The sequence below is a fragment of the Arthrobacter sp. SAFR-179 genome (genome assembly GCF_059414945.1).
This window is the reverse complement of the sequence record NZ_JBPFDM010000010.1, coordinates 55,368-112,596: the sequence shown is the minus strand read 5'-3', so window position 1 is coordinate 112,596 and position 57,229 is coordinate 55,368. Positions and strand designations below refer to the sequence as shown.

Below are 57,229 nucleotides of genomic sequence, written 5' to 3'. Positions count from 1 at the left end.
GCGACGGCGGGCGTCACGGCACCCACGGCGAGCGCGGCGGCCAGGGGGTCATGCATGGCGGAGCAGGGCCGGCCGTAAATGCCCTCGTAGAAGCGGAAGTAGTAGCCCAGCATCTGCCCCAGCGCCTGCGCCACGGGCGAAGAGGAGGCCAGCAACGCCTGCCGGTGGTCCTCCTCCAGCACCGACGCCATGGTCACGTCCAGCGGCACCAGGGTCACGTCCCAGTCCGCGGCCAGCACCAGGGCGGCGGCCTCGGGATCGTTGTGGATGTTAGCCTCCGCCACCGGCGTGATGTTGCCCGGCGCCAGCGCGGCGCCGCCCATCACGGTGACGGTGTCCACCAGGGACGGCAGTGCCGGCTCCAGGCGCAGCGCCTCCGCGAGGTTGGTCAGCGGCCCGATGGCCACCACGCGCAGCGTCCCCGGGTACAGCCGGGCCAGCCGCACCAGCATCTCCGCCGCAGACTCCCTGGCCAGTGCCGCCGCAGCGGGAGCCAGTGACACCTCGCCGATCCCGTTCTCCCCGTGCACCCACGGTGCCCCGCCGCCGAAGGAACCTGCCAGCGGATGGTGCGCGCCAAGGGCCACCGGCACATCATCGGAGCCGGCAAGTTCCAGCAGGTCCAGGGTGTTGCGGGCGCCCACGGCGGCACTGACGTTGCCACTGACGGTCCCGATCCCCTTCACGCAGGCAAAAGGAGAGGCCAGCAGGTAGGCCAGGGCGAGGGCGTCGTCGATCCCGGTATCGCAGTCCAGGTAGATCGGGAAGGGCGTGGTCATGGTGGTTCTCCTACAGTAAAAGGGGTTAGAGGGTCTCGCCCTTGGGGGCGGCGACGAAGAGGCTGACGATGAACGCGGCGGCGGTGATGGCCACGGAGATCCAGAGGGCGGTGGCGTACCCGGCGGCGGTGGCCTGGGCGGCGAAGGGCGCCACCAGGACGACGCCGAGGCTCGCCCCGATGCCGAAGGAGGCGCCGTTAATGCCGGGCAGGGCGGCCGGGGCTTCCTTGGGTGAGAGCAGCACCGAGAGCCCGTTGATGGCGGTGAGGAACAGGCCGTTGTAGAAGATGCCCAGGGCCGCGACGGCGATCAGGACGGCAAGCTGGCTGGTGGAGAACATGGCGGCTGCGATGGCGCAGGCCAGGCTCATGCCGGTCCCGACGCGGAGGGTCTTGATCCAGCCGCGGCGGTCTGCCAGCCAGCCGGCCAGCGGTGCGGCAAAGACGCCAATCAGCGCGGCAGGGGTGAGGAACAGCAGCGCCGAGACGGAGGCGGAAAGCCCGAAGCCGCCGTCGTGGTCCTGGCTGAGCAGCACCACGGTGAAGTTGATGATGGCGAAGATGCCGGCGAGGGTGAGGACGGTGGTGGTGATGACCGGCCATACCTGGCGGGAGCGGAGGTGGTGCACGGCGATGAGTGGGTGGCTGCGCCGCTTCTCGATCAGCCAGAAGGCGGCGAAGGAGGCGATGGTGCCGGCCAGCAGGGCCAGGGCGGTGGGCGAGGTCCAGCCGGCGGCGGATCCGTCGGAGACGAAGTAGGTGATGAACACCAGGAACAGCGAGAGGGAGCCGGCGCCCCACCAGTCCATGGCGCCGCGGACCCCCTGCGGGCGGCCGGCGGGAACGATGCGGAGGATGCAGGCCGCGGAAATCACGGTCAGGGCCAGGACGACGACGAAGATGGACCGGAAGCCCAGGGTCTCGGCCAGGAGCCCGCCCACCCAGCCGTCCACTCCCCCGATGCCGCCGTTGATGGCGGCGATGATGCCCACGGAAGTGCCGAACACCTTGGCCTGAAGGTTCTCGCTGAGGACGATGTAGGCGAGCGCGAAGACGGCGCTGGAGACGCCCTGCAGGAACCGGCCGGCGATGAGCAGTTCCAGCGTGGGTGCCGTGATGCAGAGGATGGTGCCGGCGCCCATGATGCCCAGGACCATCAGCAGCGCGGCGCGGCGGCCAATGAAGTCGCTCCAGCGGCCGATCACGGGGCCGGCGATGGCGCCGGCCAGGAAGAACATGGACTGGACGGGGGCGGTGCTTTCGGCGCCGCGGCCGAAGTCGGCGGCGATCTGCGGCAGGGCCGGGGTGACCATGCTGGCGTTGAGCTGGAAGGACAGCACGCCCAGCAGCAGCGTGGAGATCAGCAGGGCGGCGCGGCGGCCGGAGAGCTTGGCGGCGTCGTCAGGGAGGACGACGGCGGCAGCGGCTTGGGCGGGAGGCGCGGCCGTGGCGGGGGTTGGGGCGTTCACATCAAACTCCTTTGTTCGAACGGGGTGCGGCGGAATCGCGGTCTTCGGAACGGCGATTGGAGTTGTTATACAACCATGTATGACTCACAAGTACAACCATGGGCTACACTATTTTTCAATCCGGCCGCTTCCGGCCCTCCCCCTTCAGAGAGTCTTCCCATGAGCAATCGACTTCCTGCCGTCACCGTGGTCGGCAGCATCAACCTGGACCTGATCGCCACCGCAGGGCGGCTTCCTACCGCGGGCGAAACCATCGGCGGCGCCATCCTGTCCCGGCAACCGGGTGGAAAAGGTGCCAACCAGGCGGCGGCCGCGGCGCGCCTGGGCGGCCGGGTGCGGATGGTAGGGACCGTAGGCGACGACGCGCACGGCCAGGGGATGCTGGACACGCTTGCTTCAGCCGGGGTGGATACTGCCGACGTGGCGGTGCTGCCGGAAGCCACGGGGACGGCGCTGATTGTGGTGGACGCCGAGGGCGAGAACCAGATTGTGGTGTGCCCGGGCGCCAACTCCCACTTGTCACTGGAGGAAGTGGACTTCGGCCCGGACGAGACGGTGCTGTGCCAGCTGGAGGTGGGGCTGCCCGTGGTGCTGGAGGCCGCCCGGAAGGCGCAGGGCTTCTTCGTGGTGAACGCGGCGCCGGCCATGGATCTGCCGGCGGAGCTGCTGGAGCGCTGCGACCTGGTGATCGTCAATGAGAGCGAGTACGCCCTGATCCCGGCCCTGGCATCCGCCAAACTGGTGGCGGTGACCTATGGCGGCGAGGGTTCCGCCATCTTCGAGCATGGCCGGAAGGTGGCGGAGGTGCCGGCGCCCGCCGTCAGCGTGGTGAACACCATCGGCGCGGGCGACGCCTTCTGCTCCGCCCTGGTCCTGGCCCTGCGCACGGGAATGGACTACGCTGCCGCGCTTGCTGTTGCCAACGCGGTGGGTGCAACCGCCGTCGGCGATCCGTCCTCCCAGCCCGAATTGGCACACCTTGGCCACTACGTGGAGCGGACTGCCCCGGCCATGGATGCCCGGTGAGCGTGGCACTGCGGCGGGCGGCGCCGTCGGACTTTTCCGAGGTCCGGCGGATCACGCGGGACGCCTACCTGCGGGCCGGGCACTTCGCTGCCGACCATCCCTACATGGGCGTGCTGGAGGACGTGGAGCACCGCGCCGCCCATGCCCAGGTGTGGGTGGCGGAGGCCGCCGGGAAGGTGGTGGCGGCGGTGACGCTGACGTTCACCGGCCAGCCGTACAGCGAGATTGCGCGGGACGGGGAGCTGGAGTTCCGGATGCTGGCCGTGGATCCGGCACACCAAGGCGGCGGCCTGGGCCGGGCCGTGGTGCGCGCGATCGTGGAGCACGCCCGGCAGTTGCCCGGCATCGCGGCGATCAGCATCACCAGCGCCACGTTCATGGAGCGGGCGCACGCGCTGTACCGGTCACTGGGGTTCCGCCGCGCCCCGGAGCGGGACTGGCATGTGCCGGGCGAGGATGTGCTGCTGTGGGTGTTCCGGCTGGAGCTCTGAGTTTGGGCATTTTTCCAAAACGTTAATGCATCGCTCCGGACCGTGCTCCACGGGATCAGGGCTCGCGGCTCCGGCGGCCTGAATCTGCCGGCAGATCAGAGTGCCGGTGAATGATCCGCCAGATGCCCTCCTCGCGGCGATAGACGTGTGTTGTGCGCATCGTGTAGACGGCCGGGAGGCCGTCAACAACCGCGCTGCTGTGCTCCAACCCGACCGTATAGGCGAGGCTTCCGCTGGCACCTGCCGCGACGAGCTCGAACTCAGATCCGGTGGAGCCCGTGAATCGGAGGGCCTCCCGGCGGAATTTGGGTTCGAGGTCGGCCCAGCCCGCGCCGGAAATATGAGCGCCGAACAACGTCACGGGGTTCCGGTGCGACCATAGGGCGATGCGGGGTGCCACGTCGCCCTTATGAAGCGCCAAGGTCATGTCCCGCTGCCGTGGCAGGATCTCGGCCAGGAAGGCTGCCGTCTCCTCTTGCATGTCACGCCCGCCCTCAACCACTCACGCCCGTCGCGGCGTCAGGGAACCTGACAGCTGCCTCCCCTGGCGGGAAGTCCGCGTGACGGTGCACAATCCGCCATTCGCCGTCTTCGCGGCGGTAGACGTGCGTCACGCGCAGGGTGTACTGGCGCGGTGTCCCCTCGACGTTGGCGGAAGTGTGCTCGTAGCCCACGGTGTAGGCCAGGTCGCCGCTTACGCCGGCAGAGATGATCTCAAGGTCGAAGGAGTCCGAATGGGTGAACCACGAGGCCACGTTGTGGAACATCGGCTCCAGCTCAGCCCAACCGGAGCCGCTGAGCTGCGCGCCGAACAGCGTTACGGGATCGTTCCGGGACCACAGCGCAAGGCGGGGAGCAACGTCGCCGTCGTGGATTGCACCGTCCGCCGCTCGCTGCCTGGGAATCATTTCGGCAAGGAATGCATCCGTTTCAGTTGACATGACCAACTCCATTACAGTCAGACTGTTTTGAATACAGTTATAATGCATCCAATGGAACGGAAAATCAAGAGGCAGTATGATTCCCGCCGCCGCCAGGAGCAGGCTGCAGAAACACGGCGGAGCATCATCGCGGCGGCGAACGAGCTCTTCATTGCCCAGGGGTATGGCCAGACCACCATCAGGCAGGTGGCCGAGCGGGCCGGCGTCTCTGTCGAGACCGTGTACGGCGCATTCGGTACCAAAGCATCGCTGCTGAGGCACGTTTGGTACGTGGACTTCCGGGGTGATGAAGCGGAAGTGACCCTGTATGACCGAGAGGAGATGCAGTCGATCCTGGCCGAGCCGGACCTGACGAACAGGATCCGCCGGCACGCTGTGTTCGTGACGGCGAGCAACCGCCGCATCTTTCCGCTCCTCGACGCCCTTGCCGGAGCGGCTGCGAGCGAGCCCGATGCCGCCGCGATGCTGGCCGAGTGGGCGGACCGGCGCCTGGACGTGGCCAGCCGCTACGCCCACGCCGCGGCCGCGACCGGCCAGCTCGGCGTCAGCGAAGAGGAATGCAGGGACGTGCTGTACGCCACCATGGACGGCACCCTGTGGGCCCAGCTCGTCGGGCAACGCGGCTGGACCGACGAGAGGTTCTCGGACTGGCTCGCCGCAACCTGGATCGGCACCTTCGTCCGGACGACGTAGCGGACCGCGCGACTACTGCTGCTACGCGCCCCAGCCGTGGTCGCCGTCGTCGTTTCATTGCTGCGGCAGGGATGGCCCTGGCCTATTTCGCGGAGCGTGTGCCCGTGTCCGTGCTGGTACCCGTGGTGGGAACGAACTCCCAGTCGAAGGACCCATCGCCGTGCAGCGTCAGCCGGAGGAACCCGCGGGTGTCGCTGAACCGCTTGGCGATGTACTTCGGCTTGCTGGTGAACGGGCGCAGGTCGATGCCTCCGGTGGAGACCTGGAACGCGGTCATGCCGTCATCAACGCACTTGTCCGCGTTGTTCACCGGGCAGGACCGTTCGTAGTTGTGCTGCGAGCCGGACAGGGTGAGCCGGACCCGGTACTTCCACATGACGTCGATCCACGGCTTCTGCTCATCGGCCCGCCCGTGCCCCTCGGTGTCAGACGTGAAGTAGGGCTCGTGGTAGACGACGGCCAGGTGCTTGCCCGCCTTCTGGGCGTCTCCAAGGTCCTTGTCCAGCCACTTGGTGGCAGCCGAAGCCGCCTCCTGGTCGTACCGCCACAGCGCGGACGACAGGAACGCGAAGTGCCAGTTCCCGAAGTCCTTCGAGTATGGTTCCCCGTTGGGGATGAACCCGCGTTCCTGGTTGATCGCCGATTTCTCCGGGGACCCCGGGCATTGGCCGTCCATGAACTTGGCCAGGTCTTCGTTGCGGCCAGGTTCCCAGTCATGGTTGGGGGCGGACACCCAGTACAGCTTGGGCTTGGTGCCACCCCAAACCGGCAACCAGTAGTTCACATAGTCGTCGCAGTGCGCGGTGCTGTACTGAAAGTCCCCCAGCCCCATGAAGGCATCAATCTCATTTTTTTCCACCAGCTTGGCGATCAACGTGCCGTTCCTGCCCGACGGGGTTTCGGGGTCAGAATTCCCGTCGGGATTCATGTCTCCCACTGCGGCGATATGGACATCGGGCACATTCGGATCCGGCCCCGGCGGCTTTGGCGTGCAGGCCGTGGCAAGGAGCACCAGCAGGGCCGCGGAAACTGCGGCCACGCGCCGGAGGGGTTTGTCACGAGGGAGTGCTGGCCGCATCCCGTATCCCCTTTCCAGCAGCAGAACCGCAGGCCAGCGTGCGTGAAACACTCACGCAGGCCGGCACCTTGATCCTCCTTACGGCCCGGACCGCCTGTCAAGGGCGGGAGGCTGTGATTGCTGCAGAAGGGGGGCTTAGGGGATGGGGCGGCCCGCAGCGGTTGCGGCTGGATGAACAATGTCAGAGCCGTCGCCTAGAGTAAATGCCGACGACGTGACGCACTGAACATGGGACCCGAATGGACTTCTACGCCATCAACTCCCTGCGGGACAACCATGCAGGCTGGTCGCTTCTCCGCGCCCAGAATGCCCCGCTGGCCCTGGCGTTCTTCATGGCCGCGTTCACCGGGCCAAACCAGCGGAACCTTGGCCGGCAGGAACTGATTGACGTCCTGGAAGACGTGCTGTTCGGGCTGCGGGACAGCGAAGGCGAAGGCAGGTTCCCCCGGTCCGCAGGCGAATACCTGGATGACTGGGCCGCGGACGAGCGCAAATGGCTGCGGAAGTACTACGCCCCGGGCGAGGACGAGCCACGTTACGACCTCACAGCGGCCGCCGAGGACGTGGTGCGCTGGGTGGAGACGCTCCGGGGCAGGGATTTCGTGGCCACGCAGTCCCGGCTGACGAGCATCTTCGCGGTGCTCAAGCAGCTGGTGCAGCAGTCGGAAACAGATCCTGAAGTCAGGCTGGCGGAGCTGCAGCGCCAGCGGGACGGGATCGACGCCGAGATGCAGCGGATCAGGGACGGCAACGTTCGCGTGATGACCGCGCCGGAGGCCCTTGACCACCTGCAGCAGCTCACCGCCCTGGCACGGGACCTGCTGTCCGACTTCCGCGAAGTCGAGCAGAACTTCCGGAAGCTGGACCGGCAGGTGCGCGAACAGATCGCCACCTGGGTGGGCACGCAGGGCGAACTGCTGGAATCGATCTTCGACAACCAGCAGGACATCAGCAGCTCCCTGCAGGGCCGCACTTTCCAGGGCTTCTGGGACTACCTCATGTCACCGACGATGCGATCGGAACTGCAGGACCTGCTGCAACGGGCCACCCAGATTGAAGCGCTGGCCGGCAGCGAAAGCCTGCATGGCGTGGCCAACCTGCACCAGGACTGGCTGCCGGCCGTCGAACAGACCCAGGCCACCGTCCGCCAGCTCTCCCAGCAGATGCGGCGCCTGCTCGATGACAAGGTGTTCCTCGAAAACAAGCGCATCATGCAGCTGATCCGAAGCGTCGAGTCCGCCGCGCTGGGCACTCGGGACGCGCCGCCGTCGGGCGCTTTCATGGACATTGAAGTCCCATCCGTTGACCTGGTGCTGCCGTTCGAACGGCCCTTGTATGAGCCCAGCCGCAAGGTGACCGTAGAGGACATCGTGGAGAACGCAGATGACATGGATGTTGATGCGGGCGCCCTGTTCAACCAGTTCTTTGTGGACAAGGAACTCCTGAAGGCCAACATCGATGCCGTGCTGGCCGAGGTGGACCAGGCAACCCTGGCCGAGATCACCGAGAAGTACCCGCTCTCGCAGGGGCTGGCTGAAGTGGTGGCGTACTACCAGCTGGCCACCGAATCGGACTGGGCCACCATCCACCCCGAGCAGTCCCAGCAGTTGTCCTGGCAGCTGCCGGACGGCAGCATCCGCGAAGCCACCATCGAACAGATCATCTTCGGAAGGCCGGCATGAACCCCGCCACTGATACGGAAACCCGCACGCCTGAGGAGCTGCCCGCTGTCGTTACCCGGCTGTTCAGGGGCGTTTTGAATGCCGAGGACGACGAGAAGGTGTGGCAGTCCCTGCTCGGCCTGACCTCGCAGGTGCGCGATTACGTCTCCGTGCTGGGCTTGGACCTGGTCCTCGATGAGGCCGAGGGCTACGCGTTCCTCCGCTCCAAGGACGATCCGGACAGCACGCTCCCACGGCTCATCGCCCGCCGCACGTTGACATTCAACGTCAGCCTGCTGCTGGCCCTGCTCCGCCGCCGGATGATGGAGTTCGACATCAACAGCAGCGAAGTCCGGCTCATCATGACGGGGCAGGAAATCGCGGACATGGTGGCGGTCTTCCTGCCGGAGTCCAGCAACGAGGCCAAGATCCTGGACCGGCTGGGCACGGACATCAAGAAGGTGGTGGAGCTCGGTTTCCTCCGCAGGCTCAAGGGGCAGCAGGACACCTTCGAGGTGGCGAGAATCCTCAAGGCGTACGTGGATGCGCAGTGGCTTGAGGAGTTCGACGCGCGGCTGTCCGACTACAAGGCAACACTCGCCGGCGAGTCGCTGGCCGGCGAGCGCCAGGCAGCACCAGCCGTCGGGGAGGGCAAGTGACGATGGACCTGGGCGCGGACCTGCAGGAGAGCTTGTTCAGCCTGGACGAGACAGCGGACGACGGCGGCACTCCGCCGGGATTCCGGCTGCACCGTTTGGAGTTGCTCAACTGGGGCACATTCCACCAGGGCGTGCGCACGTTCCGGCTGGACGGGGCCAACAGCCTGCTCACCGGCGACATCGGTTCCGGCAAGTCCACGGTGGTGGATGCGTTCACCACGCTGCTGCTGCCCGCGCACAAGATCGAGTACAACAAGGCGGCCGGGGCGCAGAAAAAGGAACGGTCGCTCACCTCCTACGTCCGAGGCTTCCACAAAAGCGCCCGGAGCACCGGCGGGGAGTACTCGAAGCCCGTGGCCCTTCGCGGGGCCGGCCAGCTGACCGTGGTACTGGGTGTCTTCCACAACGCCGTGCTGGGCAAGTGGGTTACTTTGGGCATCACCTTGTGGGCCGCGCAGGAGGCCGGGACACCCAACCGGTTCTACTCGCTCGCCGAAGCCGAGCAGTCCATCGCCGCGGACTTCAGCAACTTCGGCCAGGACCCGCTGAAGCTGAAGAAGAAGCTCCGGGCAGCAGGCGCAGCTGTCCACGACACCTTCGACCCGTACTCGGCGGCGTTCAAACGGCACTTCGGGATCAGCGGCAACCAGGCCATGGAGCTGTTCCACCGCACCGTGTCCATGAAGCAGGTGGAAAACATCACCTCCTTTGTGCGCAGCAACATGCTCGAGGAAGACGACGTTGCCGCCCGGATCACCAACCTGATCCACCACTTTGACGACCTGAAGAAAGCCCACGACGCCGTCCTCACCGCCAAGGACCAGATCACGCTGCTGACTCCCATCAGGGAGGGCGCCGCGCAGCATGCAAAGGTCAGGGCCGAGGATGAAATGGCCCGCAAACAGCGGGACCAGCTGCACCCATGGTTCACCGACCGGAAACTGCAGCTGAGCCTGGAACACCAGGCCGAGCTTGAGCGGACGGGCGTGCGGCTGCAGGAGGACTCGGAGCGGCTCAACGGCGAGATCAAGCAGCTGCGGCGGGAACTCGCCGGGGTGGAGGAGGACATCCGCACCAACGGCGGCGGCAGGCTGGCAGTGATCGACGCCGACCTGGCCGCCCTGGCCGCCAAGTCCAGTCAGCAGCGGCAGCGGTTCGAGGCCTACTCCGCCGCCGCGGCGGAGCTCGGTCTGCAGGCTCCCGAGGACCGGGTCCTGTTTGATGCCAACCGGGCACGCCTCGCGGAGGTGGAGCAGGACCTGGCCGGCCGCTCGGACGCGCTGCAGGAGGACCGCACCGCCCTGTCCATCCAGGAGTCGGAGCTTCGGGCCAAGGCCGCGGAGATCGCCGCGGAACTGACCAGCCTGCAGGCCCGGCGCAACCTGATCCCGCTCCCCCAGCTGGACATCCGCCGCCGTCTCTGTGAGGGAACAGGTATCAAAGACAGCGAGCTTGCCTACGTTGGCGAGTTGCTCAAGGTCCGTGACGGTGAGTCCGTGTGGGAAGGCGCCGCGGAACGGACCCTGCGGGGTTTCGCCCTCTCGCTCCTAGTGCCCTCGGAGCACTATGCCGATGTCAGCACTTGGGTGGACACCAACAATCTGCGCGGCCGGCTGGTCTATCTGCGGGTCGGGGACTCGTATACGCCCAGGGCTGCCGAGCCCGGGACGCTGGCTGCGAAGATTGCCATCAAGCAGGGCACCCCGTTCCGGGACTTCCTGCAGGATGAGCTCAGCAGCAGGTACGACTACTTCTGCTGCGAGAGCCTGGCGGAGTTCCGGCGCTACCCCAAGGCACTGACGGTCAACGGCCAGCTCAAGGGCGGCCGCGGCCGGCACGAGAAGGATGACCGCAAGGACCTGGCGGACAGGCGCAATTACGTGCTGGGCTGGGACAACCATGAGAAGATCGCCCGCTTCCGCACCGAGCAGGATGAGGTACAGGGCAGGCTGAAGGTGGTGGCGGGGCAGCTGGACCGGGTCAACCGTGAGCTGGGGGCGCTTGGCCGGCACAACCAGCAGCTGGGCATCGTCCGGTCCGTGAGCGAGTTTGGTGAGATCAGCTGGCAGGCAACAGCCCGCAGCATTGAGGACCTCAAGGCGGAGAAGCGCGCCTTGGAAACCACCAGCGACGTCCTGCAGCAGCTGATGGCCAAGCAACAGCAGGTCACGCACCAGCTGGAGCGGCTGGAGGAGAAGTCGGGCAAGCTGCAGCAGCGCCTCGGCGCAAACGAGAAGGACGCACGGGACATCGCCGAGGCGATCGAGGAGTGCCGGGCCGTCCTGGCCGAGACGCCGGTGACGGACGACGGCGGGGTGCTGGCCGCCGTCCGACGCCTCGCCGAAGAAGCGCTTGGCGACAAGCCGCTTACGTATAAGAACACCGCCACGGTGGAAAGCACCGTGCGTAGCGGCCTGACGGACAGGATCGACGCGTTATCCAAGCGGATCGCCCGGGCGGCTGAAAGCACGGTCCGGCAGATGGCTGACTTCCGCAACAAGTACCGCAACGAGACCACGGACTTCGATGCGTCCCTGGAGGCTGCGCCCGACTACGACAGGCTGCTGGAGCAGCTGGTGGGCAACGACCTTCCGCGCTTCGAGGATCAGTTCAAGGATCTGCTGAACCGGAATACCATCCGCGAGGTGGTGGCCTTCAACGCGTACCTGGACAGTCGGCGGCAGGACATCGTTACGCGGATCGGTGATATCAACGAGTCGCTGGCGGGCATCCCGTACAACACGGGCCGGCACATCCAGCTGGAGCAGCAGGCCACGGCGGACCAGGATGTCCGGGAGTTCGGCAGCGATCTGCGGGCCTGCTCGGAAGGCACCATCGGCGACGAGGACCAGTACTCGGAGCAGAAATACCTTCAGGTGGAGCGGCTAATCGACCGGTTCCGCGGACGGGAGGGTCTCACCGACCTGGACCGGAGGTGGACCGCGAAGGTGACCGATGTACGCAACTGGTTCACGTTCTCGGCGTCGGAGAAGTGGACCGAAACCGGCGAGGAGTATGAGCACTTCACGGATTCGGGCGGCAAATCCGGCGGGCAGAAGGAGAAGCTGGCGTACACCATCCTGGCGGCGGCGCTGGCGTTCCAGTTTGGGCTGGGTTCGGGCAAGGGTGCGGGCAGGAACGCCGGCAGTGGGCGGAGTTTCCGGTTTGTGGTGATTGACGAGGCGTTCGGGCGCGGCTCGGACGAGTCGGCCCGTTACGGGCTGGAGCTGTTCCAGCGGATGAAGCTGCAGCTGCTGATCGTCACTCCCCTGCAGAAGATCCATGTGATCGAGCCGTTCGTCTCGCATGTGGGGTTTGTGGCGAACACGAACGGCGACGATTCCCAGCTGCGGAACCTGACCATCCAGGAGTACCGCGAGGAGAAGGACCGGCGTGGCCGCTAAGTCGTGGACTTCGCTGGCCGGCCTGCGGGCGCAGTCGCTGAAGGCATGGGCCAGCGGGGCACTGCTGCGGGAGCTGTTGGAACCGTCCGGGGCGTATCCGCGGCGGCGCCCCTTGAAGCGTCCTACGGCGGCCGAACTGTTGAATGGTTATGCTGCGGTCCTCGACTGGGCGGCTGAGCTGTCCGGAGGCACGGGTGCCTTCGCGCTGGAGACGGTGGAAGCGGGGCGGCGCACTGTTGGCTCCAATCAAATCCCGGCTGCTGCGGTGTTCTCCACCGTGGAGGACGAGATCGCGTTTGTCGGAAAGGCACGGGAGGCTGCAAGTTTTCAGTCTCTTGCCAACAGCCTTGGCGGCCTGGATCCAAGGTTGCTGGAGTGGGCGTCGCGGCGCCCTCTGAAGCTCCTTGAACTGGGATCCGATGCCGTGCTTGCTGCGCGGGTTGCGCTGTGGCTACGCGACAATCCGTCACCGGGGATCTACGTCCGGCAACTTGGCCTACCCGGCGTGCACACCAAGTTCATCGAACGCCATCGGCAGGTCATCGATCAGATGTTGGCCACTGTCGCGGCGGAGCCTGCGCCGGTTGAAGCGGTGGACCCGAATGCTGTCCCGGAGGTTGCCCAGTCCGATGCCGCTTTGGAAGGCGGCGCCGCCCGCACTCCGGCCGCCCGGTTCGCCCGGCGGCACGGCTTCCTGCATCCGCCCGAGCTGGTCAGGTTCCGGATTCTGGACCCCGCCATCGAAGTCCTTGGCTCAGCCCGGGACGTCACGGTGACAGCAGAGGCGTTCGCTTCCCTGTCCCTGCCAGTGGAGAAGGTGATCGGCACGGAGAACCAGGTCAATTTTCTGGCCCTGCCTGAGCAGGCCGGAACGTTGGCGCTTTACGGCGGCGGCTACGGATTCTCGTCGCTGCGGGACGCTGCGTGGCTGCGGGACTGTCGGGTCCTCTATTGGGGTGACATCGACACCCACGGCTTCGGGATCCTGGACCAGCTGAGGGCAGTCCATCCGCACGTCCAGAGTGTGCTCATGGACGAGGAAACGCTCCTGGCGCACCGCGAGGCCTGGAGCGAGGAACCTGCTCCATCGCGGGCAACGCTCGCGCGGCTGACTGAGGCTGAGTCCGCCCTCTACGAGGCGCTCGGAGTCGACCGTTTTGGCAAGGCGGTTCGACTGGAGCAGGAACTGATTACTTGGGATTGGGCGCTCAAGCAGCTCGACGCCTAAGCCCGACCGCAGTTACCGGGCCAGGCCCAAGAAGACGGCGAGCGACTGCTCGACAGCCACCATCATTTGGGAATCAACCCGGCCTATCCTTTGCCATAGGTTGGTCCGGCGCACAGTCGTCAACTTATCCACCATAATTTGGCTTAAGCGGTCCAGACCGTTCAGTTGGCCGGGTTCAACGGTCAGCCTCAGCAATGGAGCATCTGCGAGTTGCGACGTCAGGGGTAGGAGGGTAACAGACTCCGAGTCCGCGAAAAGATCATCCTGGATGATGAGTGCGGGGCGCGGTTTCTGGGCATAAGTTCCACCGGAGACGGTCCACAACTCGCCGCGGTTCACTCCGGCCAGTCTTCTGAAATCTGTTCGATGAAGTCCTGATCGTCCCCGGCCTGGTCCGCGGCAGCAACAGCCAGCGCCTGACGCCGCGCGTCACGCTTGAACTCTTCAGTACGGGTGTCCGGGACCCACATGTGAATCTGCCGGAGGCCGCGCTCGCGCATGGCAACCCGGTGCCGTGCAACGCGATCCCTAACGCTCATGCAATCAACGTTACATGTAACGCGCCCCTCTGTCAGCGATCACTTTTTGTTGCGCAATTCGCGCAATTGTAGTTGCGCTAAACGCGCAGCAGCGGATATGATCTACATCATGCTTCGAGCCAAGTGCTCGGCCCCTCTCCCCCAACAACAATGAGGTTGCTACATGTCTGTCCCCATCAAGGCCACCATGGAAAAAGTCCCTGGCGGCATGATGCTGATCCCCCTGCTCATCGGTGCCATCCTCGGCACCTTCGCACCGGATTCGGCCAAATTCTTCGGTTCCTTCACCGGCGCGCTCTTCACCGGCGGCACCACCATCCTCGCGGTGTTCTACGTCTGCATGGGCGCCAGCATTGATATCAAGGCCACCCCGTACATCCTGAAAAAGGGCGGCGTCCTCTTCGGCAGCAAGGTCCTGTTCGCCATCATCATCGGCGTCATAGCCGGCAGGTTCATGGGCGAACTTCCCATAGACGGCGGAATCCTGTCGGGCCTCTCAGTCCTGGCCATCCTGGCGGCCCTGAATGACACCAACGGCGGCATGTACATGGCCCTCATGGGCCAGTACGGCAAGCCCAAGGACGTGGCGGCCTACTCCGTCATGACGCTGGAATCCGGCCCCTTCCTGACCATGGTGACCCTCGGCGTCGCCGGTTTGTCCGCCTTCCCGTGGCAGGCCCTGGTGGGTGCCATCATCCCGCTGCTGCTCGGCGCCATCCTGGGCGCGCTGGATCCGGCCATGCGCAAGTTCCTGTCCTCCGCGGCTCCGGTCCTGATTCCGTTCTTTGCGCTGGCGCTTGGCTTCGGCCTGAACCTGGGACAGGTGGTCAACGCGGGCCTGCTCGGAGTGGCGCTCGGCCTGTTCGTGCTGATCGCCGGCGGCGCTGTGCTCTTCTTCGCCGACAAGCTGACCGGCGGCTCCGGCATTGCCGGCCTGGCGGCAGCCACAACCGCCGGCAATGCAGCCACCGTTCCCATGCTGGTGGCCGCAGCCAACCCCGCTTACGCCCCCGCAGCCGGACCGGCCACCGTTTTGGTTGCCGCCTCCGTGGTGGTCACCGCCATCGGCTGCCCCCTCATGGTCGCTTGGTACGCTAAGCGCCTGAAAGCCAAGCAGACCGTGCAAACTCCTGAGGTGTCCCGAGCAGTATGAACACCACCGCAACCATGCGCTGGGCAATCATCGCCGACGACCTGACGGGAGCGGCGGATGCGGCCGCAGCCTACGGGCCCACGCGCAGCAGTTCCGTCATCCTCGACGTCCGCAGCACGTGGCCCGACGCCCAGATCCTTTCGATCAACACCGAGAGCCGCTACCTGGCGCCGGCGGAAGCAGCCAGGGCGGTCACGACGGCGGCAGACCGGGCCCTGCGCCAGCATCGGGGGATCTTCAAGAAGATTGATTCGCTGCTGCGCGGCAACGTGGGCGTGGAAGTCGCGGCAACACTGGCCCGGCTGGCGCAGGGCCGCGACAAGGGCCTGGCGGTTGTGGCTCCGGCCTTTCCGGGGACGGGGAGGACCACCCTCGGGGGCATCGTCCACGTCAACGGTGTCCCCCACACCAAAGGAAACTACGACGGCGACGTCGCGGCGGCACTTGCGGCTGGCGGCCTCACCGCCGAAGCAGCGGAAACCAGCGGACGCACGCCGGAGGAACTGGCGCGGCAGCTGCGGGACGTGCAGGACCGCGGGATTGACGCCGTCGTACTGGACGCCGTTTCCGACGCCGACCTCAAGACCATCGCGGCCGCCGCGGACCTGCTGGACTTTCCGGCACTCCTGGTCGGTTCCGGCGGACTGGCGGGACACATCGCGCCCCGGGACGAAGCTTCAGCTGCGCGAAATGCGCAGGTCCGGCCCGTCAGCCGGACCCTGACGGTGATCGGCAGCTACTCCGGCCTCGCCCGGCAGCAGACTGATGCGCTCGTCGCGGACGGCGCCGAGCACATCACCCTGGACCACGCCACGCTGGACGGCACCGCCGTTCCGGATCTGGTTGCCCAGGCGATGGCGCGGACGGATGTGGTGCTGACGCCGGACCCCATGGGTGCCGTGGACAAGTCGCAGGCGCTTGTGGTGGCAGAGGCTTTGGCCCGCGCCACCGCCGCAGGCATCGGCCACTGCGACGCCCTCGTCCTCACGGGCGGGGAGACGGCCACGGCCGTCCTGAAAGCCCTCGGCGCCGGCAGCTTCACCGTCCTCGGGGAGATTGAACCCGGCGTCGTAATGAGCCTGCTGCCGGAGCCACTCCCCCTGCTGGTCACCAAGGCCGGCGCGTTCGGGGACGCCGGCACGCTGGCCCGGACCACACGATTTCTTACTGGAACCACGACTGAAATGAGTATCAAATAATGGGACGCCCGATTGTTGCCATCACCATGGGCGATGCGGCCGGCATTGGCCCGGAGATCATCGTCAAGGCCCTTGCTGACGCGGAGCTCCGGTCAAAGGCGCGCATGCTGGTCATCGGCGACCTCCGCCGGCTGCAGCTCGCCGCGGACATCGTGGCCAGCCCGCTGACCCTGCGCAAGGTCGCCGAACCGTCGGAGGCCCTGTTCGACGAGGGAACCATCGACGTGCTGGACATCGACTGCATCCCCGAGGACCTCGCCTGGGGCGAGCTGTCCGCCGCGGCCGGCCACGGTTCCTACCTCTTCATCGAGAAGGCTGTGCAGCTGGCCATGGACCGGCAGGTGGATGCCATCTGCACGGGCCCACTCAACAAGGCAGCACTGCACGCCGCCGGCCATAAGTTCCCCGGCCACACGGAACTCCTCGCCGAACTGACCGGCACCGAGGAAGTCTCCATGATGCTCACCGCGCCCAAGATGCGCGTCATCCACGTCACCACCCACATTGGCTTGATCGATGCGATCGCCAAGATCAACGGGGACCTGGTGTACCGAACCATCAAGCGCGGTTATGAGCTGCTGCGCACCTCCGGGATCGAGAACCCGCGGATTGCCGTGTGCGCCATCAACCCGCATGCCGGCGAGAACGGGCTGTTCGGCTATGGCGAGGAGGCGGAGAAGATTCAGCCGGGCATCGAGAAGGCCCAGGCGGACGGCATCGACGCCTTCGGCCCGCTCCCGGCGGACACCCTGTTCTTCCTGGCCGGCCGCGGCGATTTCGACCTGGTGGTGGCCCAGTACCACGACCAGGGCCACGGCCCGGTGAAGGTCCTGGGCCTGGAGAACGGCGTGAACATCACCGTGGGCCTGCCCGTGGTGCGCACGTCCGTGGACCACGGCACGGCGTTCGACATTGCCGGCAAGAACATCGCGGACCACGAGTCGCTGCTGGAGGCGCTGCGTCAGGCGGTGGACCTGGCGCCGGCACGGGACGAGGCTCTGTAGCTTCAATTAGAAGGACGGCCGGTCAGCGTAATGTTGCTGGCCGGCTGTTGTGCTGGGTCCCGGCTGCAGGACTTGGCGAGGCTAGAACTAGCATGGTTAGCACTGCCACCGCCATGCCCACGGGAAGGAGACCGGGAATGCTGAGCGCAAACGCGCGGCGCGAGGAGATCTACCACCTTGCCGTGACCACCGGCCTGGCGTCCGTGGAGGAGCTCTCCGCGCGGTTCGAGGTGACGGCCTCCACCATCCGCCGGGACCTGGCGCTGCTGAACGGGCAGGGCCGGCTGGCCCGCACCTACGGCGGGGCGATGGCCTTGGGCGCGCACCCGGAGGCGTCGCTGCGGCAGCGCACGGGTGAGGCGTTCGAGCAGAAGCACGCGATCGCCCGCTGGGCGGCGTCCGTGATCCGGCCTGGGGAGAACATCCTGCTCGACGCCGGCTCCACCGTGGGTGCCCTGGCCCACGAGCTGCGCGGGTTCGAGAAGCTGTCTGTCACCACGCCGGGCATCAACACCATGCAGGAGCTGGCCGAGTCCGAGGGCATCGAGGTGGACTGCCTGGGAGGCAGGCTGCGGAGTTTGTCCCAGAGTTTTGTGGGTCCCCTGGCCGAGGCCGCGCTGGAGCGGATGAGCTTCGACCGGGTGTTCCTGGGCGCCGACGCCGTCACCGCCGAGGACGGCATCTGCGAAGCCGACCACGCCCAGACCCGCCTCAAGGAACTCATGGCCCGCCGCGGGCGGGAAGTCTACGTTCTAGCGGACTCGTCCAAGCTCGGCCTGCGGCCCTTCCACGCCTGGGCACGGCTGGCTTTGCCGTGGACTTTGGTGACGGACGACGGCGCCGACCGCGGGCAGGTGCAGAAGTTCCGGGACGCGGGGGTTCAGGTTGAGGTGGCTGCGGTCAGCGCGTAAGCCGTACCGCCTCCACGATGCCCCCGGCGCACAGCAGATGTCCTCTTAGGTGGGCCCCGCGCAGATATGAAAGTTCGTTGGTTATATCGTTCAGGACACGCGGTTACGTCAAAGCTCCCGGGGCACCGGAAGCCTCAAGGACCTGCTGCAGCCCGGTGACGGGGATGTCGGGAAACTCTGCGCGCCCCGGACCAAGCTGGAACGCCGCTGCCCCGGAGTCTTCCCAGCCGGCCGCCCCTGCAATCCTGGCAAGGAACGGTGAAAACGGCCTGGCAACCACGGACAGGACCCGGACGGCGGCGGCTGGAATCCGTTGCACCGATCCATGTCCGGCCCGGGCAAGCAGGGCGTCCGCCACCTCATTGGCCGTTAGTGTCTCCGAGCCCCATTCGATGACGCGGTTCCGCAGCGCCGGGTCGTGGAGGGCACGGACCACGACGGCGGCCGCGTCCCGGACCGAGGTATAGGTCACCGGGGCGGACCCCGAGCCGAACACCGGCACCTTGCCCTTCGACTCAAGCGGCGCCCTCATGATCTCAAGCCGCTGTTCCAGGAGCGCGCCGATCCGGACAATCGTCCAGTCCATGCCGGATGCGCGGACGGCATCCTCCGCCGCCGCCTTGCAGCGCAGAAAATCGATGGACCCTTCCGCGGCAGCACCGGGCATGGACATCATCACCACGTGCCGCACTCCGGCGGCGGCCGCCGCGCGGACCAGCCGGATGGCGCCGTCGCGGTCAACCGCGCGCGGGTTGGAGTCCTTGATCCCAAACCCCGAAGCTGTGAACACCACCCCAGTGCAGCCAGCCACCGCTTGCCGGCAGTCCGCGTCGGAGCCGAGGTCGCCGCGGAGGAGTTCGACGCCGTCGCCCATCTTTTGCGGGAACGGCTGGGATTTGCCCCGGGCCATGATGCGGACCTGTTGCCCGGCGGCGAGGAGCAGGGGAACCACGGCGCGGCCAAGGCGGCCTGTGCCGCCCACCACCAGGATCATGGCCGGTCACCTCCAACTGCACCATGGACTGCCTCGCTGACGGCTTGGTTCACGTCGCCGGAGTCGTGATCCACGGGTTCGAGGTAGAACTGGGCTGCCGCGATTTTGTCGTCGCGGAGGGTGAAGATGGCCACCCCTGCGGCGCGCTGCTCGGATCCGTCCGGCCGGGTGCCCCGGTTGCTCCATTCCATCCAGAGTTTGCCGTCCGGGCCGGTGGCCGCGTCATGGACGGTGAGGGTGAGGTCCGGCAGGCCGGCAAAGATTGCGGTCCAGTTCTTCCGGACCTGCGCCGAGCCCGTGAAACTGCGGGCGGGGTGGACGGGGGTGGTGTTCCTATAGTCCTCGGCGAACTCGGGCACCATGGTCTCAAGGTCATGGCGATTGGCCGCGGCCAGCATGCGCCGCACCGGGCCTTCGGGGACGCGCTCGATTCCTGAAGCGTCCATGATCTGCTCCTTAGGTTCCGTCGCGGGAGGCGGAGAGGCTGGTACGCTAAATTTGATACAGTCTGCTGTATCTAACTGACACAAAGGAGTCTAGGCCCGATGGGACCCGCGGTCAACGGGGCGCCAGCCCGCTCCCGCAGCTACGACGCCCGCCGCCGCCAGGAGGCCGCAAAGGAGTCCAGGAAGCGGGTGCTGGCCCAGTCCCGCACCCTGTTCCTGGACAGGGGATACGGCCGGACCACCATCGCCGCGATCGCCCACGCCGCCGGCGTCTCCAAGGAATCCGTCTACAAGGGATTCGGCGGAAAGCCCGGGCTGGTGCGGGCCATCTACGAGCAAAGCCTGCTTGGCGCGGGTGGTCCGCCGGCGGAAGAGCGGTCAGACCGCGCACAGGTCACTGTCATGGACCCCCGCGAACTCATGGAGCAGTTCGGCCGGTTCGTCACCGAGATCAGCCCGCTGGGCTCCCCCGTTTACCTCCTCATCAGGGACGCCGCTGCAAGCGGGGACCACGACATGGCCGCGCTCCTGCGCGACGTGGACGACGAGCGGTACCAGCGCATGCTGCACAACGCGCGCCAGGTGCTCGGACGGGGGTTCCTGAGACGGGGCCTGACAGCGGACGAGGTAGCTGATGTCATGTTCTTGAGCACCTCAGCCGAACTCTACGAGACCCTGGTCCTCAAGCGCGGCTGGAGCGCGGAGCGGTTCGGCCGCCTCGTTGCCAGGACGCTGGCGGCCAACCTCCTTCCGGAGGGCTGAAGCAGGGCCGGCGGGGAAGAACGACGACGGCGGCCGCGCCAGGTGCAGAACTTCCGGGATGCGGGGGTTCAGGTTGAGGTGGCGCCGGTTTCCGGCTGAGTCCCGGTGGGTAGGCTACTTCTGCAACGATCGAAACCCCTGAACGAGATGGAGACACTCATGCACGCCGTGCTCGAATACACCTACGCAGACAACTACCTTGAAAGCCGCGAACAATTCCGCGCAGACCATCTCCGGGCGGGGTGGGAGGCAGTTGAACGCGGCGAGCTTCTCCTGGGCGGGGCTGTCGGCGAAGGCCCCTTCAAAGGGTTGCTGATCTTCACCGGCGAGAACGCGCTCGAGGCCGCCAGAACTTTTGCCGCCGCAGATCCCTACGTCATCAATGGCGTCGTGACGTCGTGGACTGCCAGCCCATGGACAACGGTGCTGGGAAATGACGCGGCCACGCCCGTTCGCCCCTAAGTCCGGTCGCCCCCCAGCTCACCCGGCCAATCATTGGGCTCGGAACCTGACCAAAAACTGAGCTAAACTTGGGGCTGCGGCCTGCGGCCGGCCTATACGATTTCCCTGGACAACCGGGACCAACGGCTTCCGGCGCAATGTATTTGGGGGAATTGATGCAGGAACTGGCGCGCATCTATTGGACACGACAAGGCCTTCGCCTGGCCTACTCGGCGGTGATGGTCTGGCTCGCTGTCGCGCTGATGTCAGCCCTCACAGCGAAGGTGACACCTGGCGGCGGAGCGGGGCCATCCGCCGCAGCCGGCGTGCTGCGCGGTATGTTCGACCATGTCGTCGCCGCGGTGACGCTCCCCGGGGTGGCCGCCGTCGTGCTGGTCATTGTTGGCGCCGTCATGACCAGCCGGGATGTCCGGCGCCGGGATCCGGTGCGCCGCTTCACCCGCCAGCAGCGCCGCGAAGGGATGGCCCGCGCCGGCGGCATGTGCGAATTGGAATCCGGCCTCGGGCGGCGCTGCGGCCGCCCTGCCGAGCACGGCGACCACTTCTACCCGTGGTCCAAAGGCGGTTCCACCAGTTTGCAGAACTTCGTCGCTGCCTGCGCCAGGTGCAACCGCGCCAAGCGTGCCAGAATCCCGTCTCCCAGCCAGCAGCAGCGGATGGAACGACGACGGCGCGACTACCTTCCGCCGTCGTCCTCCTTCAGGGTGGGCGAACGGCAGCCACTGCCCTGAGGCATTGAATCAAACGGGGTCAGGCGCGGGTTACCGCTCGTCCTCTCCAGCCTTTTCGAGCGTGAAGATCCCGTAGTGCAGGGCACCGGTGCGGTACGCCAGGATCATGCGGGGCAGGCTCAGAACGAAGAGGTTGCGTGAGCCAAGGGCGACGCGGCGGGTCTCGGGATCGACGAATAGGGCCTTAAGGAGTCGGCGAGCGCAAATGGGCCAGGTGCGGGCGACGCGGCGGCTCACATCCTCATAGCCGGTGATCGTAAAGCCGGCGGCCGTAGCCATCGCCTCGTACTCCTCGCGGGTGCCCAGCGAGGGCAGGCGCCCTTCCCGGCAGATCGGCTCGAGCAGGTGGCCGACCTTCCAGCCGCTGGCATCGGTCTCGGCGAGCCACGCGCAGATGACGAAGCGGCCGCCGGGCGCCAGAACGCGTTGCGCCTCGGCGAAGAACCTGGGCTTATCCACCATGTGCTCGCTCGACTCGATCGCCCACGCGGCATCGGCTGAGGCGTCGGGCAGCCCGTTGTCGAGCCAGTCGCGGACTTGAATGTCCACGTCCGGAACGGGATACGCTGCGGCGTAGCGGGCCTGCTCAGCGGAAAGCGTGAAGCCGGCGATACGGACCCCGCGTGTCACCGCAAGCCGTTTTGCGGTGGAGCCGTAGCCGCAGCCGATGTCGATGCACGCCTGGCCGGGCACGAGGCTTAGCCTGTCGCCGACCGTGTCCACCAGCGCCTCGACGGCCTCCCCGGGTGTCTCGCGGCCTGTCTCCCACAGCCCGTGATGGACATGCTCGCCCCACACCCGGCGATAAATGGGATCCAGCTCGTCGTAGTGATCCGCGACCGACACGGCGTTCTGGGATATATCGGGGACGATCACGCTCAGCGGACCTTCGCCTTGGTCACGGTGATCGTGATGCGGTCCGTGACGGCGTGCGAGCTGACCCCGTTGGCGGCGGTCACCCTGAACGCGAACTTGCCGGCCTTGGTGGGGGTTCCGGACAGGACTCCCGTGACCGCATCCAGGCTGAGGCCTGCAGGCAGTGCACCGGAGTGAACACGGAAGGTCGGGGCGGGGGCACCCGTGGCGGCGAAGGTGTAGTTATAGTCTGCACGAGTGTTCGCCTTGGAGGGCGGTGTGGCCGCTGTGAACGCCAGCGGTGCTGCGTCCACGGTGATGACCGACACCGTGTTGGAAAAGGTGTTAACGACGTAGACCGCCGACCCGTCGGGGGCGGCCGCAATACCGGTCGGATGCGCCCCGGTCGGGACCGTCGAGGTCACCTTATTCGAGGCCACATCGATGACCGACACGGTGTCGGCACCGGAGTTGGTGACGTAGACTGTCGACCCGTCTGGGGCGATCGCGACACCGTCCGGGGCCCACCCGACCGGGATGGTGGAGGTCACCGTACCGGTTGCCACATCGATGACCGACGCCGTGTCGCCCTCGTTGTTGGCGACGTAGGCTTTTGACCCGTCCGGGGTGAACGCAACACCGGTCGGAGACGACCCAACCGGGATCGTGGAGGTCCACGTGCCCGAGGCGACATCGATGACCGACACCATGTTGGAGTCCTGCCCGTTGGTGACGTAGGCCGTCGACCCGTCCGGGGCGAACGCAACGGCGTTCGGAAGCGGCCCGACCGGGATCGTGGAGGTCACCGTGCCCGACGCCACATCAATGACTGACACTGTGCCAGAAAGGCTGCCGCCGCTGGTCACGTAGGCGATCGACCCGTCCGGGGCGAACGCAACGGCCATCGGCGTCTCCCCTGCGGGGATCGTGGAAGTCACCGTTCCGGACGCCACATCAATGACCGACACCGTGTTGGGCCCGGCGCTGGTGACGTAGGCCTTCAACCCATTCGGAGCGAATGCCACTCCAAGCGGACCAGCTCCGACAGGGATCATGGAAGCCACCGTGCCCGAGGCAACGTCGATGACCGACACCGTGTTGGACTCCCAGTTGGTGACGTAGGCTTTCGACCCGTCCGGGGTGAAAGCAACCTCTCTGGGGCTTGGACCGACCGGGATGGTGGAGGTGACGGTGGCTGCCGCGTTTGCAGGGACAGGGCCTACCAGCACGAGGGCCGCCAGGATAGTCCCGATGAGTGCACCACGCCGGCCGCGAAGGCCGGGAGCTGACGAACGTGGACCTTGGTATCGCCGGCCTGTATTGAGTAGCTGCATCACGTTTCCCCCTGCTTGAAGAGCAAATCCTGTTGTGGAGCGTGCGGACTTCGGAAGCCACCCTCTGAAGGCTGGCCGAAAATACGGCGTGAGCGGAGTCTATAAACCAGGTAAAACCACGGTCACCGTTGGCCCGTACCTGTCTTTTGGACCGGTACTACCTGTTTTGAAGTGCGGCGAGACTGGCGAGCACGAGCTTTTTCATGGGGGTAATCTTCCGCAGACGAGGCCCCGGCTGGATAGGGGGAAAAATCCCTTGGTGTGTTTCCGGCTGCCCGGGCAGTGGTCGGCAGGCAGGGTAGGCGGCACGACGACGGCATGGGCGTCCAAGCGTCGTCCTCCCTTCGCTGCCGGGCGCCCTCCCGCCCAGCCCCTGCTGTGCACCAGCACCTTCACCGCGGTGTCCTTGCGGTTGATGAGGGTGTCGAAGCCCTGCTCCACCAGGTCCTCCAGCGCGATCCGGCCGGTGATGAACGGATTGAGGTCCATCTTGCCCTCTTGCACCATCCTGATCACGGCGGGATGGTCGCGGACGTAGGCGACGGTGCCGCGCAGGTCGATCTCCTTGAGCACCAGCTTCTGCATGTCCACGGTGGCGGCCGCGCCCCAGATGGACACGTTGACCACCACGGCCCCGGGCCGGACAGCGTCGAGCATGGTGTCCAGGACAACGTTCACACCGGCGCACTCAAACGCGACGCCGACTCCCGTCCCGTCGGTGAGTTCCGCCACCCGGGACGGGACGTCCTCCTTGCTGGGGTCCAGCACGTGATCCGCCACTCCGCTCGAGGTGGCCTTCTCCTTGCGCGCCTGGGAGAGCTCGCTGATGATCGTGGTCACCCCCATGCCCTTCAGGACGGCCGCGGTGGGCAGCCCGATGGGCCCGGAACCGCCCACCAGCCGACGTCGATGTAGTAGCCGGAGCCGCGCCGCAGGTGCTTCACGAACAGCCCGGACCCGTCCACACCGAAGTCCAGCTCGAACCCGGCGGCCTCCAGCCGGGAGTAGAACTCGGCATCCCGCTGGGCCATCTGCTGGTACACCGGCGCCTGCGCCTCCCGCAGGATGCGCATGAGGGGAAGTTTGGGGATGCCGAGCAGAATCGTTAGTGGCTCGAGAACATCACTGCCACTCCCCCGTAGTGAACCCTCGTCTTCCGGGCTTGGTGAATGGCACTGATTGAGATGACAATTCCAGGTTCCAGCAACCGAACTAAGAGACGAGCATCACTGCCTCTAGGCGCCGTCGCTGGGAGCGTCTTGCGACATTATGTCGGACCCGTGCCCCAGAATTGATCACTATGACGACCGAACTATCAGCAGCAGCAACCCGGCACAGGCTCACAACCCTCGCGAAACTACACGGCACGCGCGAAGTAGCACTGGTACTAGGGCATTCCACCAGGACCGTAGAGCGGTGGATCGCCGATGTGACGCCTGTTCCGGCCCTCCTGGCCCCGGCTCTAGACAGCTTTTATGGGCTCTTGCCGACGGAAGTGGCCAGTACCTCAGAAGGCTACAGATTTGCGGACCTGTTTGCAGGTATCGGTGGGATTCGTCTGGGACTGGAGGCGGCCGGCGCCGAATGCGTCTTTACGAGCGAATGGGACAAGTTTGCTGTCAAGACGTACATGGCGAACCACGACTCTCGACACCAAGTCCTTGGAGACATAAACGCGGTTGACGCCGCAGACGTCCCCGATCACGACATCCTTGCGGCAGGTTTTCCTTGCCAGCCATTCTCACTGGCCGGGGTGTCGAAAAAAAATTCTCTTGGACGCGACCACGGTTTCTTAGATAAGACCCAAGGCACACTGTTCTTTAATGTCGCAGAACTTATTGAGAAGAAGCGTCCCAAAGCATTCTTGCTAGAGAATGTTAAGAACCTTATTAGCCATGATAAGGGCCGCACCTTTGCCGTCATCAAAGAAGTTCTCGAAAAGGATCTGGGTTATTCCATCCAGTACAAGGTGATTGACGCAAAAGGATTCGTACCCCAACACCGAGAACGAATATACATTGTTGGTTTCGAGTCCAAGGTTGACTGGGACTGGAATTTAGTCAAGCCGAGTCAGCGCGTCGATAAGCTGGCTCATATTCTGCACTCCGAGATTACTCCCAACGACGCGGACCTCCCATACATGGACAAGCACAGCGGACAGGTTGACGGCCGGTATGTGCTTAGCGACAAACTGTGGGCCTACCTTCAGGGGTACGCCGAGAAGCACAGGCTGGCCGGCAACGGTTTCGGTTACGGACTTGTTGAGCCCGGGCACACGACACGGACACTTTCGGCTCGCTACCACAAAGACGGGTCTGAAATCTTAGTTTCTCGTGGGCTGGGAGAGAACCCACGAAGGCTAACACCCCGCGAGTGCGCTCGACTGATGGGTTTTCCTGATACATTCCGAATCCCAGTCAGCGATACGCAGGCCTACCGCCAGTTTGGCAATTCTGTGGTTGTACCTGTAATAGAGTCGCTAGCATCTCAAGTGGTTCATCATCTAGATAGACTCACAAAGAAAGATCGACTAGCGGAGGCATCATAAGTAATGGGTGTTGGGGGGACGTGGGAGTCTGACTCTGATCAGGGGCTGGTCTTCCGGACAGGGTCAGAGGTTTTTCATGTAGCGGGCCTCGATGTCTGGTCGGCCGAATACGAGGGCCTCCAGGAAATTGTTGGTCAGCGCTGCAACAGACCGTCTATCGACTTGCCGCATCTGGATTTTTCGGCTGACCTGTTACAGCTTCAGCCGGTACTTCTCGCTGCGCATTCGGGGCGAAGCTCCCTTGCGCTACGCGCCACGAATGCGATAAATCAACCGTTGGTCAAAGCATGGCCCCAAAGGGACCAAGAGATCATCGGAAACCGATGGTTCGCCGTCGATCAACATCAAGTGGACCGCATGTCGGAAAGACTTGCTTCTCGTGGAATCTCACTGTTGCAGGAACTGACTGAGGCGCAGGAACTTTGGTTGCTTTGGCATAGTCACCTAGACGTTGAGTATTTCGCTGGCCAACAGCCTGACCTGTCGGTAAGACCGCTGCCAAGTAGTGCACAAACTCCTCCCGGAGAGCTCGTGGACGCCTCTCTATATCCGTACCAGGCGACGGGCATCTCAAAACTGACCTCTATGGCGGCCCAAGGGCTCGGTTGCCTTCTCGCCGATGAGATGGGCTTGGGCAAGACCGTGCAAGCGATAGGCGTGATGTCATGGATGTCCAAAAACGGTGCATCGCCGTCACTTGTCGTCGCCCCGTCCTCGACGACCGCAAACTGGTGTCGAGAACTCGGCCGTTTTGCCCCCCATTTGGCCGTTCATGAGCACACCGGACCTCAGCGAACCGGTGATCCCGGGATTCTAAAAAGTGTTGACGTAGTGGTGACCTCATTTGATCTCATGATTCGCGATGAGTTCTTATTGAGAGCCATCGAATGGATGACTATATGTGTTGACGAAGCACAGAATGTCAAGAATCCTCAAGCCCAACGCGCCCAAGTGCTAAAGAACCTGAAGGCTCACACGAAAATCGCTATAACCGGCACACCAATAGAAAACTCCCTCACCGATCTATGGTCAATCATTGCACTCATTGCACCCAATTATTTGTCGTCGCTCGACGAATTCAAAATGATGTATCCAGATGAAGCACAGGCAGCACTTGAGCTCGGGCGACGTGTGGCTCCTCTCTCGATAAGGAGGAGAGTCGACGATGTTGCCGGGGATCTTCCGGCACGAACCGACGCTGTGGTTCCGGTACACTCCAGCAACCTGCTCGCACTGGAATACGAGCGAGTGCGGCTAGATGAGAACATCCCTCCGCTAGCCAAGATCGGCTATCTCAGGCAGATCTGTTCAAGCTTGCGGTGCTTGGATTCCCGCAATCCTCCAATAACCTCATCGAACCCGAAGTACGAGCAGGCCCTGCAGATTATCGCCGAAGCCTTCGCACGTGACTGCAAAGTCCTCCTCTTCGCCTCCTACACATCCACTATCGATGAGATCCAACAAGATCTGGCGGGCCGTTTCGTGTCGGCCTTCGTCTCTCGTGTTGACGGCCAGGTACCGATTGGTGAGCGCCAAGCGACCATAGATGCATTTACGGAGTTTCCGGGTCCTGCAATCCTGGTGCTCAACCCTAAGGCGGCCGGAGTGGGCATCAACATTCAAGCAGCAAACTACGTGATCCACTACACGCCAGAATGGAACCCCGCAACGATAGATCAGGCGTCCGCTCGATCCTTTCGGCGGGGTCAAAGTAAGCCGGTTTTTATATACTCTCTTTACTATAAAGACACCGTAGAAGAACTGATGCTGGAACGAGTTCGAACAAAACGTGATCTTGCAGTGCACGGTATGAGAGCGGCCGAAGAATCACCAACCGTCAGAGAGATTGAAGACATGCTAATGCGGAGCCCGACGGAGAGTTCAGTATGACGGGCGCCATAACCGCATCCGTTACCAAGGTGCTCACGCCTAATGACATAGGCTCAACAGGCTCCCATCAGGCAGGGATCGTAGTTCCGAGACAAGACGCGATGCTAGCGTTCTTCCCGGCGTTAGACGCCTCGGAATACAACCCTAGGCAGCCTATCCATTTCCAAGAAGTCGATGGAATAGACGAGTGGGCCCTCAACTTCATTTACTACAACGGCAAATTACACGGTCGCTCCACTAGGAACGAGTACCGGCTAACCGGTCTTACCCCCTTTTTCAAAAAACACAAAGCTGCCGTCGGAGACAGCCTGCACCTGGGCAGAACTGCAACCGGACGTTGGACTATCGAGCTGGACCGCTCTCAAGAATCTGGCCTATCTAACGAAAGAATTCCGCCCAACTCAGCGGCTACGGACGACGAGTCGCCTTTTATCTTTGAAACAATCAAGCTCTCAGGCACTTGGAGTGCCGTCGCAAGAAGGAAGAAATAATTGTCCACTGAATTATTCGAAGTCACACCAGACCCAGAGCGAATTACTGAATCGCTTCGCGACACCGGCTATGTGCTCAACACAGCCGTTGCGGACATTGTCGATAACTCGATTGCTGCCGGCGCCGACTCTGTTTTTGTGGAACTTAAACTCGACCCGCGTGGGAATGTGCGGTTCAGCGTAACAGACAACGGAATAGGAATGGATCGGGACGGGCTGGTCAATGCTCTCAAGTACGGATCCGCTCGTCGTCCTGACCCTTCGAGCCTCGGTAAGTTCGGTTTGGGCCTGAAAACTGCCTCTACGTCTTTTGCGCGACGACTCAAGCTGACATCTACATCTGGAAACGGCCTCCCACCGGCCACGGCTATATGGGATTTGGACCTGGTTCCTACCCAAGGGTGGCAAGTATCTGTGCATTCTGAGGCGGATCCCGTTGATGCCGATCTCTTATGTAAGCACTCGAGCGGTACAGGCACCGTGGTGCGTTGGGAGAAGATTGACCGGCTGATCCGCGATTATAAGAATCCTTCTGGAGACAGGGCTCATGGTGCAATAAAGAGGCATGTAGATTCTCTCCGCGACCACTTGGCAATGGTGTTCCAGCGGTTTCTCGACCCCAGGGACACGCGTGCAGCTAACGTGAAACTGTCACTAAACGAAATTCCCATCGAACCTTGGGATCCATTCGGATTCGGTTCCGACAAACTCCTAGACGTAGCTATTCCGGTTGACCTCGGCGACAAGACCACAACGATGCACCTCAAGGCCTTTGTGCTGCCCCGAAAGGCCGAACTGCAAGCAGCAAACGGAGATGGGGCACCGGCGTTGGCACGATTAGTAAATAAGGCGCAAGGCATCTACGTATATCGTGAAAATCGGCTCATACATGGACCCGACTGGCTCAATATGTGGGCTCAAGAACCCCACTTCACGCTATGTCGCGCCGAACTGTCCTTTGATCATGAACTTGACCTCGCCTTCCAAGTCGACATTAAGAAGTCGACAATTATTTTAGACACAGCACTTGCCGATGTAGTTTTCAAGGCACTGACACCACCTCGAAGAGAAGCTGAGGCGCGCTACCGCGATGGCCAGCGGGCACGCACCAAAGATATGTCGGATCCTGAACTTCATGCACCTTCAAATGCAGCGATAAAGGACAAGTCAAAGTCCATCCCCAACGCAACTTTGCAGTCAACGGACGAAAAGTCGGGAACGGCCGAAATTCGAAACGATCATGGCGTTGTGAAGGTCGATTTCGTACAGTCAACTGCTGGTGTCTTCGTGGAGGCGGTCGACGAACTTCGCGATGGTATTCTCTACCAGCCGGCTTACATTGGTGATAACCCAGGTGTCAGAATCAGCAAGTCGCATCCCTACTATGAGAAGGTCTATCTTCCGAATCAGACTTCGGGAAACACCATCCAAGCACTTGATTCGCTTCTTTGGGCTCTGGCGTCTGCTGAGTTCCGATCGGCACAGGACTCAACGAGGGAGATCTTTGAAGATATCCGATACGACGTATCGCGTGCATTGAAGAAGCTTGTGGAGGATCTTCCCTCCCCTGACTCCGAGTAGATCGCAATCATGGACGAAAAGGCCTTGGCCGACGCTCTGAGCGTTACCCTGCACCTTCCAATTACGGCAAACTTTGACGCTCGTAGCGGGGCCACTGAACTTCGAGTCAAAGGCATGTCGCGCCCGCACGGGTTCAGCGTTATCCTGAAGCCTCTTTTGAGCCGTGTCAAAGCAGAGCTACGACTTGACAGGTTGGCGGCGGATCTTCTCCGAGTAATCGGGGAAGCAAGTCCAGACAGATGGCTCCAAGCGGCTGAAATATCGCGGGCATACTCGTCCCTGGGAGCAACTTTCCAGATTCTCGTCAATGGAATAAGCCTCGATGCCCTATCTGATGAGGAATTGACGGGTCGGGTGGAGAGCTTCGAGTGCAGCGGCAGCCTCATGAGGAGTTCCGTGGAGGAATCAAGATCTGATGCTTTCATGCTCGCCGAGGGGCTTTTCAGTTTTATAGTCTGTCTCCTTCCTCTCGACGTGGATCAGCAGCCAACAGACGAAGCTGGAGCAGTCGATTTTAGTTACGCTTCCGAGGGCGAAAAGTACTCCGTCCTGGCTACTCGGTATGAACGCAGCAGATCGAACCGTGCCGCTGCGATAGCTGTGCACGGAAACTCCTGCGTCGTCTGCGGGTTTAGCTTCGATGCTAGCTATGGTGATCTAGCTCGGGGATATGTCGAGGTGCATCATTTGACACCGGTGAGTTCGATGGAAGAACCACGTCCTGTGGATCCTGTGACCGAGTTGGTGCCACTTTGCGCAAACTGTCATCGGATGGCACACAGGCGCTGGCCCCCCTACACTCCCCAAGAGCTTTCAAATGCGCGCATGCGCTCGGCTTCGATTCCAAAGCATTGAGCATGATTCTTCTGAACAGTGTCCGTGCTCGACGATAAGATTTCACCAAGGAAATCACAGGGGGCAGCGGTGGAGTTGGCAGAGGGGTCATCAGAACCGGACGCGGATGACGCAATAGAAGTTGTTGAGATGCCAGCCACTAATCCGGACTGGATCAAAAATCTGGTTGTCACGCTCACTGGAACCTTAGATGGAGGACGCAGCGCTGCCAGGCGGCAGGCTACCCAACATTCTGCTTCCTCATCCCCGGCCGCACCTTCCACAAGCGTGGAAGGAGATCATAACGGTCCACAGGTCAAGCGCGTCATGCCAGTGGGAGCTACGGCCAGATCCAGTCATGGACTACCTCAGGCAGATTGGAAAGGTTCCGCTGCTGAACGCCGAACAGGAAGTGGACCTAGCGCTACGGGTCGAGGCTGGATTGTACGCCGAAGCGAAGATCAAGGCCGATGACGGCTCAATGAATCGAAAGTACCGGCGCGAGCTCGAATTCATTATCCATGATGGCAAGCGCGCCAAAAATCACCTCCTCGAAGCAAACCTCCGTCTCGTCGTTTCTCTTGCCAAGCATTACACGGGTCGTGGGATGTTGTTCTTGGACCTGATTCAAGAAGGAAACCTAGGCCTTATCCGCGCGGTGGAGAAGTTCGACTGTACCAAGGGCTTTAAGTTCTCCACCTATGCGACGTGGTGGATACGGCAATCGATAACGCGGGCAATCGCGGACCAAGCCCGCACCATTCGTATCCCGGTGCACATGGTTGAAACCCTGACTAAGTTCTCTCAAGTCAGGCGACAGATGACGGAAGATTTAGGGCGTGAGCCTACTTCCCATGAGCTCGCCATCAAGCTGAACATAACGCCACGGCAAGTGGAGGACTACCAAGGATACCTCCTAGATCCAATTTCCTTAGAGGAAGAGGTACTAAACGAAGCAGGTGAACTTGTCCCGCTTTATTCTCTTATCCAAGATGTAGAGTCCTTTGATGCATATGAAATTAGCTCACACGCCTTACTAATGGAGCAACTCCAGTCATTTTTTGACACACTTTCCGAAAGAGAGGCTACCGTGATCGCTATGCGCTTCGGCTTCACTGACGGTATCGCCAAAACCCTAGATGAAATCGGAAAGCACTTCGGCCTTACACGTGAGCGAATTCGTCAGATAGAGTCTAAATCCATATTAAAGTTGCAGGATCCAGAGCGATCTTCAGTTCTGCGCGACTACGTCATTTAACTCGGCGGTTTCTAAAATCGCTGGGCGGTTTCCAAAAGGGAATGATATCGATTGGCAGCTTGAAAGCGCTGAGTCATGCGCAGTCCGCGCCCTGAGCTTCCGCCCTGAATCGTCCCTTGGACATCCAGTCGTTACCCTGCTATCTCGAACGCTGCGAATTCTACTTGAGCGTACCTTTGGTATCGCCATAGGAAATGCGCGCAACTTTCGGCGAAGGTTACTACGCAGAGACGGCCGTTTGGCCCGCTCCACCGAACAGCCTCCTCAATCCACTGCGTCCTGACCCACCCAGTCCAGGTTCGTGGTGGCCGGAACGAGTACGAGATAGACCTGCTGGTCCATTGGCTAGATGTGGGCCTAAGAGCGATCGAGGTCAAGGGCGGCAATATGCCGTATCAATGCCTGACAGCGGCCCCAGTCGGAGCCTATGAGAACGAGGATAGAGAGCCGCACGGTGCCGTCCTGGAGCTCGCTTCCAGCCCTGATGATTTGGCTGGGGCTCAGATTCGCGCCTGCGTCAGCAGCCGCTGCCATTACGTCATAAGCCTGCTTCATGCCAGGTGCTCCGCGATCGGACGATCATTGACAACGTGCTGCCCCAGTCACTCATCCTCGAGCCGAAGGAAAGCAAGTCCCCCTCGGAACTCGTGCGTCAGGCAATCGAACACGCGGCGGCCGTGCGTTCATGCTGGTCCCGTCCTTGCCTGAGCATAGCTCGCAAGCCCAGCAGAAGTACGTGGCTCACCATCGACGAGGCCAAGCTGTTCAGTAAGCAGGGCAAACCCGTACTATAAGCGCTACTCCAATGGGAGAGCGATGATGGCGTTACACGCGCTCGGGCCAACAGGCTTAGGATGCCTTGCCAGCGAGATCACCTTCTAAAATGATCTCGGTTTCAGCTAACCACCCTCGGCTAATGGCGGCAGTCTTGGCTGCTAAAGGGTCTGCCGTGTAGAGCACAATCGCCAACGATTCCTTGGCGCGGCTGCATACAACGTAGAAGAGTCGGAGCGTACGCACGCTGGCCGTCTCGCGGCCCGCAGCGCTATTATCTAGGTCGGTTTTCGACTCAGCGGTCGTCCCGAAGAGCTTGCCGTAAGAGAAAAGAAACCCTCCAGCCGCGTTGTCGTCGAGCACTACCATTACACGCGGGAACTCCAGTCCCTTCACACCTTGGTGCGTGTCGAACGGAGCATTGCCCGTTATGTACTCGTAGAAACGTTGGATCTGCTCTAAGGCGACATCGACAGCGCGCTGCCATGATGCGATTGCGCTGTCTTGATCACTTTCATCCTCAACCCTTACACTTTCGACTTTCGATCGAGTGACAACGTACGCGAGAGTGTCCGGTAGGGCAAGCAGATTCGTCCTGTGCACGGCTTCCAAGGGCAATCGGATTCGCTGCCCCTGCACTCTGGCGGCGTTCCGTACCTGGGTGACGGCATCGCGGAGCTGAGTAACTAGTGCCACGCGTGTCTCCGCGTCGCGCGCCTCCGCTTCCTCCGATAGCAGCGGAGAGTGCTCCCGGAGTAGTTTCTCAATTGCCGTACTGTCTTCTTCGACAATAGCGCGGACAAGCGGCAAAAATTGTGTTCCGAGGAAGTTTACTATCCCGGAACTCGCTTGATCACGATTGAAAACCCTCTTGCGTAGGGACTCGTCCCCTTCGAAGGCTTGGAAGAAGTCATCGAATCCATGGCGCATGGCGGCCAGCGAGTGCTCGAGAATCAGCGTCTTGACCGACTCTGCAGACGACCAGTTAAGATCCCCGGCGGAAGAAACCATGGCGTTCCTGACCGCCGCTTCGAACCTAACCCGGTCTGTCTTGTTCTCGTCAGCTATAAACAGGCGCACCGTTCCGGTCTCCGTCGAATGAGCTGTCTGAGTTCGGCCGTCAGCACCTGCGCGGATGCTGTTCACGAGCTCGACGATTCGTGCAGAGGAACGAAAATTAATCCTCAGCTCGGGACGACTCCAGTCTTCCCCAATAGACTCTTCAAGCCGCTCTTTGCCGTCGAAGTAAATTCGCTGCATAGTGTCACCAAAGAGCCCGACGCCGAAACGGCTTGGGTGTGCCTTCTGCACCGCGAGCACGGCGTCCATCAGTTCTTTGTTTGTGTCCTGAACCTCGTCGATAAACAGGAACGGGTAGCGCCCGATTAGTAGTTCTTTCAGGATGGGTTTCTCGAAGAGAAGATGCGCGGCGATCTGCAGCACCTCGGCGTGCGAGAGCCCGTAGACCCCTCGGGAAGTTTGCGAGGGGCTGTAGTTGAATCGGCGCACTTTGTCGAGGTCTGCCAGCCTTCGGGTCTTCCGATCAATGTTGTATCGGCGCCTCTCGCTTGCCTGACTACCCTGTCGGCCCTTCGCCTCAGCAGCTGAAAGCTCCTTGAGGTCGGTGTGCAAACGCGTCCTCAGTAACTTCGCTATGTCGTTGGTGAAGGGCCTGATAAGCGCCCACGCGAACGAGTGGATAGTAGAGATTTGCACCAATGGGTCGTGACCGAGGCGAATCTGGATTTCCTCGGCAGCGGCGTTCGTGTAGGTGATCACGCACAAGCGTGAATCCCTTGCACCCAAAGCGGGACCCCATACTCTCGTCGCCGTCTCGAGGGCTGCAACCAGTCGCGCCGTCTTTCCCGATCCAGCCCCAGCGTAAAGGAAGAACGACCGCGGGTGCATAAGGTTGACCGCCTGGGTTATCAGATCGGTTGGGTCATCTGCTGTCACAGTCGACCGCCCGTTTCCGATCCGACGTCCGAGACATCCACGCTCGGCATCAGAGGCAATTTGCTGACCTCAGCTTCCAGCCACCGCAAGCCTTCCCTGATGTATCCCGGCACCGTGAGAGCCATTTCATCCTCAATGGACAAAAGCATCTCGAGCGCGAACTCCGCTTTATCACGACCTTCAATGGCGTTATACAGGTCTTCGGAAAGGGCCGACAAGTCGCCGGTCTGCGCCGCCGTCTTGACCGCTGTCGCAAACTTTCCGAGTAGCCCGGTGCCGGTCATGCTCGCGAAAAGCCCAAGGTTTTCTACTACCACGGCGTCCTCAAAGGTGCTGGGAAGCACGACGGCGGACCCGGTGCCGTCTAGTCGCGCGTCGACCGGAGTCTGATAGGCGAAGCGGACGCCGACGTTTGTCGGCCCACAAAAGACTTTTCCCTCCTCATCTAGGTCTAACAAGAGGTCAAGCGAGGAGGGCGCCTCAAGCCATGACTTCAGGGCATCGCTACCAGAAGTCTGAGACTTACCTCGCTGGGGTCGCACTTTCTTACCGTCCGGGCCGGTGGCGTCGATGTCTGTGATGACGAGGGTAGGGATGGCAAGTTCAACCAAAAGTCCCTTGAGACGGTGGGCGTGAGCTCCGCCGATCTCGAGATATTCGACAAAACATTGGGCGATCTTGGGATGTGCCTGGGCGACGAAGGATGGCAGCAGGATCCGTTCTGCCGCGCCCTCTAGAAGAATGGCTGCATCGGCAAAGAACAAGTTGCAGTGATTAACCTTGAGGTATCGCTTCACAAACCGAGCAGTGTGGTCTTTGCTGCCGAACACGCGCCCTAGGCTCTTCACGACGGTTGTGGGAACTGACTTGTCGTCGGCCGCGACTCCACGGCAAAAATAGCGAATTTCATCGAACTCAAGCTCGTGGGCAATGTGACTCGAGTGAGTGCTAACGACAAGTTGGGTTCTGAGACCCGCATACTCGGCTTCCGCTTCCGCATAGTAGGTAGTCAAGGTCGAGTACGCCTGTTTGATGAACACTTGTTGCACCTGTGCGTGCAGGTGCGCCTCTGGTTCCTCGACTAGAACCAAGTGGATCGGGACACGTTCGGGGGAATCTGAGGCAGCCTTGGATGACTTCCCAAGCCGCAACCGCCGATCACGGAAACTCATAAGCCGGAAAATCATGAGTACAAGGTTTTGGTAGCCAAGGCCATTTAGGCCTTCAGACAGCTCAAAAAATGTCTCGTCCTCGATATTGCGGGGGGTCCCTACGCGGTAACGCAGCACAGACTCGCGCTCGAGCCCGTCAGTCAGGCGCATATCAGTCTTGATAATCGGCTCAGGGTTCGCTGTGCCGGGATAGCCCATGCGGGCCACCTCTGCGAGAGGAGGACGGAACACCTCTTGCAGGCGTTCGTCAAAGATCCTCGATGCCTTCTGAGTAGCATGGATTGCTTCGAGGTCATCAGGCGTCGGGTACTTGGCAAAGTCCAGGTGCTCCTTGTAGTAAGAAGCAATACTGCTGGAAAGCGTCACTGTGGACGCGTCGTCCTGAAGTCCGCGCTGAGCTCCGATGACGTCGACACGCACGAGTTTGTTGAGAATTGTCCGCGAAAGAGGCTCGCTATCTTCGCCAACTGGCTGCGGTTGCGCAGCGGAAGGGTCGGACCCTGGCTTGAGCGGTCCACCCACCAGATTGCCGGCGAAGGTAATCTCTCCGGACACAAGATGAGGGTCCAAGCGGTAAACGCGGATGCCAAAATACGTTCCGACATTGGGCTCAAGAAATTCGACTAAGTTCATGGGTCTCAAGTGCGGTCTTTTGGACTTATCAGCCTCGCGTCCGCGAGTCAGTTCTACAGCCTCGCGGGCTTTCAGATAGTCCTTCACGAGTGTCGGTATGTTCTTCGGTTCGAGCCGCAGTCTGACCCCGACGCCGCCACAGTAGTCGTCAAGCAAAGGAAGGAGTTCAGGGGCACGGTACAGCTCGTGCTGCCCCGCTTCGATCCATAGGTCGAGGTGCGGAAGGATGGACAACCACTCGACGATAGTCTGAAAGCCTTCATCTGGAGCCGGTAGAGGCTTTCCTCCCTGAGGAGGTGCCGCCGCCGCTTCCCACCCCTCGCCAATCTTGCGGATCCGAGGAAGGTAGAAGAGGGTGAAGTCGGACAGCTTGAACGAGTCGTTCCCTAGAAACTGCTTAAGGGCGTCCATAGCGCTGGTCTTACCGCTGTTGTTAGCACCGACCAACAGTGTTGTCTGGTCGGACAAGTCGATGCGCACTGATTCCAGCTTGCGAAAATTTGCGATCTCCACACATGTGACCCGCACTCGGTTACTGCCTTGACCCGTTGGGGACGAAAATCTCGTATGGCTGGTCGTCGTTCATTTATCCCCCGTATTTCATTTTTCAAACAGAGCTTGGGTCCAGCATTCCATTCTTACTCAACCAGTCCCTAATAGCTGCCGTCGACGCGAAACCAGACAATTCGGCTACGGTACTGACGGAGAGATACGCACTGCTCCTAGGTGAGCTCCAAGGGCTTTCGATCTTCATGAACCGTCTCAAGCTGAGGTTGATGAAAGGACCGAAGAGAGGCCAGCTCCCGGCTGGGCGAGAAAACAACGGAGCCGATAGAGTCTCACCGTGAGCAACGATGAGGCCATTTATGTCAGAGGCGAAGGTGACTCGCTCCAGGCACGCCGCGTTTCCCACCAGCTTGTCACCTAAACAGATCGTTGAAACATACTGGCGTGAGCTTAAGCAGATCTTGCCAGCAGACGAAGTGGTGGTCGTCGATCCGTACATGTTGGATGGTGGAGGAGAAGATCCTCATTTATATGCCGGTAATGTAACGAACCTCCTCCTACCGGTTCTTGACGTGGTGCAGCGCCTCGTACTGATGCATGGAAAGCCAAGGCAAGGCATACAGGAGCGACTCGAGCGCAACTTTAAGGCGGCGGCACCCGGGACAGCACTCGTCTTCCATCGCGCTGTGGACCTCCACTCGCGTTACCTGGTCGCTGATCGTCTAAGGGTCATTCGAATGGAATTTTCGTTTAACCGGATTGGAAAGGTTTTCGGAACCGTGTCAGTAGTAGAAAACGAGGAGGATCGGGTTGGAATCCTAGGTGAGGTTGATCGATTGCTCCTCTGAAGGTCGTAGGCCCCCCTTATGCACACCCCGGCTCATCGATACCTTGCCGCGCCTGACCTCGCACGGATAAAGTTCTCGATGGCCTACCGGTCCAACGCCGCTACACGACCTACGTCGCTTTCTCTTCTTCTTGTACAGAAAACATTGGCTCACTCTGGAACCGCGGATGGCCCTCTTTTGCCACGATCTGGCAGGACAAATGATGGTGACCACTAGGGGCTCGGGCGCGATGACCGTTGCAAAATGCGGCGGCAATCGCTTGTCGCACCCCTCAAGGGTGTGTTCAGTCCACGCCGGACGCACGCCTGACGCACGGCTGACGCGCAATTGATCTCCAATAATGGCTCTTACTTCCAGTTCAGCCCATGAGCCCAGCGTCCTTATCGCCATGCAAAACTCCGACAACAACCGGAACCTTCCGGTTGCGCTGGTTCACCCAGCCACCCCACTACCAGCAGTGCCACGAGCCCGAAGGTGCTCAGCAGCTAGGGGCGGGAGTCCTCGCCGATGAAGCCCACCGTGAAGATCGCCGCGAGGATGAGCAGGCCAAGGGAAGTGAGCCACGGGAAGCCGGGCATCCGCAGGGGAAGCTCCGTTCCGTCGCGGTCGGCGCGGAGGCGCAGCGCGAGCTGGGCCAGGAGTGCGGACGTCCACACCAGCAGGCAGGTGGAGCCAACAGTACTGAGTAGAACCGGCAGCACCTTCTCTGGGAACGTCAGCTCCAACACCACCGTGACAACGCCGAAAGCAACACTGGCTAGGACCGCGACAACGGGAACCCTGGCCTTGGACACGGCAGCGAGCACGCGCGCGGCTTCACCGCGCTCGGCCAGGGAGAACGCCATCCGTGATGCGCCGTAGAGGTTGGCGTTCAGGGCGGACAGGAGCGCCGCGACGGCCACCAGGGTGATCGCGGTGGCTGCGCCCGGCATTCCGCCGGCGTCCAGCACGGCGGCGAACGGGCTCTTCAGCCCCGCCGAACCCCACGGGAACCACGGCCGCGATCACGAAGATCGCGCCGATGTAGAACACCAGGATGGGCCACAGCACGGTCCGGACTGCTTTCTTCACGCTGCGGGCCGGCTCGGCGGTCTCAGCCGCGGCCACGGACACAATCTCGGAACCGCCGAACGCGAACGCCACCACGAACAGCGCCGTGGCAATCCCGGCGAAACCGCTGGGAGCGGACCCTGCACCCATGAAGTTGGCAAAGCCCGGCGACCGTACGCCCGGCAGTCAGCCGAACAGCAATCAGCACCCACCGCGAGCACGGCCGGGCCGGCCGCCTGGATGCCGGCGCCCGAAGACTATGAAGAGACGCGCGCGGATGGCGCCTCCCAGGCTGATCGATAGTGGTGTCCAGCAATGCGCCCAAACGAGCACATGGATCTTGGCCCAGAACGCCCTTATAACCGCCGCTGCCGGAACATCGGAAACGACTCCCGCACCCGATCCACCGTCTCCAGCGAAACATCCACCGCCCGCACACCCGGCACCACTCCAAGATCAGCCTCAACCATCCCCATCGGGTCCACCAGCACGCTCCTGCCCACCGAAACCGGCGGTGCCTGGCACACCCCCGCCACGTACACGCTGTTCTCGATCGCCCTGGCCGCGTTCAATGCCAGCCACTGCTCCGTCTTGTGCTCCCCCGGCACCCAGGACGAGCAGACCAGCAGGACCTGTGCGCCGGCGTCGGCCAGGGACCTGGCCAGCTCGGGGAAGCGCAGGTCGTAGCAGGTCATCAGCCCGAACCGCACTCCCGCGTGCTCGAACACCACCGGAGCGGTGGACGGGCCCGGCTTGATGAACGTCGACTCCCCGAAGCCCTGCGCGTCGAAAAGGTGGATCTTCCGGTAGAAAGCCAGCCGGCCGCCGTCGGGCCCGTAAGCCACCAGCGTGTTGTAGGCCCGGCCGGGCTCGTCCGAGGTTTCCACCACGCCGGCCACGAGCGCGATGTGGTAGCGGCGGGCGATGGCGGCAAGCTCCCGGCAGACGGGGCCGTGCAGCGGCTCGGCCACCTGGGGGAACGTCGCGTCCACCTTCTTCTTTTCGTAGGTGGCGTACTCCGGGAAGGCGACCAGCGCGGTGCCGTCGCGCGCTGCTTCGGCGGCGAACCGGTCGATGGCGGCGAGGTTTGCCCGGATGTCGGCACCCGACTCCAGCTGCCCCAGCGCTATCCTCACGAGCATTCCTTCCCTCGGCCCGGCGGCCACACTACGAACTGACAGACTCAGGCGGCCGCCTCGACCGTCGCCTTCTCCGTGGCCGTCATCTCCGGCGGCGCGGCCTTGAAGCCGCGGGTGATCAGGGCCAGGACCACCACGCCCAGCACCAGCCAGGACAGTCCCAGCGTAATGGCGTTGCTGTCCAGCTGGGAGAGCAGGTAGGCGCAGATGATCGCGCCGATCACCGGGACCACCACGTAGGACACCGGGTTCAGCTGCTGCCCGGCCCGGCGCTGGCGCACGTAGTGGAACACCACCGAGGCGTTCACCAGCGTAAAGGCGGTGAAGGCACCAAAGTTGATGAACGACGTCGACGTGGCCACGTCCAGGAAGATCGCGATCAGGCCCACGATGCCCGTGACCACCAGGTTCGCCACCGGGGTGTGGAACTTCTCGCTGAGCCGGCCGAAGACCGCCTTGGGCAGGACAGAGTCGCGGCCCATCGCGTACAGCAGGCGGGAGGCGCTGGCCTGCGCGGCCAGGCCGGAGGCGAACTGCGCCACCACCAGGCCGGCCAGGAACACGGCGCCGAACAGCTGCCCGCCGATCTGCAGGGCGATGGAGCTGGCCGCGGAGGCCGAGTCCTCGAACACGCCGCCGGGGTGGACCAGCTGGGTCACGTAGGACACCGCCACGAAGATTCCGCGTCCCGCCGGGCCGAGTCAACGAACGCTAAGGTGTCACCGATGGTCCCCGAATATTCGAAATGCTGGTGCCTGCACACACCCGTCGTTGAAGAACGCACAGCCGCACGGGCAGCACGGCAGGCCGCGTGCTACGGCCATCAGAATCCGCTTACGGATGCGAGTCCCGACTCGACGACCCGGCTCCTCCCACTTTTTCGTTGTAATTAAAGTGACAGCAGCGACCGGAATTTGAGAGTCATCATCAAAGGTAACGGGCAGACGGGCCAGATCTTATCCTTTGTTTGAGTGGCATACTGACGCTTAGCTACCTAGGGTGTACTTCTGGCTCAAATGCTGCCGAGGATGACGTGACGGCCGAACTGGCACACCACCTTATCGGAGCTATCCACGACCCACTACTTCGCAGACATTCCACTTTGTCATCTAGACAACCCCCTCAGCGCATTACACCATTGATTATGAAGTCCCACGGAAGCCAGGCTGCGGTCACCAGTGTGTTCTTTTTTTGGCCTGAGAGGAGGCAAGTATGAGCGCGCATCCACTGCAATCGGCAAATCATCGCCAAAACCAATATCAGATGCGCTTTTCACTTCATGGCCTGGGGTGTCGGACGGGGCAGCAACTCGGTATCCGCCCTGTTTAACCCCGTTCCACGAACCCGACGAATCTATATAGCAAAACTCGTCATTGTCGCCCTGTCCGAATATTGGCATCGGTGGCGACAATTCAGGAAAAGGAATCGGCTCATGCTCGCATGGATGGCTGCGGTATCGAGGTCTAATATGCGTCCCGACTGGTCCAAAACCCTTTCCCCGGTCGTGCTCGCGGCCCTCGCTGCGACCACAATCACTGTCACTGCATCAAGTGGCGCGGCCGTCGCGGGTTTACCGTCGACGAGTAGTCAAGGCGGGCAACTTACGGCGGCGGTCGCAGTCTCGGACGCTGCAGACGACATGTCCTTCTCAATCAAAATTGAAAATGTCGGTGACGCTGCTGTCAATAACGTCCGTATGAGCGTGAGGGCACCTGAAGGAGTCGTTGCGGACCTAGTACCGGCGCTGATCGAGACGCTTGCCCCAGGTGCCTCCAAGCTCATTGAACTGACACCGCAGGGATCGCCCTCCCGGCGACCTGCCAGCTTGGAGATAGCCGCCGTCGGAACGACAAACGGCGTTGACACCTCTGCGGTCGTTGCCGTTAGCCTCGTTGACACCGCGCCAGTTGTTGCCGTGACCGTCACGGGTAACACGATTCTTTCTGATACATCACCTGCTGATCTGTTGGTCGTTGCTGAGAACAAAGGCGACGCTGTTGCTAAAGTGACGTTGCGAGCTTTCGCCGGCCAGAATAGCGTGCGCCTGGCCCAGCAGGACGGCGATATTGCCAAAGCTGCAACTGGAACCACCCTCACGATGAGCATCCTCGCTAACTCCTCATCGAGCGCGTTACTTCGTGTCGAAGCCAAGCCGCCACTCCGGCGTGGGTCTGCCTCCGCAGTGATAACGGCTGAGGTCGAGTCGGGATCCGAGCACTATGAAGTTGTAAATACAACCCTGTTGACGACTAGCCTCGCTGCAGACGCCCTGCCGGCAGTTCTGGGTGTCAGTTCGGCGCTCTTCATTCCGGGATTTCTAGGTGTGTGGTCGTTTCTCTACGTCTGGATCCGTGATCGTCGACGGGTTGGGGTCCCGGCACCGGACGCGCTCGAGCAGATCTGGAAGAACAAGTGGTTGCTGATCGCCGCGGCGGGCTTCTCACTCGTGATCGCGGTGGTCGTCGGCTGGCTAGGCATCGCGTATCTATTTGATACTTACTCGATCGGCGAGATTCTCAAAGTATCGATCGGCACGGCCGTACTGGGGCTCCTTGCCGGCTGGTTGACAGTCCAGAGCCACCGACGAAAGGTGCAGCTCATAAACGTGGACGCTGCTCCTCTCGATGTTGTGCGTGCTTCAGCTAAGGCAGATGCATCAACGCAGCGGAAAATTTACCAGGGAACGGATGGAAGAAAAGGTCTCTTCGTCCACAATGACAGGGATGAGGTTATCGTCGCCCCCCAGATAGCGATGACGAACATGGGAGAAGTTAGCAAACTCATTGATGGCGGTGGTAGTGCACTTCCAATTGCACTGAACAAGATTGAAGCGACATCTGGAGAGGACCTGTTGTGGTTCCCAACTGATGAGGGCTTCGTGGCTACTCCAGGCCCACTGCCGGGAGCTAAGTGGACTGGGCAAAAGTTGGCACTGCTGCGCTATGAGAACCCACCAGAATAAAAGGGGCGGTGGTTACCCCGTAGGTAACCACCACCCTGCGCCGTAATATGATTAGGCACCTTACCGCCTGCGGACCAAGGCTACTGCCGCCACAGAATCGGTCGCTTTAAGCTTAGCGAATGAGGAGCAGGATTGTGAGAGTTGAAGTTACGGCGATTCGAGCATCGTATTTAACAGTTTGTGTCCACGATCAGCTCTCAAGCGCTCTGGGAAGCGATGAGCAGTTCGTTCAGCGACTCGTGGACTTGAAGGATATCCGCCGCCAGCAAGTCGGGCTCCCCTTCGCCAAAGACTTACCAGTTGATAGCCGATTCTGGTCCAAGGTCGCGGAGGAAGCTGTGCAGGTCCCAGTATCGCCGGAGAAAGCGAAACGCCTCCGACGTCATTTCGTCCCACTTCGCTGGGCAGATGCAGTTGTGACCGGAAAAGTCTTACCCAGAATTGAGGCTCACCTACATCGATTCGGTGTCGTAGCAATTGCAACAGTCGACCTGACATGGGAGACGCCGGTTCCCTTTGAGGAGGTATGGAGCCGTCTTGCCGAAGCGGAGTCACAGGGCCTCCGAGCTGCCCTAGGGACACACACACAGTTCACGGACACTACCGTGCGAGACGCTTCTCGGGCATTTGCCATGAGTCTCGCCGAAGAAATACAGGACGAGCCAGCTTCTATATTCACAGAGCCCTTGACACGCCGAATTGTGACAGTCATCGACGGCAAGAGTGACGCTCCGTTCCAAGAGATGCCACCCGCGAACAGTCCGTTCCATATAGCCCTTCACCACTTGGCAAGCGGTGAAGACGTTATCGCGGCGCCTGCGGCTGCCTTCGTACCGCAATGGAACATGGCGGGTTACGTCTTTCCGCCCAGCAGGATGATGTACACCCTATCCGCCGGTTCTGCCAGTCTGATTGAGAGCGCGATCCGACCACCGTCCGGGGAATTGTATGCTTCGAATTGGCACCGGGAACGCACTCTGATCACGGCCTACGTGTGCGCACTGGCGGACCTTGTCGAGTCGGCACCACAGAGTACATCCGGTGCCTTCCGGGCATGGGCAGGACTCGCTGCCCAAACACTCGCTCGCCTCTACGGACCCTCGCGGGACTACCTCGAATGGGGCCAGTACCCGGCCGCGATACTAACCAGAACCGGCGCGATCACGGCTGTACGCGACGCACTCGGAGGTAAGCTATCTTCGAACGTCGACTTCCCTGTGAGCCCCTATCCCAAATGATCTTAGCAATCTGGTCCGAGGAGAGTCTGTTTGAACGGGCCTATCAAGGACCAATCCGCTAGTATCACCAACACACAGACTGATCCCAGTTCGTCCCAAGGGGTAAAGATGCCAACCGGAACCGTAAAGTGGTACAAAGCTGACGCTGGGTTTGGAACCATATCCACAGACAATGGAGGTCCGGATCTTTTCGTGCACCACACAAGAATCACGGGTACGGGGTTCCGATTTCTACTGGCAGGAGAGCCGGTGGAATTTGATGTCGGTGAAGATCCAAAGAAGGGCTCCGTAGCCGTCAACGTTCGCCCGCCAAGTTCCAGGTTGAATGGTCGAGTTGAGAATTTCGATCATCAAAAGGGATTCGGAACCATCAAGCGTTCCGATAGCGGCGAACTCGTGTTCTTTCATTTTAAAAATATTCTCTCCACCGGTCAGGGCAGGACAACAGCGGAACCGGGCGAGGAAGTACAGTTTACACTCGGGACACGGAAAACTGGTGCTCTCCAAGCTTTACTAGTAAAGCGGGCTGATTCCCGGGCTCCTCTTTTGCGGTTTGCTGACATGGGTGATGACCGAAAATGGCTAGACTTGCTCTCCGGCAAAGCCGAGCCGGAAAATTGGAATCACAGCGTGTCTTCCGGGAGCAACCGATACAAGCCCGTACTATACAGCTACATCGTCCACACCTTTGCGCGTTTGGAGCAGGAAGATGCAGGCGCAACCGGGAAAAAGATTGCAATGGGCCGGGCGGGCGCCTCACCATACGCGTGTTTCAACACAGGCCTAGTTACGAAGCACCAAGAAGAAATTTTCGCGTTGTTTTCAGGGAAAACTCCCGGACAAGATGGGCGGAAGTGGCGATTGGCAGGATTCCATGCTGAAAGTGACCATGCCATGCTCGGAAAATTCGAAAGGTTGCCTGAGATAGCCAACTATTTCGACGACGCGAGCGTACTTCTCTATGACCGGTCTTGCGAACTGTATATCGACGTGGAGCACATTATTCAAGACAACATCAAACGCTTCCCGGAAGAACTGCGTAGTAAAGAGCACCTGGCCAGAAACTCCCTCCATGCAGCGCGAGTACAGACCGGAAAGCGTGTTAATCGAAATTACAAGGCTGCGGTCCCCCAGTTCCACAGGGGAGCAGTGCAACTACTGCTTCCGCTGTGTCTTGTCGAACCTGCGCGAGCGGACTTAGCTTTAGTCGTCACCAAGCACGACAGACAATACAGAGGTGAAACTGTCCTAACTCTGGATATGGCATACAACAACGCTCGTCTGATATGCCGGCCGGATAGTGACTGGCTGAAAGCCTGATTGAAAGTTGCCATCGTCCTTTGTTTAGGCCGCTACGGCAGAGTCCTAACAATGCACCGACTCAGGACCTGACACTGGCCCCGCATCACCTTGGCGCTAAAACTGCTTAGGCCGATTCAGTCTCGCTATTATCGCGCGAGCTTCACTCACTACAGAGCAAGGGCGAAACCTGTGAAAGATTTCAATAGCGGAGTAACGACCGAGAGTTTCGACTTCGGGGACCATCTGAACTGGTCTTCCGACATGGTGGACGTGACTATAAGCGCGGAGCTCCCCTTCTGGCTCATGGTGGAGGACTGCAAATTACAGTTGCCCATCTCTGGTGCTTCTTTCCAGGTCACACTGAGGGATCGCTACACGCAGTTGCATGTAGGAGATGTTCTCGACTCCCGTCGCTCTCTCGTTTGGCTGGGACCCGAGGACGAGCAACCCGCGCTCACGTCAACAGTCGTGAAGGCACTCGAGGAGCAAGGCGGAACGTTCCGGCCCTGTCGCTCAGTTGTGCAGATTGCCGCTCGAGCGCACGAAGATGTGTTTTCCGCCCTTGCTTTGACGGGTGAAGAAGCCGCTACCCCTGGTCGGTCCAACGAAGCGGAATACTACTTGGCAACCCTTTGTGAAGCTCATATCCCTGTTCTGAACGACTTGATTCAGCGCTATCGACTTGCGACCTATGATTACTTTCCGTACGAAATCGCACCCTGGGATGTGCCCGTATGGCAGGTAATTGCTCCCGGCGGGATGATATCGATTCGACTTCTGCCCTATTCGGAGTGGGACCGAAAGCCTGTCATACACGATCAGGATAAGACCATGGATCCAGACGCAGCAGCGACTTCTTTCCGATTCACCGACCCCGGAACTGTTTCTGCTATTGATCCGTCCCAAGCAACGCCCGGGGAGTTTGAGCTCCTTGATGCTCGCTCACTTATGGAGCGAGGTGACTACACAGGAGCCGTGCGCCGTTGTGTAACGGCAATCGAAGCAGTGGTCGAACATGCACTGCGCATCGAGCTCAATAAGAAGTTCTCCGTCGCTGATGTAGAAAAGAAGTTAGAAGCATCTCAGACTGATTTCCCAGGTCGTTTCCGGCAGTGGCAGAAGCTTTCCAGTACCGCGATAAGCGAGCAAGTAGATACAACCTTTAGTGCAACTCGAAAAATACGACATCAAATTGTGCATCAGGGACTCCGCCTGACACATGCAGATCGTGGTAGAGCCCAAATGTTTGTAGACAACGCTAGGTGGCTGTTCAATGCCATCGAGAACAAGCCCGATAGAACAGCGCTCAGGGAAAAGCCCTTCGTTCTCCGTGACGTGGGCCGTGGGCCGATTGTCCCTCGTTTCGGCGTCATCGTGGACGCCAACGGAATGCGCGTCGAACAATCCTCATAGCGAAATTGGTAGTGAGAACTGATCCCGAGGGCAGCGCCCGAGTTAGACGACTCCGAGCTTCCCTCGCTACTACTTATGGCTAAGTCTTGGTGCTCCCAGCGAACCGAGCGAAGACGATCTCCAGACGCTGTTCCTCGGTGGGGCACGTGCAATTAGCCCCAAACGCCCGAACCACGCCAACACTCTCCGGAATGCTGGTGGCGTGTAACCGCCATCTGAGCGACTCCGACCATGATCCTGATAACTCCCAGGCTAAGCTCTAGAAGCTGCGGAAAGCTGCATTCTGGTGTTGTGGAAATATGCTCATCCTCATCTGGAACCTCCACCACCAGGTTCGGCGCCAAACCAACCAGTAGCCAGGTACTGGACGATTACGATCAGGCCTACGCTACCGATGACCACCAGGTTTTCTACCGGGATGCGAAACTTCTCGTGACGTGCGTGGCCAAGGCGACTCGAGATGTGACTGAACGAGATCTAGTCACGAGAAGCCAACTCCGATAATCTTCCGCCAAGAGCTGGGGGCAACCTTCGTAGGTCGTTTTTAGAAAGAAGGAAAGTCCCGTGGGGAAGATGAAAGGCAACCGCCTCAACACGGCAGCCAATGTAGGCAGCTTCGTCACGTCTCGACAGCAGCTCGATATTCAGAGACAGCTGGCCATGCAGGGAGCGGTTCAGGCGCAACTTGCAGCTGCGCAGCTTGACCAGCTTCGGCGTCAGCAATTGGCAATTGACTATGCGAATCTCTGTCAGTGGGCAGACAATGAATTTCATGCAGGCCGTATGACCAAGGAGCAAGCCGAAGTATTTGTCGCCGAACAGTGGCATAACCGGGTGACTCCCCCGCCAAAAAGCTCGTCGCTAGTTACTTCATCTCCATGGAAGTCTCTAGACAATATTCTTGGTCGTGATCCTGCTCCTGGCTGGTACCACGAAGGCCACGGCGCCGCGCGCTGGTGGAATGGGACAAGGTGGACGGTTCACGTATGTACCGTCCAGGAGGCACTGGCAAGGCAGCAGGTCTCACCTGTAGCGGCAACACCCCCGTCGACGGCACAGGTGGCTTCCCCGGCCGGTTGGTACCCAACGCATACCCAGGGGGTGTTGGCATATTGGGACGGACACGCATGGACCGGTCAAACCAGAACGGATAGCTAGAACAGGCAGACGTTGCTGGCCAAGCTTCTCCAGTCATCGGCAGCCAGAACTAGGCTCGCTCCCTACAACCGCCGCTGCCGGAACATCGGGAACGACTCCCGCACCCGCTCCACCGTCTCCAGCGACACCTCCACCGTCCGCACACCCGGCACCACTCCAAGATCAGCCTCAACCATCCCCATCGGGTCCACCAGCACGCTCCTGCCCACCGAAACCGGCGGTGCCTGGCACACCCCCGCCACGTACACGCTGTTCTCGATCGCCCTGGCCGCGTTCAATGCCAGCCACTGCTCCGTCTTGTGCTCCCCCGGCACCCAGGACGAGCAGACCAGCAGGACCTGTGCGCCGGCGTCGGCCAGGGACCTGGCCAGCTCGGGGAAGCGCAGGTCGTAGCAGGTCATCAGCCCGAACCGCACTCCCGCGTGCTCGAACACCACCGGAGCGGTGGACGGGCCCGGCTTGATGAACGTCGACTCCCCGAAGCCCTGCGCGTCGAAAAGGTGGATCTTCCGGTAGAAAGCCAGCCGGCCGCCGTCGGGCCCGTAAGCCACCAGCGTGTTGTAGGCCCGGCCGGGCTCGTCCGAGGTTTCCACCACGCCGGCCACGAGCGCGATGCGGTGGCGGCGGGCAATGTCGGCAAGCTCCCGGCAGACCGGGCCGTCCAGCGGCTCGGCCACCGCTGGGAAGGTCGCGTCCACCTTCTTCTTCTCGTAGGTGGCGTACTCCGGGAAGGCGACCAGCGCGGCGCCGTCGCGCGCTGCCTCGGCGGTGAAACGGTCGATCGCAGCCAGGTTGGCCCGGATGTCGGCGCCCGACTCCAGCTGCCCCAGCGCAATCCTCACAAGAGTTCCTTCCCTCAACGGCCAAACCAGCAGACTGACAAGTGTCAGGCCGCTGCCTCGACCGTCGCCTTCTCCGTGGCCGTCATCTCCGGCGGCGAGGCCTTGAACCCGCGGGTGATCAGGGCCAGGACCAGCACGCCCAGCACCAGCCAGGACAATCCCAGCGTAATGGCGTTGCTGTCCAGCTGGGAGAGCAGGTAGGCGCAGATGAGGGCGCCGATCACCGGGACCACCACGTAGGACACCGGGTGCAGCTGGTGCCCGGCCCGGCGCTGGCGCACATAGTGGAACACCACCGAGGCGTTCACCAGCGTGAAGGCGGTGAAGGCACCGAAGTTGATGAACGACGTCGACGTGGCCACATCCAGGAAGATCGCGATCAGGCCCACGATGCCGGTGATGACCAGGTTCACCACCGGGGTGTGGAACTTCTCGCTGAGCTTGCCGAAGACCGCTTTGGGCAGGACGGAGTCGCGGCCCATCGCGTACAGCAGCCGGGAGGCGCTGGCCTGCGCGGCGAGGCCGGAGGCGAACTGCGCCACCACCAGGCCGGCCAGGAACACGGCACCGAAGAGCTGCCCGCCGATCTGCAGGGCGATGGAGCTGGCCGCGGAGGCCGAGTCCTCGAACACCCCGCCCGGGTGGACCAGCTGGGTCACGTAGGACACCGCCACGAAGATGCCGCCGCCGATCAGGGCCACCAGCATGATGGCGCGCGGCACGGTCCGGCGCGGGTTGATGGTTTCCTCGGTGAGGGTGGTGACGGCGTCGAACCCCAGGAACGAGTACGCGGCGATGGCGGCGCCGGCGGAGATGGTGGTGAAGCTGGCGGTGTCGTTGAAGAACGGCTGCCCGCTGGCCAGTCCCCCGGCCCCGTTGGCGGACACCACGTTGCCGATGGCCAGCGCCACAAAGAACACGAGGACCAGCAGCTGGAACGCCATCAGCACGTAGTTGGCCTTGTCCGCCACCTTGATGCCCAGGATGTTCAGCAGCGTGGTGACCACGATGAAGCCCACGACCCAGACGCCGATGGGGACGCCGGGGAACTGCGCGGTCAGGTAGGAGCCGCCGATGAGCCAGATGACCATGGGCAGGAAGAGGTAGTCCAGCAGGACGGCCCAGCCCACCAGGAACCCGACGCGGGGGTCGATGGAGCGGCGGACGTAGGTGTAGGCGGAGCCGGCCACCGGGTGGGCGACGGCCATCCGGCCGTAGCTGTGCGCGGTGAACAGCATGGCCACGAGCGCCACGAGGTACGCGGCGGGGGCGGCGCCGCCGGTGGTTTCGGCGATGATGCCGAAGATCCCCAGGACGATGATCGGGGTCAGGTACGCCAACCCGAACAGGACCAGCGAGGGCAGCTTCAGCGTGCGGGTGAGGGTGGTTGTCACGGTGTTTCCTTAGGGCTTGTAGGACGGCGGTGTCCAGGTGGCCGGGTTGATCCGGCCTTGGTAGACGGGAAGTTCGACGGCGGGCTCCCCCTCGCGGAACTGCGACCAGGGGCGGTTGAGGTTCTCCGTGCCGTGCGTGCGGACGCGGTCGACGGCGGCCAGGTCCAGTTCCGCGGTGAGCAACATTGGTTGATCGTCGGGTGCTTCGGCGAGGGTGTTGCCCTCCGGGTCCACGATGATGCTCTTGCCCTTGCCGGTGGGGCCGGCGCAGTTGACGCTGACCATGAAGACCTGGTTCACGATGGCATTGGCCTTGGCGAGGATCAGTTCCTGTTTGCGGTCGGGGGTGGTGGTTTTGACGACATTGAGGATGACGTCGGCGCCCATCCAGGCGAGCTGGCGGGACACCTCGGGGTACCAGGCGTCGTAGCAGATGTTCAGGCCCACCCTGCCGATGCCGGGCAGGTCCACGGTGGTGAACCGGTCGCCGGGGTCGTAGGGCTCGAACGGGCGCCAGGGGAAGATCTTCCGGTAGTAGCCGGCGAGCTCCCCGTCCGGTGACAGGACCAGCTGGGTGTTGAACAGCTGGCCTTCCGGGCCTCGTTCGCAGACACTGCCGGGGACCAGCCAGATGTTGAGGTCCTTGGCGAGCTGTTTGAGCTCTTTGACCCGTGGCCCATCCAGGGGCTCGGCGCTTGCTTGCAGCATTTCGGTTCTTTGTAGGTCCGGGTTCTCATCCCCGAACAGGTGGAGCTCGGGGAAGACGACCAGCTTGCTGTGCGACTGGGCGTCGAGGGCTTCTTTGACCTCGTCGGCGAAGGCCGAGACGGGTTCGCCGATGAGCCGGGGCCTTGTCTGAGCCGCGACGAGGGGAAGGATGCGTTGCATGGTTTTTCTCCGCTGTGGGGTGTGATCCGGGTTATATTAGATCAGAATGATCCAATAAAGGGAAGGGGGCCGGCGTGGGCCGTAAAGTAGCGGTTATGACCCGTCAGCTGGACGACACCGCCGAGCCCTCGCGCCTTGGCGCCGGCGGCATGCCCGGGATGGAGCGCCGCAGTGCGATGGACGCGGTGCGCATGCGGATCGGTATGGCGATTTCCTTGGGGCTGCTGCAGCCGGGCGAGCGACTGCCAGACCAGGAGGACGTGGCGCTGGGTCTTTCGGTCAGCCCGATTACGGCCCGTCGTGCGCTGGCGAGCCTGGCGGAGCAGGGCGTGGTGGTGCGCCGGCGCGGCCGGGCCGGGGGGACCTTTGTGGCGGATTCGCCGCCGACCGAGGTGTTGGCGTCACTTTCCGCCTCCCCCGCGGAGTCCCAGGCGGTGAACCGGCTGGTAGACCGAAGGCTGCTGTTCGAATGCGCGGTGACGCACTATGCGGCGGTCAACGCCACTGCTGAGCAACTGGACGAGCTGGAGCGGCTGACCCGTAAGATGGCCGAATCGAGCGACTGGTCTTACTACCACCGGATGGACGAACAGTTCCATCAGCTGGTGGGCACGGCGTCGTGCCTGGACACCGCCGTCGAGGTCTACCACGAGACCCTCGCCGAGCTGTACGACTACTTCATCCCCTACCCCATTGAGAAGCTGCACAAGTCCAACCACGACCACATCGCGCTCGTGGCAGCCCTCCGCACCCGCAACGTTGAGGAAGCCGTGGAGGTCTCCCGGAAGCACGTGGACATTTTGCACCGGACCATGTTCATGGGGCTGACCGAGGGTGGGGCTTGAGCGCAATGACGACGGAGCGACGCACCACCCCGGCTGCTGTCCCCCTCCGGAGCCAACCGAATCGCTGGAGCCCGGACTAACCCGCTTATCGAAGACATTCCAGGCTGCCACCGTTCTACCGGAAGCGATCATCCGGCCGATGACCACGCTAGAGACCTCTCAATCAGGGTGCACTACCCGGCAGGACAAGCCTAATTCAGACGCAGTTCGGACCCTGCTCATTTCTTTGAATCGCTTGTCGAAGGTTTTCTCGCTGGATCTGAAGGGCCGCCTTGTACGGACTGCCCGGAGCCTTCTGAATATTTAGCGGCGGCAGAAGATGCCCAATGATCATCGTCTCGATGGGGTCAACGTCGTATGGGTCCACCACAGCGTGAGTAAACAAGAGATTTTTCTTCATCCATCGAGTTAGTTCTTTTTCCGCGTCGCCGTTCAGTTTTGGCTTTGCACCTTGGATCCTGGCACCCGTAAGTAGGTCAAGGTCGCTGTGCAAGAGGGCAGCCAGCGACAGCCTTGGCGATGATTGACCTATCCGTCGAGAGTGCCGTCTTTGGAACCGCTGGGCAAGGTTCGTCTCGGCCATTCCCACATACAAGGGCTGTCGATAATCCACAGTCGGGAAACCTGACGGATAGAAAGGTTCCAGTTCTCCGCCCAGGTCCCACCACGCGTACACGGCTGGCTCCCGAACCTTCAGCAGCGTACCTAGTGGCTCGGGCGGGCCTGTTAGGAGGCTCCTCTGCGCCTCGATCCATGTGATTCTCACGGTCTGCCCATCCCCTCCTCCGTTTTCCGCAACTAAACCGAAAGCTTAGGCCACTGCCGAAAAATAGACACAGGGAGCAGGAACGCTATTCAGTCGAGATGTGGCCAATTTCCGACTTCCGTTTTCGTTTTCCTCTGACTGAGCCGGTTTTCTCCCCCGGCGAACAGGACCAACAAAAGATCCGACGAGGGAGGCCCGGGCGTGGATGCCTGCAACGCAGCCTGGCATTGCTCGGGGCATTTCAGGACTACCCCCTGTTACAGTCCGTCGTCGGCAGAATCAGGCGCTCCGGCTGCTAGCTCTCGTCGGCGGAGCCCTTACTCTTGCGTGCTCGTTCAAATCGCCCGAGTGCCAGCATGTACTCGTAAGGCCAGTCCTGAGGCTTTCCACCCTGCGGCATCTCCCAGGAATCGGGTTCACCAATGGGCATGCCGCCCCAAAGCCGCCGATAGATGCGGGCGAACAGCGGAACGCCCTCCTTCCTTTTGAACCGCCACACCAAATACTTGTTGGGAAGGTCGCTTAGTAGCCACTTCAGCACCGGCAACTGTGCCAAGAACTGAAAGACGACGGATGTGGCCGAGGGTCGGCTTGCCTCCCTAAAGAGAGCCCCCGTCTGGGAAATGCGAACCCACCGGACACCTGTGGCGTCCGAGAACCTGAGTACGGCGTAGTCCCAGCCAACTTGCTCGTCGTGGACCTCGACCTCCTCGCCAGGCCTAAGCATCGAGTCGGAAAGGTGAATTGGGTTCAGAGTCTCGACGGTTGCGGAGGCTCGTTCTGTCCCGGCCACATATGCATCCCAATGTTGAGACTTGTGCAGCGTTATCCATCCTGACAAAGTCACGGGGAGTTCCGAATCATTCCGCAGGCGAATAGAGCGGGAAATTCTGCCATAGACGCCGCCTCCAGCTTCCACCCAGTGCTCCTGAACGCTCAGGTGTATGCGACTTGCCTGAACACGTTGTGCGTCCGCCCGGCTGCGTCGTCTGTCAGCAAGCCCTTGCCCAAGAAGGTAAACGGCGGTGGTGGCCACGACAACATTTCCAATATCGCCAGCCGTTTGCCATGCTTCAGCAACCGGATCAACAACAGAATGATTCATGCTACTGATTCTGCCTTGCGGTTAGGGCGTGCTCGGGCCTCTTACAGTGTCCTGCTTCCTTCCTGAAGAGCCGTGCCTGCCTGCGGTTGGGCACAGCAACGCAAACGTATTCCAGATAAATGTGGCAGGAAGCAAGGCTGTAGCCCTATTTGCGCTGCTCCGCTATTACGTGCTGCCGGAGGGTTCATGTGCCCCTGTCGTGCCTTCTGACCGGCTCACATGGGTTCCTAGAGTTCTTTCTATCCGGCCCCACCGGTCTTGGCCTCAAAGGACTGCCGAACATTTTCAGGTAGTGTCTCGTACATCTCCTGAATGCGACGCGGCTGCGCGATCTTCTCCTCAGCCAAGGCATTGATCGCCAAAAAGAAAACTTCGGCGATGGAACTGTCGTCCTCGTCCAAGTACATGACAGCCGACTCGTCGCCGTCCTTTTCGCCATGCAATGCCGTGTTGCCTACGTGGCGGACTATGTTCAAGGCTTGCAGCGTGGCTTCTGAGACAGTGCGGCTCAAGGCAACTAGTCGGCCATCCAGCTTGACCGTATGAGGCAAGTCCGCAGTAAGTTGCCGTGCAAGTTGTTCGAGAGCGGCCCGACACAGAGCAGCAGCAGCCCGACGCGAGTGAGGCAGAACCGCTGCTGCCTCATCGTATAGGGAAGCGACGTTTGGAGGCAGGTCCGCGCTGCGTTCAGGGACGCTGCTGTTTCCTTCCAAGGCCGGATCTGGAAAGACCAGCATTTTACCGATCCAAAGAGCGGATTTCCTGCATGCGAAGCACAGGCTCCGCGACCAAACCTGGTCAATCTCCTGCCAGGTGTTCCCATTCCATTGCCTGAAACTTGGGTCAGCAACGCCGGTGCTGTTCCGTAAGTGCAGGGTGTCGAAAGTCTGTGCGGCGAGGGCTCTACAATTCGGACAATTGAAGCTGCTCGCTCCGTGTCTTGGCTGTTCCTTTTTCGAAGGCATGAGAGATTCTCCCATGCCTTCCGTCCTACAACCGATCGGGGCCAGGACACTCCCTGCTGTGAGATGAATTGCGAACTCAAGTAGGCTCGGATACGTCTCACAGTTTTTTAGCTACCCTCGGCTTGTGGAAGGGCCTGCGGTCACCGGACGATCATCACGCATCGCCGGGTAGTCGATGCCCGGACCAGCTCATTAGTCTCGCTCAGAGAGCAGACACAAGGTCACGCTTTGCGAAGAACGACACCCAGACCAAACATGCACGGCATCGGCGCGCCCGGCCAAGGCCGGACGCGCCCTTCGTGTGCTCGGAACCTATAAGTGGTTGGCAGCCCCTAATTCAGTCGATGAGCGCAGGAGGCCTGGCGCCATCGGAAGGATCCACAACGGGCGCAACCTCACGGCCGGAACGTTGGTTCATCCGGCACCCCACCGCCAACAGCGCCACGAGTCCGAAGGTGCTCAGGAGCTGGGGGCGTGACTCCTCGCCGATGAGACCCACCGTGAAGATCGCCGCGAGGATGAGCAGGCCAAGGGAAGTGAGCCACGGGAATCCGGGCATCCGAAGGGGAAGTGCCGTTCCCTCCCGGTCGGCACGCAGGCGCAGCGCGAGCTGGGCCAGGAGCGCAGAGGTCCACACGAGCAGACAGGTCGAACCCACAATGTTCAGCAGGACCGGAAGGACCTTCTCGGGGAAAGCCAGCTCGAGCACCACCGTGACAACGCCGAAGGCGACGCTGGCCAGCACGGCGACCACCGGAACGCGGGCCTTCGACACGGAAGCAAGCCAGCGCGGGGCTTCGCCACGCTCGGCCAGGGAGAACGCCATCCGGGACGCACCGTAAAGGTTGGCGTTGAGAGCGGACAGCAGAGCCGCCACGGCCACCAAGGTAATGGCAGTAGCAGCGCCCGGCATGCCCGCGGCGTCCAGCACGGCGGCGAACGGGCTCTTCAGCCCCGCCGAACCCACGGGAACCACGGCAGCAATCACAAAGATCGCCCCGATGTAGAACACCAGGATCCGCCACAGCACCGTGCGGACAGCCTTCTTCACGCTGCGGGCGGGCTCCGCCGTTTCAGCTGCGGCCACGGAGACGATCTCGGTGCCGCCGAACGCGAACGCCACCACGAACAGGGCCGTCGCAATCCCACCGAAGCCGCTCGGCGCGAAGCCCTCGCCCATGAAGTTGGACAGTCCCGGCGACTGCACGCCCGGCACCAAGCCGAAGAGCAGCGCGAAGCCCACCAGCAGGAACCCGACGATCGCCGCCACCTTGAGCAGGGCAAACCAGAACTCAAACTCACCGAAGTTCTTCACGCTCGTCAGGTTCACGGCGGTGAGCACCACAATGAACACGAAGGCCATCAGCCACACCGGCAGCGCCGGGAAGATAGTGGCCAGCAGCCCTGCCGCACCCAGCGCCTCGGCCGCAATGACCACCACCAGCTGCAGCCACCACAGCCAGCCCACCGTCGCACCGGCCACCGGCCCGTAGGCCTTGGCGGTGTACACGGAGAAGGCTCCGCTGTCCGGGTTGGCGGCAGCCATCTCGCCGAGCGCCCACATCACCAGGATGATGAGGGTTCCGGCCACGAGGTAGGAGATCAGCACCGCCGGGCCGGCGGCCTGAATACCCGCGCCCGATCCGATGAACAGGCCCGCGCCGATGGCACTGCCCAGGCCCATCATGGTGAGCTGGCGGGGTTTGAGGGCCGCGCCGAGTGGGCGGGCAGACGTCTTTGTCTGTTGTTCCATGGGGATTCCTCTTGGTTGTAGGTGGAACTGTTGGGGATAAAAGTTCAGGCCGCGTGGGCTGCGAGGAGCCGGAGCACGCGGTTGTTGGAGGCGGGATCG

The 57,229-nt window shown here is 61.9% G+C and carries 51 protein-coding genes and 3 pseudogenes (2 of these 54 only partly in view); 27 read left to right on the top strand and 27 right to left on the bottom strand.

Going from position 1 to position 57,229, the window contains the following annotated elements; translation table 11 throughout:
• On the bottom strand, nucleotides 1-779 hold the 5' portion of the coding sequence (locus tag ACR65K_RS15605; protein WP_440153870.1) for a nucleoside hydrolase. Its footprint begins 232 nt before the window's first position; 779 of the gene's 1,011 nt are visible here — the first part of the coding sequence; the start codon lies at nucleotides 777-779; its stop codon lies off the left edge, out of view.
• A 25-nt stretch (nucleotides 780-804) separates the two neighbouring features.
• A complete protein-coding gene (locus ACR65K_RS15600; protein ID WP_440153869.1) occupies nucleotides 805-2,247 on the bottom strand; it encodes an MFS transporter in 1,443 nt (480 codons plus the stop codon).
• Nucleotides 2,248-2,406: 159 nt separating this feature from the next.
• Here ACR65K_RS15600 and ACR65K_RS15595 point away from each other — a divergent pair, with 159 nt between their 5' ends.
• Nucleotides 2,407-3,273, top strand: coding sequence for a ribokinase (locus ACR65K_RS15595; protein WP_440153868.1), 867 nt, complete (start codon nucleotides 2,407-2,409; stop codon nucleotides 3,271-3,273).
• Complete coding sequence (locus ACR65K_RS15590) at nucleotides 3,270-3,764, top strand: GNAT family N-acetyltransferase (RefSeq protein ID WP_440153866.1); 495 nt, start codon at nucleotides 3,270-3,272, stop codon at nucleotides 3,762-3,764. Before ACR65K_RS15595 ends, ACR65K_RS15590 begins: the two co-directional genes overlap by 4 nt.
• Nucleotides 3,765-3,819: 55 nt before the next feature.
• Here the strand turns inward: ACR65K_RS15590 and ACR65K_RS15585 are convergent, their stop codons facing one another.
• Both ACR65K_RS15585 and ACR65K_RS15580 read right to left on the bottom strand, forming a co-directional pair.
• A complete protein-coding gene (locus ACR65K_RS15585) occupies nucleotides 3,820-4,245 on the bottom strand; it encodes a nuclear transport factor 2 family protein (RefSeq protein WP_440153864.1) in 426 nt (141 codons plus the stop codon).
• 13 nt (nucleotides 4,246-4,258) lie between these two features.
• A complete protein-coding gene (locus tag ACR65K_RS15580; protein WP_440153863.1) occupies nucleotides 4,259-4,705 on the bottom strand; it encodes a YybH family protein in 447 nt (148 codons plus the stop codon).
• Nucleotides 4,706-4,756: 51 nt separating this feature from the next.
• On the opposite strand from ACR65K_RS15580, the gene ACR65K_RS15575 reads away from it, so the two are divergent.
• Nucleotides 4,757-5,398 carry a helix-turn-helix domain-containing protein gene (locus tag ACR65K_RS15575; RefSeq protein WP_440153861.1) on the top strand — a complete coding sequence of 214 codons (642 nt, stop codon included), beginning with the start codon at nucleotides 4,757-4,759 and terminating at the stop codon, nucleotides 5,396-5,398.
• Nucleotides 5,399-5,480: 82 nt separating this feature from the next.
• On the opposite strand, the gene ACR65K_RS15570 is transcribed toward ACR65K_RS15575, so the two are convergent.
• Nucleotides 5,481-6,476: a metallophosphoesterase family protein gene (locus tag ACR65K_RS15570; protein ID WP_440153860.1), complete on the bottom strand. Its 996-nt coding sequence runs from the start codon at nucleotides 6,474-6,476 to the stop codon at nucleotides 5,481-5,483.
• Between the two features lie 239 nt (nucleotides 6,477-6,715).
• Here ACR65K_RS15570 and ACR65K_RS15565 point away from each other — a divergent pair, with 239 nt between their 5' ends.
• From ACR65K_RS15565 to ACR65K_RS15550, 4 genes are read left to right on the top strand one after another with little or no spacing between them, the layout of a single operon-like run.
• A complete protein-coding gene (locus tag ACR65K_RS15565; RefSeq protein WP_440153858.1) occupies nucleotides 6,716-8,158 on the top strand; it encodes a DUF3375 domain-containing protein in 1,443 nt (480 codons plus the stop codon).
• The gene (locus tag ACR65K_RS15560) at nucleotides 8,155-8,796 is read left to right on the top strand and encodes a DUF4194 domain-containing protein (protein ID WP_440153857.1); all 642 of its coding nucleotides are present in this window, start codon (nucleotides 8,155-8,157) and stop codon (nucleotides 8,794-8,796) included. Before ACR65K_RS15565 ends, ACR65K_RS15560 begins: the two co-directional genes overlap by 4 nt.
• Nucleotides 8,797-8,798: 2 nt before the next feature.
• Nucleotides 8,799-12,200: an ATP-binding protein gene (locus ACR65K_RS15555; RefSeq protein ID WP_440153961.1), complete on the top strand. Its 3,402-nt coding sequence runs from the start codon at nucleotides 8,799-8,801 to the stop codon at nucleotides 12,198-12,200.
• Nucleotides 12,190-13,428: a Wadjet anti-phage system protein JetD domain-containing protein gene (locus ACR65K_RS15550; protein WP_440153856.1), complete on the top strand. Its 1,239-nt coding sequence runs from the start codon at nucleotides 12,190-12,192 to the stop codon at nucleotides 13,426-13,428. The genes ACR65K_RS15555 and ACR65K_RS15550 overlap by 11 nt, the downstream gene beginning before the upstream one ends.
• A 12-nt stretch (nucleotides 13,429-13,440) precedes the next feature.
• Here the strand turns inward: ACR65K_RS15550 and ACR65K_RS15545 are convergent, their stop codons facing one another.
• Together ACR65K_RS15545 and ACR65K_RS15540 are read right to left on the bottom strand one after the other, a co-directional pair.
• A complete protein-coding gene (locus ACR65K_RS15545; RefSeq protein ID WP_440153854.1) occupies nucleotides 13,441-13,767 on the bottom strand; it encodes a type II toxin-antitoxin system PemK/MazF family toxin in 327 nt (108 codons plus the stop codon).
• Nucleotides 13,764-13,967 carry an antitoxin MazE-like protein gene (locus ACR65K_RS15540; protein ID WP_440153852.1) on the bottom strand — a complete coding sequence of 68 codons (204 nt, stop codon included), beginning with the start codon at nucleotides 13,965-13,967 and terminating at the stop codon, nucleotides 13,764-13,766. The genes ACR65K_RS15545 and ACR65K_RS15540 overlap by 4 nt, the downstream gene beginning before the upstream one ends.
• 163 nt (nucleotides 13,968-14,130) lie before the next feature.
• On the opposite strand from ACR65K_RS15540, the gene ACR65K_RS15535 reads away from it, so the two are divergent.
• From ACR65K_RS15535 to ACR65K_RS15520, 4 genes are all read left to right on the top strand, one after another.
• Nucleotides 14,131-15,120, top strand: coding sequence for a 2-keto-3-deoxygluconate permease (locus tag ACR65K_RS15535; RefSeq protein WP_440153850.1), 990 nt, complete (start codon nucleotides 14,131-14,133; stop codon nucleotides 15,118-15,120).
• Complete coding sequence (locus ACR65K_RS15530) at nucleotides 15,117-16,319, top strand: four-carbon acid sugar kinase family protein (protein ID WP_440153849.1); 1,203 nt, start codon at nucleotides 15,117-15,119, stop codon at nucleotides 16,317-16,319. Before ACR65K_RS15535 ends, ACR65K_RS15530 begins: the two co-directional genes overlap by 4 nt.
• On the top strand, nucleotides 16,319-17,323 hold the full coding sequence (gene pdxA / locus ACR65K_RS15525; RefSeq protein ID WP_440153847.1) for a 4-hydroxythreonine-4-phosphate dehydrogenase PdxA: 1,005 nt from the start codon (nucleotides 16,319-16,321) through the stop codon (nucleotides 17,321-17,323). Before ACR65K_RS15530 ends, pdxA begins: the two co-directional genes overlap by 1 nt.
• Nucleotides 17,324-17,460: 137 nt before the next feature.
• A complete protein-coding gene (locus tag ACR65K_RS15520) occupies nucleotides 17,461-18,234 on the top strand; it encodes a DeoR/GlpR family DNA-binding transcription regulator (RefSeq protein ID WP_440153845.1) in 774 nt (257 codons plus the stop codon).
• 103 nt (nucleotides 18,235-18,337) lie between these two features.
• Here ACR65K_RS15520 and ACR65K_RS15515 read toward each other — a convergent pair whose 3' ends face one another.
• A complete protein-coding gene (locus tag ACR65K_RS15515) occupies nucleotides 18,338-19,228 on the bottom strand; it encodes an SDR family oxidoreductase (RefSeq protein ID WP_440153843.1) in 891 nt (296 codons plus the stop codon).
• Complete coding sequence (locus ACR65K_RS15510; protein ID WP_440153842.1) at nucleotides 19,225-19,674, bottom strand: nuclear transport factor 2 family protein; 450 nt, start codon at nucleotides 19,672-19,674, stop codon at nucleotides 19,225-19,227. Before ACR65K_RS15510 ends, ACR65K_RS15515 begins: the two co-directional genes overlap by 4 nt.
• Nucleotides 19,675-19,773: 99 nt before the next feature.
• On the opposite strand from ACR65K_RS15510, the gene ACR65K_RS15505 reads away from it, so the two are divergent.
• The 3 genes from ACR65K_RS15505 to ACR65K_RS15495 all read left to right on the top strand — a co-directional run bounded on the left by ACR65K_RS15505 (nucleotide 19,774) and on the right by ACR65K_RS15495 (nucleotide 21,629).
• Nucleotides 19,774-20,436, top strand: coding sequence for a TetR/AcrR family transcriptional regulator (locus ACR65K_RS15505; protein WP_440153841.1), 663 nt, complete (start codon nucleotides 19,774-19,776; stop codon nucleotides 20,434-20,436).
• Nucleotides 20,437-20,595: 159 nt separating this feature from the next.
• Nucleotides 20,596-20,898 (top strand): YciI-like protein, encoded by a 303-nt coding sequence (locus ACR65K_RS15500; protein ID WP_440153960.1) that lies wholly within the window; start codon nucleotides 20,596-20,598, stop codon nucleotides 20,896-20,898.
• Between the two features lie 155 nt (nucleotides 20,899-21,053).
• Complete coding sequence (locus ACR65K_RS15495) at nucleotides 21,054-21,629, top strand: HNH endonuclease (protein WP_440153840.1); 576 nt, start codon at nucleotides 21,054-21,056, stop codon at nucleotides 21,627-21,629.
• A 30-nt stretch (nucleotides 21,630-21,659) separates the two neighbouring features.
• Here ACR65K_RS15495 and ACR65K_RS15490 read toward each other — a convergent pair whose 3' ends face one another.
• From ACR65K_RS15490 to ACR65K_RS15475, 4 genes and pseudogenes are all read right to left on the bottom strand, one after another.
• Nucleotides 21,660-22,505, bottom strand: a complete 846-nt coding sequence (locus ACR65K_RS15490; protein WP_440153839.1) for a class I SAM-dependent methyltransferase — start codon at nucleotides 22,503-22,505, stop codon at nucleotides 21,660-21,662.
• Nucleotides 22,506-22,507: 2 nt separating this feature from the next.
• Nucleotides 22,508-23,713 (bottom strand): beta-propeller fold lactonase family protein, encoded by a 1,206-nt coding sequence (locus ACR65K_RS15485; RefSeq protein ID WP_440153837.1) that lies wholly within the window; start codon nucleotides 23,711-23,713, stop codon nucleotides 22,508-22,510.
• 483 nt (nucleotides 23,714-24,196) lie between these two features.
• Nucleotides 24,197-24,718 (bottom strand): annotated as a pseudogene (locus tag ACR65K_RS15480) (zinc-binding dehydrogenase); the annotation flags it as partial.
• Nucleotides 24,670-24,891, bottom strand: a complete 222-nt coding sequence (locus tag ACR65K_RS15475; protein ID WP_440153966.1) for a hypothetical protein — start codon at nucleotides 24,889-24,891, stop codon at nucleotides 24,670-24,672. The pseudogene ACR65K_RS15480 and the gene ACR65K_RS15475, both read right to left, overlap by 49 nt.
• Before the next feature lie 227 nt (nucleotides 24,892-25,118).
• Between ACR65K_RS15475 and dcm the strand changes: the two genes are divergently transcribed.
• From dcm to ACR65K_RS15445, 6 genes and pseudogenes are all read left to right on the top strand, one after another.
• Nucleotides 25,119-26,366 (top strand): DNA (cytosine-5-)-methyltransferase, encoded by a 1,248-nt coding sequence (gene dcm, locus ACR65K_RS15470; protein WP_440153835.1) that lies wholly within the window; start codon nucleotides 25,119-25,121, stop codon nucleotides 26,364-26,366.
• Nucleotides 26,367-26,723: 357 nt separating this feature from the next.
• Nucleotides 26,724-28,256, top strand: coding sequence for a DEAD/DEAH box helicase (locus ACR65K_RS15465; RefSeq protein ID WP_440153834.1), 1,533 nt, complete (start codon nucleotides 26,724-26,726; stop codon nucleotides 28,254-28,256).
• Nucleotides 28,253-28,747: an EcoRII N-terminal effector-binding domain-containing protein gene (locus tag ACR65K_RS15460; protein WP_440153832.1), complete on the top strand. Its 495-nt coding sequence runs from the start codon at nucleotides 28,253-28,255 to the stop codon at nucleotides 28,745-28,747. The genes ACR65K_RS15465 and ACR65K_RS15460 overlap by 4 nt, the downstream gene beginning before the upstream one ends.
• Entirely contained in the window at nucleotides 28,748-30,328 is a 1,581-nt protein-coding gene (locus ACR65K_RS15455; protein WP_440153831.1) for an ATP-binding protein, read from the top strand.
• Between the two features lie 9 nt (nucleotides 30,329-30,337).
• Nucleotides 30,338-31,183, top strand: a complete 846-nt coding sequence (locus ACR65K_RS15450) for an HNH endonuclease (protein ID WP_440153829.1) — start codon at nucleotides 30,338-30,340, stop codon at nucleotides 31,181-31,183.
• 294 nt (nucleotides 31,184-31,477) lie between these two features.
• Nucleotides 31,478-32,420 (top strand): annotated as a pseudogene (locus ACR65K_RS15445) (RNA polymerase sigma factor); the annotation flags it as partial.
• Nucleotides 32,421-33,269: 849 nt separating this feature from the next.
• Here ACR65K_RS15445 and ACR65K_RS15440 read toward each other — a convergent pair.
• Nucleotides 33,270-35,150: a UvrD-helicase domain-containing protein gene (locus ACR65K_RS15440; RefSeq protein ID WP_440153827.1), complete on the bottom strand. Its 1,881-nt coding sequence runs from the start codon at nucleotides 35,148-35,150 to the stop codon at nucleotides 33,270-33,272.
• Entirely contained in the window at nucleotides 35,147-37,468 is a 2,322-nt protein-coding gene (locus tag ACR65K_RS15435; RefSeq protein ID WP_440153826.1) for an AAA family ATPase, read from the bottom strand. Before ACR65K_RS15435 ends, ACR65K_RS15440 begins: the two co-directional genes overlap by 4 nt.
• Before the next feature lie 353 nt (nucleotides 37,469-37,821).
• Between ACR65K_RS15435 and ACR65K_RS15430 the strand changes: the two genes are divergently transcribed.
• A complete protein-coding gene (locus tag ACR65K_RS15430; protein ID WP_440153825.1) occupies nucleotides 37,822-38,310 on the top strand; it encodes a hypothetical protein in 489 nt (162 codons plus the stop codon).
• A 358-nt stretch (nucleotides 38,311-38,668) separates the two neighbouring features.
• Here ACR65K_RS15430 and ACR65K_RS15425 read toward each other — a convergent pair.
• The 3 genes and pseudogenes from ACR65K_RS15425 to ACR65K_RS15415 all read right to left on the bottom strand — a co-directional run.
• A pseudogene (locus ACR65K_RS15425) lies at nucleotides 38,669-39,546 on the bottom strand (amino acid permease); the annotation flags it as partial.
• Between the two features lie 170 nt (nucleotides 39,547-39,716).
• A complete protein-coding gene (locus ACR65K_RS15420; RefSeq protein ID WP_440153824.1) occupies nucleotides 39,717-40,502 on the bottom strand; it encodes a carbon-nitrogen hydrolase family protein in 786 nt (261 codons plus the stop codon).
• 41 nt (nucleotides 40,503-40,543) lie between these two features.
• Nucleotides 40,544-41,173: an APC family permease gene (locus ACR65K_RS15415; RefSeq protein WP_440153823.1), complete on the bottom strand. Its 630-nt coding sequence runs from the start codon at nucleotides 41,171-41,173 to the stop codon at nucleotides 40,544-40,546.
• A gap of 758 nt (nucleotides 41,174-41,931) precedes the next feature.
• Between ACR65K_RS15415 and ACR65K_RS15410 the strand changes: the two genes are divergently transcribed.
• The 4 genes from ACR65K_RS15410 (at nucleotide 41,932) to ACR65K_RS15395 (ending at nucleotide 47,414) form a co-directional block, all read left to right on the top strand.
• Nucleotides 41,932-43,461: a COG1361 family protein gene (locus ACR65K_RS15410; protein ID WP_440153822.1), complete on the top strand. Its 1,530-nt coding sequence runs from the start codon at nucleotides 41,932-41,934 to the stop codon at nucleotides 43,459-43,461.
• A 119-nt stretch (nucleotides 43,462-43,580) separates the two neighbouring features.
• Entirely contained in the window at nucleotides 43,581-44,699 is a 1,119-nt protein-coding gene (locus ACR65K_RS15405) for an aldo-keto reductase family protein (protein WP_440153820.1), read from the top strand.
• A gap of 108 nt (nucleotides 44,700-44,807) precedes the next feature.
• Nucleotides 44,808-46,019: a DUF3825 domain-containing protein gene (locus ACR65K_RS15400; RefSeq protein ID WP_440153818.1), complete on the top strand. Its 1,212-nt coding sequence runs from the start codon at nucleotides 44,808-44,810 to the stop codon at nucleotides 46,017-46,019.
• Nucleotides 46,020-46,190: 171 nt separating this feature from the next.
• The gene (locus ACR65K_RS15395; RefSeq protein WP_440153816.1) at nucleotides 46,191-47,414 is read left to right on the top strand and encodes a hypothetical protein; all 1,224 of its coding nucleotides are present in this window, start codon (nucleotides 46,191-46,193) and stop codon (nucleotides 47,412-47,414) included.
• A 477-nt stretch (nucleotides 47,415-47,891) separates the two neighbouring features.
• On the opposite strand, the gene ACR65K_RS15390 is transcribed toward ACR65K_RS15395, so the two are convergent.
• Nucleotides 47,892-48,242: a hypothetical protein gene (locus tag ACR65K_RS15390; RefSeq protein WP_440153965.1), complete on the bottom strand. Its 351-nt coding sequence runs from the start codon at nucleotides 48,240-48,242 to the stop codon at nucleotides 47,892-47,894.
• On the opposite strand from ACR65K_RS15390, the gene ACR65K_RS15385 reads away from it, so the two are divergent.
• On the top strand, nucleotides 48,198-48,572 hold the full coding sequence (locus tag ACR65K_RS15385; protein WP_440153958.1) for a DUF2510 domain-containing protein: 375 nt from the start codon (nucleotides 48,198-48,200) through the stop codon (nucleotides 48,570-48,572). The genes ACR65K_RS15390 and ACR65K_RS15385 overlap by 45 nt on opposite strands.
• Before the next feature lie 62 nt (nucleotides 48,573-48,634).
• Here the strand turns inward: ACR65K_RS15385 and ACR65K_RS15380 are convergent, their stop codons facing one another.
• From ACR65K_RS15380 to ACR65K_RS15370, 3 genes are read right to left on the bottom strand one after another with little or no spacing between them, the layout of a single operon-like run.
• On the bottom strand, nucleotides 48,635-49,414 hold the full coding sequence (locus ACR65K_RS15380) for a carbon-nitrogen hydrolase family protein (protein WP_440153814.1): 780 nt from the start codon (nucleotides 49,412-49,414) through the stop codon (nucleotides 48,635-48,637).
• A 44-nt stretch (nucleotides 49,415-49,458) separates the two neighbouring features.
• Nucleotides 49,459-50,808, bottom strand: coding sequence for an APC family permease (locus ACR65K_RS15375; protein WP_440153812.1), 1,350 nt, complete (start codon nucleotides 50,806-50,808; stop codon nucleotides 49,459-49,461).
• Between the two features lie 9 nt (nucleotides 50,809-50,817).
• Nucleotides 50,818-51,696, bottom strand: coding sequence for a carbon-nitrogen hydrolase family protein (locus ACR65K_RS15370; RefSeq protein WP_440153810.1), 879 nt, complete (start codon nucleotides 51,694-51,696; stop codon nucleotides 50,818-50,820).
• Nucleotides 51,697-51,791: 95 nt separating this feature from the next.
• Between ACR65K_RS15370 and ACR65K_RS15365 the strand changes: the two genes are divergently transcribed.
• Nucleotides 51,792-52,541, top strand: a complete 750-nt coding sequence (locus ACR65K_RS15365; RefSeq protein ID WP_440153808.1) for a FadR/GntR family transcriptional regulator — start codon at nucleotides 51,792-51,794, stop codon at nucleotides 52,539-52,541.
• A 196-nt stretch (nucleotides 52,542-52,737) separates the two neighbouring features.
• Here ACR65K_RS15365 and ACR65K_RS15360 read toward each other — a convergent pair whose 3' ends face one another.
• The 5 genes from ACR65K_RS15360 to hisC form a co-directional block, all read right to left on the bottom strand.
• Nucleotides 52,738-53,130 (bottom strand): GIY-YIG nuclease family protein, encoded by a 393-nt coding sequence (locus tag ACR65K_RS15360; protein WP_440153957.1) that lies wholly within the window; start codon nucleotides 53,128-53,130, stop codon nucleotides 52,738-52,740.
• A 472-nt stretch (nucleotides 53,131-53,602) separates the two neighbouring features.
• Nucleotides 53,603-54,412: a hypothetical protein gene (locus ACR65K_RS15355; RefSeq protein ID WP_440153806.1), complete on the bottom strand. Its 810-nt coding sequence runs from the start codon at nucleotides 54,410-54,412 to the stop codon at nucleotides 53,603-53,605.
• Nucleotides 54,413-54,651: 239 nt separating this feature from the next.
• Nucleotides 54,652-55,392, bottom strand: a complete 741-nt coding sequence (locus ACR65K_RS15350; protein WP_440153805.1) for a DUF4145 domain-containing protein — start codon at nucleotides 55,390-55,392, stop codon at nucleotides 54,652-54,654.
• 322 nt (nucleotides 55,393-55,714) lie between these two features.
• A complete protein-coding gene (locus ACR65K_RS15345) occupies nucleotides 55,715-57,130 on the bottom strand; it encodes an amino acid permease (RefSeq protein WP_440153803.1) in 1,416 nt (471 codons plus the stop codon).
• A gap of 44 nt (nucleotides 57,131-57,174) precedes the next feature.
• A protein-coding gene (gene hisC / locus ACR65K_RS15340; protein ID WP_440153802.1) for a histidinol-phosphate transaminase crosses the window boundary here: on the bottom strand, nucleotides 57,175-57,229 show its 3' end. The gene runs 1,037 nt beyond the window's last position; the window shows 55 of its 1,092 coding nt (coding positions 1,038-1,092); its start codon lies beyond the right edge, outside the window — the gene reads right to left on this strand; it ends in the stop codon at nucleotides 57,175-57,177.

Bases quoted from the DNA above. Each gene is read 5' to 3' on its own strand.
- ACR65K_RS15595 (WP_440153868.1), top strand. From the start codon at position 2,407: ATGAGCAATCGACTTCCTGCCGTCACCGTGGTCGGCAGCATCAACCTG.
- ACR65K_RS15585 (WP_440153864.1), bottom strand. From the start codon at position 4,245: ATGCAAGAGGAGACGGCAGCCTTCCTGGCCGAGATCCTGCCACGGCAG.
- ACR65K_RS15580 (WP_440153863.1), bottom strand. From the start codon at position 4,705: ATGTCAACTGAAACGGATGCATTCCTTGCCGAAATGATTCCCAGGCAG.
- ACR65K_RS15575 (WP_440153861.1), top strand. From the start codon at position 4,757: ATGGAACGGAAAATCAAGAGGCAGTATGATTCCCGCCGCCGCCAGGAG.
- ACR65K_RS15570 (WP_440153860.1), bottom strand. From the start codon at position 6,476: ATGCGGCCAGCACTCCCTCGTGACAAACCCCTCCGGCGCGTGGCCGCA.
- ACR65K_RS15565 (WP_440153858.1), top strand. From the start codon at position 6,716: ATGGACTTCTACGCCATCAACTCCCTGCGGGACAACCATGCAGGCTGG.
- ACR65K_RS15560 (WP_440153857.1), top strand. From the start codon at position 8,155: ATGAACCCCGCCACTGATACGGAAACCCGCACGCCTGAGGAGCTGCCC.
- ACR65K_RS15555 (WP_440153961.1), top strand. From the start codon at position 8,799: ATGGACCTGGGCGCGGACCTGCAGGAGAGCTTGTTCAGCCTGGACGAG.
- ACR65K_RS15540 (WP_440153852.1), bottom strand. From the start codon at position 13,967: ATGAGCGTTAGGGATCGCGTTGCACGGCACCGGGTTGCCATGCGCGAG.
- ACR65K_RS15535 (WP_440153850.1), top strand. From the start codon at position 14,131: ATGTCTGTCCCCATCAAGGCCACCATGGAAAAAGTCCCTGGCGGCATG.
- ACR65K_RS15530 (WP_440153849.1), top strand. From the start codon at position 15,117: ATGAACACCACCGCAACCATGCGCTGGGCAATCATCGCCGACGACCTG.
- pdxA (WP_440153847.1), top strand. From the start codon at position 16,319: ATGGGACGCCCGATTGTTGCCATCACCATGGGCGATGCGGCCGGCATT.
- ACR65K_RS15520 (WP_440153845.1), top strand. From the start codon at position 17,461: ATGCTGAGCGCAAACGCGCGGCGCGAGGAGATCTACCACCTTGCCGTG.
- ACR65K_RS15515 (WP_440153843.1), bottom strand. From the start codon at position 19,228: ATGATCCTGGTGGTGGGCGGCACAGGCCGCCTTGGCCGCGCCGTGGTT.
- ACR65K_RS15510 (WP_440153842.1), bottom strand. From the start codon at position 19,674: ATGGACGCTTCAGGAATCGAGCGCGTCCCCGAAGGCCCGGTGCGGCGC.
- ACR65K_RS15505 (WP_440153841.1), top strand. From the start codon at position 19,774: ATGGGACCCGCGGTCAACGGGGCGCCAGCCCGCTCCCGCAGCTACGAC.
- ACR65K_RS15500 (WP_440153960.1), top strand. From the start codon at position 20,596: ATGCACGCCGTGCTCGAATACACCTACGCAGACAACTACCTTGAAAGC.
- ACR65K_RS15495 (WP_440153840.1), top strand. From the start codon at position 21,054: ATGCAGGAACTGGCGCGCATCTATTGGACACGACAAGGCCTTCGCCTG.
- ACR65K_RS15475 (WP_440153966.1), bottom strand. From the start codon at position 24,891: ATGCGCATCCTGCGGGAGGCGCAGGCGCCGGTGTACCAGCAGATGGCC.
- dcm (WP_440153835.1), top strand. From the start codon at position 25,119: ATGACGACCGAACTATCAGCAGCAGCAACCCGGCACAGGCTCACAACC.
- ACR65K_RS15465 (WP_440153834.1), top strand. From the start codon at position 26,724: ATGTCGGAAAGACTTGCTTCTCGTGGAATCTCACTGTTGCAGGAACTG.
- ACR65K_RS15460 (WP_440153832.1), top strand. From the start codon at position 28,253: ATGACGGGCGCCATAACCGCATCCGTTACCAAGGTGCTCACGCCTAAT.
- ACR65K_RS15450 (WP_440153829.1), top strand. From the start codon at position 30,338: ATGGACGAAAAGGCCTTGGCCGACGCTCTGAGCGTTACCCTGCACCTT.
- ACR65K_RS15430 (WP_440153825.1), top strand. From the start codon at position 37,822: ATGTCAGAGGCGAAGGTGACTCGCTCCAGGCACGCCGCGTTTCCCACC.
- ACR65K_RS15420 (WP_440153824.1), bottom strand. From the start codon at position 40,502: ATGCTCGTGAGGATAGCGCTGGGGCAGCTGGAGTCGGGTGCCGACATC.
- ACR65K_RS15410 (WP_440153822.1), top strand. From the start codon at position 41,932: ATGCTCGCATGGATGGCTGCGGTATCGAGGTCTAATATGCGTCCCGAC.
- ACR65K_RS15405 (WP_440153820.1), top strand. From the start codon at position 43,581: ATGAGGAGCAGGATTGTGAGAGTTGAAGTTACGGCGATTCGAGCATCG.
- ACR65K_RS15400 (WP_440153818.1), top strand. From the start codon at position 44,808: ATGCCAACCGGAACCGTAAAGTGGTACAAAGCTGACGCTGGGTTTGGA.
- ACR65K_RS15385 (WP_440153958.1), top strand. From the start codon at position 48,198: ATGACCAAGGAGCAAGCCGAAGTATTTGTCGCCGAACAGTGGCATAAC.
- ACR65K_RS15390 (WP_440153965.1), bottom strand. From the start codon at position 48,242: ATGCCACTGTTCGGCGACAAATACTTCGGCTTGCTCCTTGGTCATACG.
- ACR65K_RS15370 (WP_440153810.1), bottom strand. From the start codon at position 51,696: ATGCAACGCATCCTTCCCCTCGTCGCGGCTCAGACAAGGCCCCGGCTC.
- ACR65K_RS15365 (WP_440153808.1), top strand. From the start codon at position 51,792: ATGACCCGTCAGCTGGACGACACCGCCGAGCCCTCGCGCCTTGGCGCC.
- ACR65K_RS15355 (WP_440153806.1), bottom strand. From the start codon at position 54,412: ATGAATCATTCTGTTGTTGATCCGGTTGCTGAAGCATGGCAAACGGCT.
- ACR65K_RS15350 (WP_440153805.1), bottom strand. From the start codon at position 55,392: ATGGGAGAATCTCTCATGCCTTCGAAAAAGGAACAGCCAAGACACGGA.
- ACR65K_RS15345 (WP_440153803.1), bottom strand. From the start codon at position 57,130: ATGGAACAACAGACAAAGACGTCTGCCCGCCCACTCGGCGCGGCCCTC.